The sequence below is a fragment of the Sporosarcina sp. P25 genome (assembly GCF_002743235.1).
Taxonomy (GTDB): Bacteria; Bacillota; Bacilli; order Bacillales_A; family Planococcaceae; genus Sporosarcina; species Sporosarcina ureae_B.
On the sequence record NZ_PDYV01000009.1, the window covers coordinates 57,672 to 115,342 of the forward strand.

General features: G+C 41.8%; 56 protein-coding genes (2 of these 56 cut by a window edge). 20 read left to right on the top strand and 36 right to left on the bottom strand.

The genetic code is table 11. The annotated features are described in order from the left end of the window. Together CSV70_RS09590 and CSV70_RS09595 are read left to right on the top strand one after the other, a co-directional pair. Positions 1–588: the 3' portion of an electron transfer flavoprotein subunit alpha/FixB family protein gene (locus CSV70_RS09590; RefSeq protein WP_099628888.1), read on the top strand. It extends 399 nt beyond the left edge of the window; the window shows 588 of its 987 coding nt (coding positions 400–987); its start codon lies beyond the left edge, outside the window; the stop codon is at positions 586–588. A 171-nt stretch (positions 589–759) separates the two neighbouring features. After that, complete coding sequence (locus tag CSV70_RS09595) at positions 760–2,751, top strand: helix-turn-helix domain-containing protein (RefSeq protein WP_099628887.1); 1,992 nt, start codon at positions 760–762, stop codon at positions 2,749–2,751. 1,104 nt (positions 2,752–3,855) lie between these two features. Here CSV70_RS09595 and CSV70_RS09600 read toward each other — a convergent pair. The 5 genes from CSV70_RS09600 to modA all read right to left on the bottom strand — a co-directional run bounded on the left by CSV70_RS09600 (position 3,856) and on the right by modA (position 7,616). Continuing rightward, complete coding sequence (locus CSV70_RS09600; RefSeq protein WP_085130709.1) at positions 3,856–4,230, bottom strand: rRNA methyltransferase; 375 nt, start codon at positions 4,228–4,230, stop codon at positions 3,856–3,858. A 43-nt stretch (positions 4,231–4,273) separates the two neighbouring features. After that, the gene (gene fni / locus CSV70_RS09605) at positions 4,274–5,305 is read right to left on the bottom strand and encodes a type 2 isopentenyl-diphosphate Delta-isomerase (RefSeq protein ID WP_099628886.1); all 1,032 of its coding nucleotides are present in this window, start codon (positions 5,303–5,305) and stop codon (positions 4,274–4,276) included. A 124-nt stretch (positions 5,306–5,429) separates the two neighbouring features. Next, complete coding sequence (locus CSV70_RS09610; protein ID WP_099628885.1) at positions 5,430–6,098, bottom strand: ATP-binding cassette domain-containing protein; 669 nt, start codon at positions 6,096–6,098, stop codon at positions 5,430–5,432. An 18-nt stretch (positions 6,099–6,116) separates the two neighbouring features. After that, on the bottom strand, positions 6,117–6,791 hold the full coding sequence (gene modB, locus CSV70_RS09615) for a molybdate ABC transporter permease subunit (RefSeq protein ID WP_369802587.1): 675 nt from the start codon (positions 6,789–6,791) through the stop codon (positions 6,117–6,119). 27 nt (positions 6,792–6,818) lie between these two features. Next, on the bottom strand, positions 6,819–7,616 hold the full coding sequence (modA, locus tag CSV70_RS09620; protein ID WP_099661011.1) for a molybdate ABC transporter substrate-binding protein: 798 nt from the start codon (positions 7,614–7,616) through the stop codon (positions 6,819–6,821). 157 nt (positions 7,617–7,773) lie between these two features. Here modA and CSV70_RS09625 point away from each other — a divergent pair, with 157 nt between their 5' ends. Further along, positions 7,774–8,727, top strand: a complete 954-nt coding sequence (locus tag CSV70_RS09625) for a substrate-binding domain-containing protein (protein WP_099661012.1) — start codon at positions 7,774–7,776, stop codon at positions 8,725–8,727. 293 nt (positions 8,728–9,020) lie between these two features. Here the strand turns inward: CSV70_RS09625 and CSV70_RS09630 are convergent, their stop codons facing one another. The 3 genes from CSV70_RS09630 to CSV70_RS09640 all read right to left on the bottom strand — a co-directional run bounded on the left by CSV70_RS09630 (position 9,021) and on the right by CSV70_RS09640 (position 12,499). After that, positions 9,021–10,262 carry an AI-2E family transporter gene (locus CSV70_RS09630; protein WP_369802586.1) on the bottom strand — a complete coding sequence of 414 codons (1,242 nt, stop codon included), beginning with the start codon at positions 10,260–10,262 and terminating at the stop codon, positions 9,021–9,023. Positions 10,263–10,289: 27 nt separating this feature from the next. Continuing rightward, positions 10,290–11,246 carry an LCP family protein gene (locus CSV70_RS09635; RefSeq protein WP_099661013.1) on the bottom strand — a complete coding sequence of 319 codons (957 nt, stop codon included), beginning with the start codon at positions 11,244–11,246 and terminating at the stop codon, positions 10,290–10,292. 74 nt (positions 11,247–11,320) lie between these two features. After that, the gene (locus CSV70_RS09640; RefSeq protein WP_099661014.1) at positions 11,321–12,499 is read right to left on the bottom strand and encodes an MFS transporter; all 1,179 of its coding nucleotides are present in this window, start codon (positions 12,497–12,499) and stop codon (positions 11,321–11,323) included. A 150-nt stretch (positions 12,500–12,649) separates the two neighbouring features. Here CSV70_RS09640 and CSV70_RS09645 point away from each other — a divergent pair, with 150 nt between their 5' ends. Then, entirely contained in the window at positions 12,650–14,248 is a 1,599-nt protein-coding gene (locus CSV70_RS09645; RefSeq protein ID WP_085130725.1) for an ABC-F family ATP-binding cassette domain-containing protein, read from the top strand. 163 nt (positions 14,249–14,411) lie between these two features. On the opposite strand, the gene CSV70_RS09650 is transcribed toward CSV70_RS09645, so the two are convergent. After that, complete coding sequence (locus CSV70_RS09650; RefSeq protein ID WP_099627592.1) at positions 14,412–14,777, bottom strand: helix-turn-helix domain-containing protein; 366 nt, start codon at positions 14,775–14,777, stop codon at positions 14,412–14,414. A 370-nt stretch (positions 14,778–15,147) separates the two neighbouring features. Here CSV70_RS09650 and CSV70_RS09655 point away from each other — a divergent pair, with 370 nt between their 5' ends. Next, positions 15,148–15,834 (top strand): hypothetical protein, encoded by a 687-nt coding sequence (locus tag CSV70_RS09655; protein ID WP_099628881.1) that lies wholly within the window; start codon positions 15,148–15,150, stop codon positions 15,832–15,834. Between the two features lie 47 nt (positions 15,835–15,881). Here the strand turns inward: CSV70_RS09655 and CSV70_RS09660 are convergent, their stop codons facing one another. Together CSV70_RS09660 and CSV70_RS09665 are read right to left on the bottom strand one after the other, a co-directional pair. Next, positions 15,882–16,082: a cold-shock protein gene (locus CSV70_RS09660; RefSeq protein WP_085130730.1), complete on the bottom strand. Its 201-nt coding sequence runs from the start codon at positions 16,080–16,082 to the stop codon at positions 15,882–15,884. Between the two features lie 209 nt (positions 16,083–16,291). Beyond that, positions 16,292–16,585 carry a DUF1033 family protein gene (locus CSV70_RS09665; RefSeq protein WP_099627590.1) on the bottom strand — a complete coding sequence of 98 codons (294 nt, stop codon included), beginning with the start codon at positions 16,583–16,585 and terminating at the stop codon, positions 16,292–16,294. Between the two features lie 234 nt (positions 16,586–16,819). Here CSV70_RS09665 and CSV70_RS09670 point away from each other — a divergent pair, with 234 nt between their 5' ends. Both CSV70_RS09670 and CSV70_RS09675 read left to right on the top strand, forming a co-directional pair. Beyond that, positions 16,820–17,479 (top strand): 5-bromo-4-chloroindolyl phosphate hydrolysis family protein, encoded by a 660-nt coding sequence (locus CSV70_RS09670; protein ID WP_085130734.1) that lies wholly within the window; start codon positions 16,820–16,822, stop codon positions 17,477–17,479. Continuing rightward, the gene (locus CSV70_RS09675; RefSeq protein ID WP_085130736.1) at positions 17,469–18,659 is read left to right on the top strand and encodes a toxic anion resistance protein; all 1,191 of its coding nucleotides are present in this window, start codon (positions 17,469–17,471) and stop codon (positions 18,657–18,659) included. The genes CSV70_RS09670 and CSV70_RS09675 overlap by 11 nt, the downstream gene beginning before the upstream one ends. A 328-nt stretch (positions 18,660–18,987) precedes the next feature. Here the strand turns inward: CSV70_RS09675 and CSV70_RS09680 are convergent, their stop codons facing one another. From CSV70_RS09680 to CSV70_RS09695, 4 genes are all read right to left on the bottom strand, one after another. After that, the gene (locus tag CSV70_RS09680) at positions 18,988–19,185 is read right to left on the bottom strand and encodes a DUF6501 family protein (protein ID WP_085130738.1); all 198 of its coding nucleotides are present in this window, start codon (positions 19,183–19,185) and stop codon (positions 18,988–18,990) included. Between the two features lie 63 nt (positions 19,186–19,248). Beyond that, the gene (gene odhB / locus CSV70_RS09685) at positions 19,249–20,478 is read right to left on the bottom strand and encodes a 2-oxoglutarate dehydrogenase complex dihydrolipoyllysine-residue succinyltransferase (protein WP_085130740.1); all 1,230 of its coding nucleotides are present in this window, start codon (positions 20,476–20,478) and stop codon (positions 19,249–19,251) included. Positions 20,479–20,575: 97 nt separating this feature from the next. Continuing rightward, entirely contained in the window at positions 20,576–23,386 is a 2,811-nt protein-coding gene (locus CSV70_RS09690; protein ID WP_099628880.1) for a 2-oxoglutarate dehydrogenase E1 component, read from the bottom strand. Between the two features lie 186 nt (positions 23,387–23,572). Continuing rightward, positions 23,573–24,646 (bottom strand): undecaprenyldiphospho-muramoylpentapeptide beta-N-acetylglucosaminyltransferase, encoded by a 1,074-nt coding sequence (locus CSV70_RS09695; RefSeq protein WP_085130745.1) that lies wholly within the window; start codon positions 24,644–24,646, stop codon positions 23,573–23,575. An 85-nt stretch (positions 24,647–24,731) separates the two neighbouring features. Between CSV70_RS09695 and CSV70_RS09700 the strand changes: the two genes are divergently transcribed. Next, the gene (locus tag CSV70_RS09700; protein ID WP_099628879.1) at positions 24,732–26,081 is read left to right on the top strand and encodes an MATE family efflux transporter; all 1,350 of its coding nucleotides are present in this window, start codon (positions 24,732–24,734) and stop codon (positions 26,079–26,081) included. A 346-nt stretch (positions 26,082–26,427) separates the two neighbouring features. Here the strand turns inward: CSV70_RS09700 and CSV70_RS09705 are convergent, their stop codons facing one another. From CSV70_RS09705 to CSV70_RS09750, 10 genes are all read right to left on the bottom strand, one after another. Beyond that, on the bottom strand, positions 26,428–27,069 hold the full coding sequence (locus tag CSV70_RS09705; protein WP_085130749.1) for a CAP domain-containing protein: 642 nt from the start codon (positions 27,067–27,069) through the stop codon (positions 26,428–26,430). Between the two features lie 178 nt (positions 27,070–27,247). Further along, positions 27,248–28,147: a CobW family GTP-binding protein gene (locus CSV70_RS09710; RefSeq protein WP_099628878.1), complete on the bottom strand. Its 900-nt coding sequence runs from the start codon at positions 28,145–28,147 to the stop codon at positions 27,248–27,250. A gap of 63 nt (positions 28,148–28,210) precedes the next feature. Then, positions 28,211–29,707, bottom strand: a complete 1,497-nt coding sequence (locus tag CSV70_RS09715; protein WP_099628877.1) for a lmo1851 family serine protease — start codon at positions 29,705–29,707, stop codon at positions 28,211–28,213. A gap of 74 nt (positions 29,708–29,781) precedes the next feature. Next, a complete protein-coding gene (deoD, locus tag CSV70_RS09720) occupies positions 29,782–30,486 on the bottom strand; it encodes a purine-nucleoside phosphorylase (protein WP_085130755.1) in 705 nt (234 codons plus the stop codon). Positions 30,487–30,563: 77 nt separating this feature from the next. Continuing rightward, positions 30,564–30,788 carry a YozE family protein gene (locus CSV70_RS09725; protein WP_085130757.1) on the bottom strand — a complete coding sequence of 75 codons (225 nt, stop codon included), beginning with the start codon at positions 30,786–30,788 and terminating at the stop codon, positions 30,564–30,566. A gap of 15 nt (positions 30,789–30,803) precedes the next feature. After that, complete coding sequence (msrB, locus tag CSV70_RS09730) at positions 30,804–31,229, bottom strand: peptide-methionine (R)-S-oxide reductase MsrB (RefSeq protein ID WP_099628876.1); 426 nt, start codon at positions 31,227–31,229, stop codon at positions 30,804–30,806. Further along, positions 31,229–31,756, bottom strand: a complete 528-nt coding sequence (gene msrA, locus CSV70_RS09735) for a peptide-methionine (S)-S-oxide reductase MsrA (RefSeq protein ID WP_085130760.1) — start codon at positions 31,754–31,756, stop codon at positions 31,229–31,231. Before msrA ends, msrB begins: the two co-directional genes overlap by 1 nt. Positions 31,757–31,770: 14 nt before the next feature. Then, positions 31,771–32,343 (bottom strand): YpmS family protein, encoded by a 573-nt coding sequence (locus CSV70_RS09740; RefSeq protein ID WP_085130762.1) that lies wholly within the window; start codon positions 32,341–32,343, stop codon positions 31,771–31,773. Between the two features lie 8 nt (positions 32,344–32,351). Continuing rightward, positions 32,352–33,155 carry a GDSL-type esterase/lipase family protein gene (locus CSV70_RS09745; protein WP_099628875.1) on the bottom strand — a complete coding sequence of 268 codons (804 nt, stop codon included), beginning with the start codon at positions 33,153–33,155 and terminating at the stop codon, positions 32,352–32,354. A 25-nt stretch (positions 33,156–33,180) separates the two neighbouring features. Beyond that, on the bottom strand, positions 33,181–34,017 hold the full coding sequence (locus tag CSV70_RS09750; RefSeq protein ID WP_099628874.1) for a DegV family protein: 837 nt from the start codon (positions 34,015–34,017) through the stop codon (positions 33,181–33,183). 82 nt (positions 34,018–34,099) lie between these two features. Here CSV70_RS09750 and trhA point away from each other — a divergent pair, with 82 nt between their 5' ends. Next, the gene (gene trhA / locus CSV70_RS09755) at positions 34,100–34,735 is read left to right on the top strand and encodes a PAQR family membrane homeostasis protein TrhA (RefSeq protein ID WP_085130768.1); all 636 of its coding nucleotides are present in this window, start codon (positions 34,100–34,102) and stop codon (positions 34,733–34,735) included. 9 nt (positions 34,736–34,744) lie between these two features. Here the strand turns inward: trhA and CSV70_RS09760 are convergent, their stop codons facing one another. Beyond that, positions 34,745–35,227: a dihydrofolate reductase gene (locus tag CSV70_RS09760; RefSeq protein ID WP_099628873.1), complete on the bottom strand. Its 483-nt coding sequence runs from the start codon at positions 35,225–35,227 to the stop codon at positions 34,745–34,747. Positions 35,228–35,239: 12 nt separating this feature from the next. Then, complete coding sequence (locus CSV70_RS09765) at positions 35,240–36,181, bottom strand: thymidylate synthase (RefSeq protein ID WP_099628872.1); 942 nt, start codon at positions 36,179–36,181, stop codon at positions 35,240–35,242. A 368-nt stretch (positions 36,182–36,549) separates the two neighbouring features. On the opposite strand from CSV70_RS09765, the gene CSV70_RS09770 reads away from it, so the two are divergent. The 3 genes from CSV70_RS09770 (at position 36,550) to CSV70_RS09780 (ending at position 38,027) form a co-directional block, all read left to right on the top strand. Next, the gene (locus CSV70_RS09770; protein ID WP_099628871.1) at positions 36,550–37,050 is read left to right on the top strand and encodes a YhcN/YlaJ family sporulation lipoprotein; all 501 of its coding nucleotides are present in this window, start codon (positions 36,550–36,552) and stop codon (positions 37,048–37,050) included. Positions 37,051–37,315: 265 nt separating this feature from the next. Then, positions 37,316–37,732 carry a ferritin-like domain-containing protein gene (locus tag CSV70_RS09775; RefSeq protein ID WP_233191797.1) on the top strand — a complete coding sequence of 139 codons (417 nt, stop codon included), beginning with the start codon at positions 37,316–37,318 and terminating at the stop codon, positions 37,730–37,732. A 34-nt stretch (positions 37,733–37,766) separates the two neighbouring features. Continuing rightward, positions 37,767–38,027 (top strand): hypothetical protein, encoded by a 261-nt coding sequence (locus CSV70_RS09780; protein WP_085130778.1) that lies wholly within the window; start codon positions 37,767–37,769, stop codon positions 38,025–38,027. 212 nt (positions 38,028–38,239) lie between these two features. On the opposite strand, the gene CSV70_RS09785 is transcribed toward CSV70_RS09780, so the two are convergent. From CSV70_RS09785 to CSV70_RS09795, 3 genes are all read right to left on the bottom strand, one after another. Beyond that, on the bottom strand, positions 38,240–38,827 hold the full coding sequence (locus CSV70_RS09785; protein ID WP_085130780.1) for a YpjP family protein: 588 nt from the start codon (positions 38,825–38,827) through the stop codon (positions 38,240–38,242). 599 nt (positions 38,828–39,426) lie between these two features. After that, the gene (locus CSV70_RS09790; protein WP_099628870.1) at positions 39,427–40,206 is read right to left on the bottom strand and encodes a class I SAM-dependent methyltransferase; all 780 of its coding nucleotides are present in this window, start codon (positions 40,204–40,206) and stop codon (positions 39,427–39,429) included. Continuing rightward, positions 40,203–40,634 (bottom strand): BrxA/BrxB family bacilliredoxin, encoded by a 432-nt coding sequence (locus CSV70_RS09795; protein WP_085130784.1) that lies wholly within the window; start codon positions 40,632–40,634, stop codon positions 40,203–40,205. The genes CSV70_RS09790 and CSV70_RS09795 overlap by 4 nt, the downstream gene beginning before the upstream one ends. Positions 40,635–40,848: 214 nt before the next feature. On the opposite strand from CSV70_RS09795, the gene fabG reads away from it, so the two are divergent. Continuing rightward, entirely contained in the window at positions 40,849–41,592 is a 744-nt protein-coding gene (gene fabG, locus CSV70_RS09800) for a 3-oxoacyl-ACP reductase FabG (RefSeq protein ID WP_099628869.1), read from the top strand. Between the two features lie 55 nt (positions 41,593–41,647). Here the strand turns inward: fabG and CSV70_RS09805 are convergent, their stop codons facing one another. Continuing rightward, on the bottom strand, positions 41,648–42,214 hold the full coding sequence (locus CSV70_RS09805) for a biotin transporter BioY (RefSeq protein ID WP_099627574.1): 567 nt from the start codon (positions 42,212–42,214) through the stop codon (positions 41,648–41,650). A 96-nt stretch (positions 42,215–42,310) separates the two neighbouring features. Here CSV70_RS09805 and bioD point away from each other — a divergent pair, with 96 nt between their 5' ends. Next, positions 42,311–43,048 carry a dethiobiotin synthase gene (gene bioD / locus CSV70_RS09810; RefSeq protein WP_158232404.1) on the top strand — a complete coding sequence of 246 codons (738 nt, stop codon included), beginning with the start codon at positions 42,311–42,313 and terminating at the stop codon, positions 43,046–43,048. A 7-nt stretch (positions 43,049–43,055) separates the two neighbouring features. Further along, a complete protein-coding gene (gene bioA / locus CSV70_RS09815) occupies positions 43,056–44,387 on the top strand; it encodes an adenosylmethionine--8-amino-7-oxononanoate transaminase (RefSeq protein ID WP_233191800.1) in 1,332 nt (443 codons plus the stop codon). Between the two features lie 143 nt (positions 44,388–44,530). Here bioA and CSV70_RS09820 read toward each other — a convergent pair whose 3' ends face one another. Further along, the gene (locus CSV70_RS09820; RefSeq protein WP_099627571.1) at positions 44,531–45,415 is read right to left on the bottom strand and encodes a D-alanyl-D-alanine carboxypeptidase family protein; all 885 of its coding nucleotides are present in this window, start codon (positions 45,413–45,415) and stop codon (positions 44,531–44,533) included. Between the two features lie 383 nt (positions 45,416–45,798). On the opposite strand from CSV70_RS09820, the gene ggt reads away from it, so the two are divergent. The 3 genes from ggt to CSV70_RS09835 all read left to right on the top strand — a co-directional run bounded on the left by ggt (position 45,799) and on the right by CSV70_RS09835 (position 50,846). Further along, positions 45,799–47,553, top strand: a complete 1,755-nt coding sequence (gene ggt / locus CSV70_RS09825) for a gamma-glutamyltransferase (RefSeq protein WP_199171611.1) — start codon at positions 45,799–45,801, stop codon at positions 47,551–47,553. Between the two features lie 207 nt (positions 47,554–47,760). After that, entirely contained in the window at positions 47,761–49,944 is a 2,184-nt protein-coding gene (locus CSV70_RS09830) for a YhgE/Pip domain-containing protein (RefSeq protein ID WP_099628867.1), read from the top strand. Between the two features lie 107 nt (positions 49,945–50,051). Then, on the top strand, positions 50,052–50,846 hold the full coding sequence (locus tag CSV70_RS09835; protein ID WP_099628866.1) for a metal-dependent hydrolase: 795 nt from the start codon (positions 50,052–50,054) through the stop codon (positions 50,844–50,846). 73 nt (positions 50,847–50,919) lie between these two features. On the opposite strand, the gene CSV70_RS09840 is transcribed toward CSV70_RS09835, so the two are convergent. Together CSV70_RS09840 and CSV70_RS09845 are read right to left on the bottom strand one after the other, a co-directional pair. Beyond that, complete coding sequence (locus tag CSV70_RS09840; RefSeq protein WP_099628865.1) at positions 50,920–51,897, bottom strand: DUF5050 domain-containing protein; 978 nt, start codon at positions 51,895–51,897, stop codon at positions 50,920–50,922. A gap of 451 nt (positions 51,898–52,348) precedes the next feature. Continuing rightward, the gene (locus tag CSV70_RS09845) at positions 52,349–52,561 is read right to left on the bottom strand and encodes an alpha/beta-type small acid-soluble spore protein (protein ID WP_085130804.1); all 213 of its coding nucleotides are present in this window, start codon (positions 52,559–52,561) and stop codon (positions 52,349–52,351) included. A 159-nt stretch (positions 52,562–52,720) separates the two neighbouring features. Here CSV70_RS09845 and CSV70_RS09850 point away from each other — a divergent pair, with 159 nt between their 5' ends. Both CSV70_RS09850 and CSV70_RS09855 read left to right on the top strand, forming a co-directional pair. Further along, entirely contained in the window at positions 52,721–55,141 is a 2,421-nt protein-coding gene (locus tag CSV70_RS09850) for a Lon protease family protein (RefSeq protein WP_085130806.1), read from the top strand. A 238-nt stretch (positions 55,142–55,379) separates the two neighbouring features. Then, positions 55,380–56,432 (top strand): acyltransferase family protein, encoded by a 1,053-nt coding sequence (locus CSV70_RS09855; protein ID WP_099661015.1) that lies wholly within the window; start codon positions 55,380–55,382, stop codon positions 56,430–56,432. A gap of 88 nt (positions 56,433–56,520) precedes the next feature. Here the strand turns inward: CSV70_RS09855 and CSV70_RS09860 are convergent, their stop codons facing one another. Both CSV70_RS09860 and hslO read right to left on the bottom strand, forming a co-directional pair. Then, complete coding sequence (locus CSV70_RS09860) at positions 56,521–56,967, bottom strand: hypothetical protein (protein ID WP_099628863.1); 447 nt, start codon at positions 56,965–56,967, stop codon at positions 56,521–56,523. A 309-nt stretch (positions 56,968–57,276) separates the two neighbouring features. Continuing rightward, positions 57,277–57,671: the end of an Hsp33 family molecular chaperone HslO gene (gene hslO / locus CSV70_RS09865; RefSeq protein ID WP_099628862.1), read on the bottom strand. It continues 469 nt past the right edge of the window; the window shows 395 of its 864 coding nt (coding positions 470–864); the start codon falls outside the window, past its right edge; its stop codon occupies positions 57,277–57,279.

Genomic DNA, 57,671 nt, shown 5'->3' on the forward strand with positions numbered 1-57,671 from the left:
AGACCTATCTACTCCGGTAAAGCGTTTGAAAAGAAAGTGATGAAAGACGATGGATTGCTATTTGCGACGATCCGCCCGAATAATATTTCTGCTTTGGAGCACGACGCGAGCCGTACAGGCGAAATCATAGCAAAAGTAGTGGATGTCAAAGACTTGCGTACGATCGTTCAAGAAGTGATCCGCAAGAAAACAGAAGGCGTAGATTTATCGGAAGCGAAAATCGTTATTGCCGGCGGACGCGGCGTCAAGAGCGCCGAAGGGTTTAATGCATTGTATGAGCTAGCGAACTTGCTAGGCGGCGCTGTAGGGGCTTCTCGAGGCGCCTGTGACGCGAATTACTGCGATTACTCGCTACAAATCGGTCAAACCGGAAAAGTGGTTACGCCCGATCTCTATATCGCAGTAGGTATTTCCGGAGCGATTCAGCATATGGCAGGCATGTCGAACTCCAAAGTGATTGTCGCGATCAACAGTGACGAAGAAGCAAATATTTTCAAGATGGCAGATTACGGCATCGTCGGTGACCTGTTCGAAGTTCTCCCGTTATTCATTGAAGAACTCAAATTGCAAGGCGCGTTAGTATCCTAACTCTTGAGCATTCATAAAACAGCTTGGAAAGTTCGATTACCGGACTTTCCAAGCTGTTTTTGCGTTCTAGTCTTTACTACATGTCCCTTCGACTAAAGTAAAAGTACATAGTGAAACTTGGAAATCCATGTTATACTATTCTGAACTTACGGTTTATCGGAGGGACTATATTTGATTAATTACGATTTACTGTTAAATAACACGAACTGTGAACTGACACATCATCAAACCATCGCAAATAAAATCGACCCATTTCAAGTGATTATTATACATGATCGTCAGCCCAACTTTTTTGACTATAATTACTTACTTAATTTCCCGTCTGAAAACGTGCGGAAAAAAGTGGATACCAACCGTATTTTTCCGAGGGTGAAAAACGAAACATTTATTGTCCGTCAGCAAGACTACGAAGACAATATTGATTTGTTTTTCAAGATTCGTGTTGACGCGAGACGCGAAGTACACGCGAAAGCAACAGAGTTCATGATCGCTAAATTTTTCAGTACCTATGAAAGCCATCTTGCACCGTTGCTTGTGAATAAGCCAACACTCAAATGGGAAATTATAAATAAATTATATGATAAGTATGATAAATTAGTACGCGATCACACCCATTTAAATGACGAGGATTCTTGGAATATATTCAGCACATGGTACAGGACGTATTTAATGAATCATACTGTCAATGAAATGCTCAAAAAGCATGGCTATCATACTCTAAACGCTCTTGATCGAGAAGTGTTGAATGAATCATTTCTAGAAGAAATGAGGATAAGTTTCGTTTCCAACGATAGCTTTCTGAATACATTCACTGCTGACGTCAACGTTTACATCGAAAAAATGGTTTCCGAAATACTTGCGGTATTTGAATCTGAAAAAAATTCAATGGAGCAGATTAATGAATTGCTGGGAGTCAGCGAGCAGATTTCCGTACATCAGCCAATCGAATCAACAGCAAAAACGAATAATCTGATTGTCATGAGCAATGCCATCTATCAATTCATCACTGAAGCTATTTCCAATCAAAAATTCACTTTCCAGTCAGATCAATGGCCAAAAGCGACGATTGATACTGCCACATTGGCAGGTACTTTGCAGTTACTTCCGCATAAAGAGGAACGCACAGCAAGTCGTATGATTCAACTGCAAAAGGATGCCCAATCATTGTCAGAAATCGATGTGGACGTATTAGATTCTCTATGTCATATGTATGTGGCGCAAGTAGGTGACCGCGTAGAAATTCGCTTCGATGATCTACTGACTATTCGTGGATTAAAAACAAAACTCGGAGGAACAGGTAGACGCGGCGGCTATGAAAAAGAACAACGCATCCATGTGGTGAAAGCGCTTTCGACAATACAGTCACTATGGATGGAATTCGAAACAGTCTTAGTATATGAACAAGGTAAACCCGTCAATAAGAAGCTACAAGGGCGTGCGTTCACTTTTACGAATGAAGACGGCAGTTTATGCGAATTAAATGAAGAGTCATTACCCGAACGTCTATATGTAACGATGGGGGAAGTGTTTGATCCTTTCTTGCAAGGCACTGTCAGACAAGTAAAGTTATTACCGAATCAAGCGATTGAATTCAATCCGTATCAACGGAAATGGGAGAAAAAACTTATCCGTTATATAAGCTGGCGCTGGCGTACTCAAGCACGAAAAGCAAGCTATTTGCAGCCGCATAAAATCAGTACATTGCTTGAAAAAATCGGTATGCAAATAGACTCACAAGCACCTTCACGTATTCGGGACCGACTGGAGAAAGCCCTCGACCTATTAGAGGAAGAAGGCGTGATAACATTTTGGCAATACAATCAATGGAATGAAGATTGCATGTCAAAGAAAGGTTGGTTACGTCTCTGGTTGGATGCGACGATCATCATCGCGCCGCCTGACGAGATTGTTAGCTATTATCAACCGATTGAGAGAAAAAAATCAATCAAAGCACCAACCACTTTTTCCTTAGTACAAACAAAAGAAGAAGTCTGTAAGAATATTGGTAGCGATTTTAAAGAATGTCGCATCAACCGTGGTTTGACACTAAAACAAGTAGCCGAAGAATTGAATATTTCGACGTCCTATATAAGCAATATCGAACGAGGTGGAGCGTTACCTTCACAAACGGTCTATAAAAAGATGAAAGATTGGTTAAATTAAATCAATAAAATGTACGGTGTACCGTCTGGACACAATGATCGAATTTAAAATAATTTTTAAAAATCGAACATACAGACGCTATAATAGTGGTATACTAAGCAAAGCTCATTTTTTGTCGAGCTTTGCTTTCTTTTATCGACAAAAGCAATAAGTAGAGAATAGTAAATTCTTAAAAAACCTGGTTCCAAATAATCCTTCTTCTTACACTACTATTCGTATCATGTAAACTAACACACCAAACATATCGCACGTGCAGCAATCAAGGAAGGGAGATCGGGGAGTGCAATGGTAATATCATGCATGGAGCCTAGTTGATAGGTAAGAGAATGTACTTAAATGTCGGCATCTAAAGCAAGCAATGCGCAAGGTGAAAGGGCGAGAAATGCAAAAAAACGTTATGTAAAGATAAGACTTCAGTAATTATATCAACAAAAAAGAAACGCGAACATACAAGCGTAAAAAATGGTATACTAGGCAAGGCTTATGAATATCGGTAAGTTTATATGGATATATGATCTTGTTGAACATGGTTCCAAATAATCCTTATCTATACAATATTCCTCGCACTATATCATCTAACAAACATTGACTACAACACGTAAAGTATTCAAGTACACCATCTTCGAATACATAAACAAAAAGATTAAGCAGATTATTCGGAAGAGAAGAGGGCTATCAGATGTTTGATGATAGGATAACCAAAATGGAAAGTATTTGTCGGTGATTTTTCATATCAAAAGCTTATAAAAGTGAAAGGTTGACGGATTAAGCAGTACGTTAAAATTGTCTGGGCGGGTTAAGCTAGTAATGATGGATCATCACGACAGTAAAACAGCATCTAAAATGTAGAATGAAAAAACAATAAATAGTGTTTGCCGAAGAAAATAAACGACAAACACATAAACAGTGCATAAATGTCGTAAAGCTTGAAGTTAACTTGTTGAGCAATTATAATTAGTCGAGCGCATAACTCAGCGAAAAAAGCGCTAATATCTCACTATCACAAGTATACTTATTAGTGATACGTAACTTCCTATAATTTATATTATGTTCGGGGCGTTCTACGATCTATACATATTCTATTCTCCAAGTATCCTTCTCGCCCTAGCTTTCTACGCGATGCTTATAATCTTTTGTCTTAATGTCATCAAAATCGATATGTCCTACACTGTACTCAATGACATCATTAATAAATAGCTTGTGATCTTTTGCGAACTTTTTAACCGATTCTAATAACTCTTGATCATATGTGGTTTTATATTGGATTCGATCTATTGGTCGTAAATTCTTATCGTACTCAATAACTCCTGCAGCTAATACGTTCCGTAAACCATTTTCTAATAAATAATTGCTATATGTATCAAGTTCTTCAGATAATCCTTTTAATTGCTCTAAAATTTCCTGACTGATATTCGTACGGAATTTAATCCGTGTTTCATCTGTAGTTTGAATCATTCTTCCACCCACTAATTTCCACATTATCTATTCCTCCTAATTTAATAAAAACTCGCAAATAGTATATTCACGAGTTTATCTTTTGTAATCGATCTGTTTGTCGCAACGCCAGGATATTTGCAGAACCTGTTGCAAACATGGCCATACGTAATTCTAGTTCGCGGACTTCCATTGTCTGGAAAACACTCTCAGCTGATTGAGTAGCTTCTTCTAAAATTGCGCGACCAAAACCGACAAAATCTGCACCTAGCGCAATACATTTTGCAGCATCGACACCTGTATGAAGCCCACCGCTTGCGATCAGTAATTTATCATTCATATAAGGTTCGACCAGTCGTAGTGAATCTGTCGTTCGAATTCCCCATTCGCTAAACGCTGCGGCCGCTTGCTGTTTGATTGCGGTTGTACGGTATTTCTCTACTTGACTCCAAGATGTCCCACCTGCCCCGGCTACGTCAATGAATGACACACCGATATCTAGAAGTTTTTTAGCCGTTTGACCATCTATTCCCCATCCGACTTCTTTAATGCCGACGGGAACCGATAATTCACTGCATAATTTCTCAATTTTACATAATAAATTACTGAAATTCGTATTACCTTCAGGCTGAATAACTTCCTGTAAAACATTTATGTGCAGAACTAACGCATCTGCATCGGTATACTCGATAATTTGCCGACATTCGTCAGCGGAAAATCCATAATTTAACTGCACTGCACCTAAATTCGCGATAATGGGGGCTGTTGGAGCGTATTTTCGTAAAGCAAATGAAGGACGGAATGCCTTACTCTCTATTAAAGCACGCGTCGAACCTAACGCCAGTGCCCAGCCTCTTTGTTCTGCAGCAAGTGCGAGATTTCGGTTAATCGTTTCTGCAAAGTCCGCACCACCAGTCATCGAACTTACTAAAAAAGGTGTTTTACATGATTTATTTAGAAAGTGTTGCTCTGTATTGATTTCGTCAAATGATAATTCAGGTAAGGCATTATGTAGAAATTCATACTGCTCCAAACCTGTCGTGATCGCATTTCCAGTGACATGTTCATCCAACACGATTTGAATATGCTGTGCTTTCCGGTCATTCAATTGCTTGCCCATGATTTTAGCTCCTATCTACTTATACATCCATTTCTGTCTTTGCCGGCTACTATGAATTATAGCGGTTCTATTTCGATTACACAAAAAATAAAAGCTCTGATAGGAAATCGGAGCTTTGTGTTCTTTAATATGTTGACACTACATATCTTTTCCATTTCTCATCCATTATTTGTCCTCGTTCAAGGTAAATAATGCGATCGCCGAGATGTTCTGCTTCATCGAGATCATGCGTCACAATAATGAACGGGATTTTCCACATGTCATGTAAACGTAAAAGCTCAGTTTGACACTGTTTCCGCGTTTCTTTATCGAGAGCTGACAACGGTTCATCCAGTAATAACACAGAAGGTTGTGTGGCAAGTGCACGAGCCAACGCTACACGTTGTTTTTCCCCGCCTGAAATCTGATGGGGATACTTCTGCAATAAATGCTTAATCCCCAGTACTTGTAGCAACTGGAGAATCATTTCATTCCGATTTTTTCGCTCATTCTTTTTCACGCCGAACCAAATATTTTTCTCCACCGTCATATGTGGAAACAACGCATAGTCTTGGAATAAATAACCGATTTGCCGATCGCGAGCGGGCAACGGCTTTTCACCAGTTTTGAAAAAAATGTGTTCATTCGAAACAATCAATCCGTGATCCGGGTGTGTGAGCCCGGCAATATAGTTCAAAATGGTTGTTTTACCTGAGCCGGATGGACCGACTAACACCATGATTTCGTTGCACATTTCAAAATGAATGTTCATCTCAAAATGTGCGAGTTGTTGATTAATGTCTACATGTAGCATGTCCAATCCCCTTTCGATTCAAGATTTCGTAAACCGTCTAATATTGCGCTTGCTCCACCAATTCACCCATAAAATCAAACTGAAGCCGAATGTACTGATCATGATGACCCAAAACGTAGCTTTTTCCATTTGTCCTGATTCTACCGCGAAATAAATCGCCATCGGAATCGTGTCAGTTCTACCCGGTATGTATCCCGCAAGCATTAACGTAGCACCGAATTCACCAAGGCCTCTTGCGAAAGACAACACCAATCCGGCGAGTAACCCTGGCCAAGCGAGTGGGAATACAACGGACCAGAATACACGCCATTCCGAAGCGCCCATCGTACGCGCTGCATTCGATAATCGTTCATCGAGACTTTCAAAAGCGGCTGCTGCACTTTGATACATCAGTGGAAATGATACGACAATAGACGCGATCACAGCACCAATCCACGTAAAGACAATTTGAAAATCGAACCATTCAAGCAACCAACTGCCGATCCAGCCCTGTTTGCCAAATAAAATGAGTAAACCGAAGCCAACGACTGTCGGTGGTAACACGAGAGGCAATAAAAATAATGCTTCCAATAGGCTTTTTCCGAAAAAATCACGTTTCGCAAGCAAATACGCAATGAACACACCTACTGCAAACACAAAGATAGTGGAGATAGCAGCTACTTTCAAAGATAATACTAAAGGGGAATAATCCATATCCAGCACGCCTTCTCCCTCTTTCCTTTACTTAAATCCGAACTTCTGCAACGTTTTTTTTCCTTCATCACCAGTCAAATAATCAAGAAATTGCTGTGCGGCTTCTTGATGTTTGGATTCAGCCACGACAGCGCCCGGGTATACAATCGGCTCGTGCCAGTCGGCTTCAGCTTCTGCCAATGTTTTTACATCATCCGAAATGAATGCATCACTGGAATATACGATGCCATACTCTACGTTACCCATTTCCACGTGTGTCAGTACTTGCCGTACGTCTGATCCTAGAACTAACTTGTCTTGCAAAGGTTTCCAGAGATCTAAGCTTTCAAATGTTTCTTTCGTATAACGACCAACCGGAACTGATTCAGGCTCACCTACTGCCAAATGATCGATAATTGCTGGATCCAAGTCTTCGAATGAAGAAATCGCACTATCGGAATCTTTATGTGCAATCAAAACAAGTGCGTTTTCCGCGAAATTTTTTCTTGATTCATTGACAAGTAACTCTTTATCTTGCATGTCGTTCATATCTTTTGAACTGGCAGACAAGAATACGTCAGACGGGGCGCCATTTTCAATAGACGTTGCCAATTTTCCTGAGCTTCCGAAGTTGTATATTACAGAGATCCCTTCATGGGCTTCTTCAAAAGATCGTTTTAACTCTTCCAATGCATCCGTCAAACTTGCAGCCGCAGAAATGATCAGTTCCACTTTCGGTGTTTCCTGATCTAGTGCTTCTGTGTTTCCAGTTTCATTCTTATCTGAACATCCGACTAGAAAAACAGCTAACAGAACGAAAAAAGCAGAAAGTGACAATCGTTTCATTATGTATCCCCTACTTCTCAATTACTTATAACTAGATATAACTAAATATATCTAGTTATATATGGAATCATCATATTATGCTTTATGACACTTGTCAATTTTGCAATTAGTGATGATTTGTCGGAAGATAGATGTACTATTCTTGGAGGGTTGAGACATGACAAATCTAGAACATGACATTTCCTATACGACCGATGAAATCGCTCAATTATTGAAAGTATCGAAATTAACGGTGTACGACATCATTAAAAAGGGAGAAATCCGTGCCTATCGCGTGGGACGTCAAATGCGTGTCGATGCTGTGGATTTAACAGCGTATAAAGAACGACTGAAAAGCGGTGGTGAATCTGCTCCAGTGCCTTCGAATTCGCCGATCCAACAAGTCACTGCGTCAGCATCTACAACGGACAAACAAATCATCATCAGCGGACAGGATTTAAGCCTGGACATTATTGCCAGTCACATAGAAGAATCCGGACTTTATCAGCCATTGCGATCATTCTCTGGTAGTTTAAACAGCTTGATCAAGATGTATCAAGGCCAAGCCGACATCGTCAGTACGCATTTATTTGATGGAGAAACTGGTGAATACAATCTACCGTATATTAAACGGCTGCTTACTGGACACTCTTATATGGTCATCCATTTGCTTGGCAGAAAAGCAGGCTTATATGTGCAAAAGGATAATCCGAAGCAACTACAGAACTGGTCGGATCTCGCGCAACCGGGAATCTGCCTTGTGAACCGTGAGAAAGGCTCAGGAGCTCGTGTTTTGCTGGATGAGCAACTACTTCTCGCAGGAATTACGGGCCCTTCTATTAACGGCTATGACGACGAGGAGCTGAATCACATGGCTGTAGCGACACGAATCGCTTCGGGTCATGCAGATGTGGGCGTCGGAATCGAAAAAACTGCTCGATTACTAGATGTAGACTTTATTCCATTGATACAGGAGCAGTATGATTTAGTACTGATTAAAACGGCTGAAAACGAAAAACTGCGCGAGCTCATAGTCAAGACACTGAACTCAACCTCATTCAAAGAAAAACTAGCTGTGATGGGTGGCTACGACTTAACGAGAACAGGAACTATTTTGTATGAAACCGTATAGAGACAGTGGGACAGTGCGCGTTTCGCTCATTAATTCGTATAAGCGCTCATAGTTCATGCGTATCCGCTCTATGGTCATCGCCAAACGCTCTATCACGGTCCGTAACCGCTCATACTTTCCAGCAAGCGCTCTATTAAGCCCTATATCCGCTCATGAGCCTCCAAGTTTCTACAGTGTGAACTTAAACTCTCACGTATCACTACATCCGGTATTCATTTCAATGAAATCCCATACTATTCACCTGTCCACTCTTCTAAACAATTCCATAAAAAAAGTAACCCACCTTAGGCGGGTTACTCTCTGTCGTCTTCATAATACTCTTCAATCGAATCTGTCTCATAATACATTTCTTCTTGCGTCTCAAAGCGATTGTATCGCAACGTGAACAAATAAAACACATGCGTGGCGACTACTTTCAGCAACGCATATGCTGGAATCCCGAGAATCACTCCAGCGACGCCGAACAGCGAGCCGGCCGTCAGTAAAACGAAGATAATGGTGATCGGGTGAATATGTAGCGACTTCCCCATGATCTGAGGTGAAATAAATTTCCCTTCGACTACTTGCACAATCGTCCAAACAATCGCAAGCTTCACAAGCATGAATGGCGACGTGACCATCGCAATAATAGCGGCAGGCGTGATCGCAATCACTGGCCCGAGATACGGCACGATACTCGTGAACATCGCAAGTACCCCAAGCAATAATGCATATTTCATTTTAATAATTAAGAAGCCGATCGATACCATGATCCCGATCGCAATCGCCACCAAAATCTGCCCTTGAATATACGCGCTAATTTGTCTATCCGCATCGCGGAAAATGATCGATGCATCATCACGCAAACGTGGTGGCAACATGCGCAAAATCATCTGAGGTAACTTCTCGCCATCCTTCAATAGATAAAATAGAATGAGCGGCACGGTGACGATGCTCAAGATAATTCCAGTAAGCGCGGAAACGAATGACGTCACGCCTGATGCGATACCACCTATCGTCTCCGTGAAGAACTTACCGATACTCGCAAAGCCGGAATCGAGGAACGTATTGACGTTAAAGTTGAACCCTTGATAGACAGAACCGAAAATAGAATTCCGTAAAAAATTATCCATATCTAAGATCAACTGTTTGAAATACGTTGGAAATTCATCGAATAAATTGATCGTCTGCAAACGCAGGAACGGTAACACTAAGAAAATCACTAATGTCAGTAAACCAGCAGCGGCTAGTAAGATGATTAAAATGCCATAGACGCGTGGTATGCGCAAACGTTCTTCCAAAAAGCGAAGAATGGGACGCATTAAGTAGTATAAAATCGTCGCGAGCACTACCGGCAAGACGACAGTTGAGAAAAATACTTGAATCGGATAGAAAATAAATGAAACTTGAGTGAAGACCAAGATGATCAATCCAATGAACAATAAACAAAGCAATACAAACAATGTAGATTGACCACCGAGAAATCCGACAATTGGTGATGTCGAACGAATAGACCAGAAATCTCGTAAAGAAGATTTTTTTGGTGGTTGCCTCACCGATTCACTCCCCTTTTATTCGATCCGTTAAGGTGTAGTCAAAAACGAACGGATCGCTTCTCTGTTTTTATCTAAATCAATTTCAATTACAGATCCTGCATGGCTATATGAAGTGAAGGAATAACTGTCCTCCACTGGAATACGTAATGTCTGCAGATCTAGTTTCCGTTTTGCGATGACGGTTAGCACTTTTGTTAGCTCGTCTTTCGTCGTTAGATCCGTTTCAATGAAGTTATCGAGTGCGCCGGCTAATTTAGGTGCTTGCAAAACAGTCGACACGCTAAACAGCTCGTCTTTCATCGCTTGAATGACTTCCTGTTGGCGATTGACTCGTCCAAAGTCGCCTTCATCATCTGCGCGGAATCGGGCATAACCGAGTAACTCCTTACCGTTCAACCGCTGTACGCCTGGTTTTAGCGTGACACCGATTTTCTCGGACATTTCATTCTGTACATTCATTTCGAGGCCTTTTGGAAACGTAATATCCATAATCGATTCGAAATTATCGAAATCGACGACTGCGTAATGATGAATCGGAATATTGAACATCCCTGAAATTGTTTCTTTCGCCGTTTGCACTCCCCCTAAATAGTACGCGGTATTGAGCTTGTACGACTGATACCCTGGAATTTGTGCGTAAATATCACGCATGAATGAAATTAAGTGCGCAGTTCCAGCGGTTTGGTCCCATGATAGCACCATCATCGTATCGGTACGATATTTTCCGGAACCGTCATTGTCGACGCCGAGCAATAAATAATTTTCCGTCGTCGGATCTTGTGGACTCAGTAAGTCGCCCTGAAATTCTCCAGGGTCAATCTTACTCCCAGCCGTCATGGCCTTGCCTTGTTTATATTGAAAGTAACTATACGCTGATATGGTGATCGTGAAAAGCAATAGTAGAGTCATAAAAACTCTGCCCACGCGTAATTTACGCTTCTTTTTTCTACGTTGTGGCTGTTGTTCGTCGAAGTGTTCGTCCATGTGGCATTCATTCCTCCATTATCCGTGTGTATCCTGTTATGAGGACGTTTCTGTTCACAAGGGGTTGCGTCCAGTCACGAGCTTTGCTTGGCGGATCGACCTATTTGCAACGCTAGCATTAGCATTGCCACAAATAAAACAAGAAATACGAACAATGTAACGTAATGATTTTCGGTGTAGTCATATAACGAAGCGATTAGTAATGGTAAGATCCCACCGATGATGAAGCCACCTGTCTGCATCATGGCGGTCCATGAATTCGTTTCTTCGGCAGAATTCGTCGCGTCCATCGGCATCAGTAAACAGATTGGGAATAACCCACCGAGCGGAATTCCCATGAGGAGAACGCCAATGGCAAACCACAGCGGATCTGCTGTCCACATGAATCCGATGGAGATCATACCGAGCGCGAGAATGCTGACAAGTGCTGGCGTTCTGCTAGTAAACTTCTGCAAAATGATAGGAAAACCGATATTCATAAAAATTTGCACAATCGTCATAGCACTTAGTAATGTCCCCGCTTGGAGAAGCGTCATGCCGTTCGATACTGCAATGGGAACAAGATAAGTCAAAACAGAAAAGAATAACGCGGTCTGTAAACCAAAGAAAACCAGGAAGCTCCATGCCTGTTTACTGCGCCAAGGATTTTCCCCTTTATGCATGGGGGGCTTCGACACTTGCTTCACTTGGATCGGGTGTGCGGCGGTGATAGCCCACGCCATGATACCGACAATCGCAACGGCCGCCCAAACAGCAAGTGCGAATGAGTAGGAATGAGCTTTTTCATAAAAGACCCCTGTCAATCCTGTACTCAGCGTCGCCCCCATTCCCATACCAAATGAATAAATGCCGACGACGACAGCAACGTGCCTTGGGAAGTATTGTTTGATCAATGCCGATAATAACGGTCCAATAACAGCAATCGCGACACCCGCAATGAAAGCAGTTAGTAATAAAACACTGAACGATGTGACAGAAAAACGCATGCCGGTTGCTACAGCAAGTAACAACAACATCAAGTACATCGTCTTATTCAAGCCGATTGTCTTATTTAGTATGGGTGCCAGCATGGCGAAGACGCCCATACAAATAACCGGAATAACAGTCAGGAGACTTACTTGAGTGTTCGACAACAGCAAATCATCACGAATGATGTCTAGCATCGGTCCGATTGAAGTAATCGCCGGACGTAAGTTGAGCGCGACTATGAAAATCGCAAATAGTAATAGACCTTGGGTAGTTTTAGAGCGCAATACAAAGACTCCTTTTGTATGTAATACTTATCTAATATCTATCGTCATTATATTGTAAAACGAAATTATATACAGTACTAGTTCAAACATTCCATTTCACGTAATTTTAATGTATACTAGGAACATTGTGAAATTAGGAGGATATTATTTATGTTAGCAGTTAGTAATTTAAGTCTTCGCTTTGGCGACCGTAAGCTATTCGAAGACGTCAATATACAATTCAATCCAGGCAATTGCTATGGATTAATTGGAGCGAATGGCGCTGGTAAATCAACGTTTGTCAAAATTGTGTCAGGTGAACTTGAACCCCAAACAGGGAATGTTATTCTTGGAAAAGATGAGCGTTTGGCTGTCCTGAAGCAGAACCACTTCGAGTACGAAGACTTCGTCGTGATGGATTTAGTCATCATGGGTCATAAAGAGTTATATGAAGTCATGAAAGAAAAAGACGCGATTTATATGAAAGAAGACTTCTCCGACGAAGACGGTATGCGTGCAGCTGAACTTGAAGGTGAATTCGCTGAGATGAACGGATGGGAAGCGGAATCTGAAGCTTCTGTACTCCTTCAAGGTCTTGGCGTTCCTGAAAGTATGCATCACGTGACAATGGCGGAGCTTGACGGATCAAGCAAAGTTAAAGTATTGCTTGCACAAGCTTTGTTTGGTAAACCTGACGTATTACTACTAGATGAGCCGACAAACAACTTGGATCTAAAAGCAATTCAATGGCTTGAAGAATTCTTGATCAACTTTGAAAACACTGTCGTAGTCGTTTCCCACGACCGTCATTTCTTGAATAAAGTATGTACACATATCGCGGATCTTGACTTTGGTAAAATTCAGATCTACGCGGGTAACTATGATTTCTGGTACGAATCAAGTCAATTGGCTTTGAAACTATCCCAAGAATCAAACAAGAAAAAAGAAGAAAAAGTAAAAGAATTACAAGCGTTTATCGCACGTTTCAGTGCCAACGCATCGAAATCCAAACAAGCTACATCTCGTAAAAAGACATTGGATAAAATCGAGTTGGATGATATTAAGCCTTCTTCACGCCGTTATCCTTTCGTTAACTTTACAATTGGCCGCGAAATCGGTAACGACGTCTTGACGATTAAAGATGTCACCAAAACGGTGGATGGTAAAACGTTTATCAAAGATGCGACCTTTACACTCAATAAAGAGGATAAAGTAGTATTGATTGGTAATCCACTTGCAAAATCCGCTTTGCTCGATATGCTAGCTGAAGAAACAGAGCCGGATACAGGAGTGATCAAATGGGGCGTAACGACAACTCGTGCCTACTTCCCTATGGATAACTCGAAGTATTTTGAAGGATCCGAACCGACATTAGTTGATTGGCTTCGTCAATACTCTCCTGAAGATGAAACGGAAACATTCTTGCGTGGATTCCTTGGACGTATGTTGTTCTCAGGTGAAGAAGTGAAGAAAAAGCCGAACGTTTTATCAGGTGGAGAAAAAGTTCGCTGTATGTTATCAAAAATGATGCTAACAAGCTCAAACGTTCTTCTTCTTGATGAGCCAACAAACCACTTGGACTTGGAATCTATCCAAGCACTTAACAATGGTTTGATCGCGTTCAAGGGTGCGATGATCTTCACATCTCATGACCATCAGTTCATCCAAACAATTGCTAATCGTGTAATCGAAATCAATGATGATGGAACAATCTTTGATAAAATGATGACTTATGATGAGTATTTGGAATGGAAAGGTAAGAAAGCTTAATTAGTAGTTAATATAGAGACTCCCCTTGAAGGAAAAACTTCTAGGGGAGTCTTTTGCGCTTGGTGTTATCAAGTGTTAAATTTAAATGATGTAGTGTGACCGTTAATTGCCTGTGAGACAATCTAGAACCGCTAAAAACAAGAGACATCGGCTACTTCACTTTTTATTGTCTCTTTTGCGAGTAATTGTCTTGCAGTGCTCTAGTAAGTAATGAGATGGATCGATCAATCTCGAACTTTATAGTATCTTTATAAGCTTTTACTTTCTCCTTATCGCCAATACGGTAGATGTAAAGTGTCTGCATTTCTGTCCCCTGCTTATGAACCGGGTGTCTGACGATCAGACCATCATTGAGTAAATCATGTAGAGACTTGTATACTTCAGACTTAGTTGGTCGATACCCAAGGTCCCTGAAATGATCTATAAGGTCATCTAATATTTGTAAGCCATACAAGTTCCCTTCTTCTGCCTTATTGAGCATATAGAGCTTTAAAAAGGCTCTTTGACGAATTACGAATGTACTCTTCATTGCTCTTCCCTCCTTGGTTGCTGTACGTGCATTATGTATAGTATACCAAATAATGAGATGCGAGTATTATTATAGTAATAAGGATTATTTGGAACCAGGTTTTGATAGAACTATTCAATATGTTTATAGACGGATGTATTTGGATGATTATCAGTAATTCGTATACTTGGAGATTTTAATAAATATTTATAAGAAAAAGAGCATTCCCTACTAAAAATGATTTTCAGTTTAGAAATTGAATTAAATGTACAAGATATTTGAGTGCCCAACTACACGCAATCCAGTAATCTACACACTGTCTTATTTTTATTTTCTATGAATAGCTTCCACTATTAAGGGAATAACACAAAGTAAAAGGAGGTTTTTCATTATGAAACGCAATCTTTGGTTTCTACTGGTTGCACTGCTTCTCATGCTCGCAGGATGCTCAAACAAGCCTGATACGTCCATGGATGGTAAGACTGACTCTTCGACCAATCAAGAAGGAACGAACGATGACAAGTCACAACAACATGACAACAAAGATGCGAATCTGACCGATGTGGCTTTACTTGATTACTTTCTTCCGGACGGTTCCAGCGCGCATTATAAAGGTGTCGGTAATGAATTTGCTGAGCTAGACATTACCGTGGCAAGACCTGCGCAAGACTATGTCGTGATTCACGAAAACAACGGTGGTGCATTCGTTCAAAAAGTGTATAAAGTGGATGGAGATAAAATCCAAGTATTGCAGGAAGAACATATCGAGTTGGACGCTGGCGTTCCACCGACTGAAGAGCTAGAGTCCATGAAACCGATCCGAACCTATTTGAAAGGTCCTATTGAAGTAGGTACAACTTTTGACGGCTGGAAGATTGTGGAGATGAATGCGTCAGTGGAAACTCCTTATCAGCAATTTGAAGATGCGGTCGTAATGGAGCAAGTGGGTAAAGACTTTGTGAACAGGATCTATCTCGTGAAGGATTTTGGGGAAGTAAAACGTGAATCGGTGATGAAGATGGAAGGCGAAGAAGAATTTGTCGTTACTTCTAGTCTAGAAACGGTGACACAACCGTAATTTTCTGCAAACAAAAAGGCGCCGCAATGGGCGCCTTTTCAAGTGGTTTAGATTTTAACAACGTTAGCTGCTTGTAGACCACGGTTACCTTCGACAACTTCAAATTCAACTTGCTGACCTTCGTCAAGAGATTTGAATCCGTCGCCTTGGATTGCTGAGAAGTGTACAAAGATGTCTTCTTCTCCGTCAACTTCGATAAAACCGAAGCCCTTTTCTGAGTTAAACCATTTCACTGTACCTTGTTTCATTCGATTACCTCCAAAAAAATATAAATACTTTAATACACGAACCTTAGCATACAAAAAAATTCACGTATTACAAAAGTTGCCGACGTCGCCGATCCCTTTTGTAATAGGTGAATCACTTAGCATACGATCGTTCGATTAATTTACTTACATTTAGTATAACATATTGGGCTTCTTTGTCAATTAATAATAAACGCTTTTACTGAATGTTCTTACGATATGTTTGGTTCCCCGTCTATCAATACGATAAGACCGTGATACAACTGCAAATCTCCTTCGCAGCCATTGCAATAGTATTTTTCCGATGTGGACCAAAATGCATGGAAGCAGCCTTTACGAACTTCGTAATGCTCAAAATGCGGCTTCATCTTCCCGACCAGTTCTTTAATATATGATTCTGTGTCCATTTTATTCGTAAATGTTTTGGATGAGACACTATAGTCTCTCCACTCTTCAAACATCCACCACGGCTCAAAGTCCGCCTTCATGTATACCACTTCATACATTCAGTAAGCACTCCTTTACCTTGCGCTATGCAGGAATGATATTCATTCTAGCAAATTCGACTCGCTAATCAAAGTAAATTGATTCATGTTGCGTAATATATGAGTTTTCGTCCATTTTCGGCTATAATTGAGATAGGCTCCAGTAACCTTACTGTCTGCACGATAAATGAAACCTTTTCGTTGTTAATCCGTAAGTATTATATAGAGTCAGAATGGAAGGCGGCCTGAATCAACATGAATACTATAAAAAACTTCTTCACACGACATGTCATATTGGCTCCGACTAGTTTCCTGACGTGGGTGATCCTCATTGGCGGTACGAGCATGAACTTTTTCCTAGGCTCCGCTATCGGAATCGCACTGTATGCAGGAGGCAACGTAGCGATTAAAGAACTACAGTTACGCTCCACATTAAAAAAATTCGGGATGGCACGCTCTGAATATAAACATATTGAACAACAACTGAATGAATCAAAACGAAAGCTAAAACAGCTCGGAAATATGTACGGACAAGTTCGTTCCATCCAAGCATTCAGACAAGTATACGATATGTCTTCAATGGCTCGACGCATCATTAAGATCGTCCAGTCCAACCCGAGAAAGTTCTACCAAGTCGAAAGTTTTTTCTACGCCCATCTTGATTCCGTTGTAGAATTAACATCGAAGTACAGCCTGCTCGTTAATCAGCCATTAAAAGACCAAGATATCAAAGTCGCACTACAACATACTCGCGAAACGTTATCTGATTTGAGTCTCGAAATGGAACGAGATCTACGTAACGCTGTATCAACTGATTTGGAACAGCTCCGAATGGAAATTGATTACGTCGATATTACACTTAAGAGAGACAAACCGTTGCTCGAATCGAAAGGGGAACATTCTAATGACAGATAAAAACGTACTACAAGAAAAATCGGTGGACGACTTGCTCGGCAATCCATTCGATATGGATGCTAGCCTGCTTCCAAAAGAAATGGAGAATTCGCTGTCCGACACAGCCGCACCTGCTAAATTGATCGACCGATTAACACCTGAAGAACAAGATAAGGCAAGACAATTGGCTTCACAGATCCCTGTCGGTAATTACGAAGCCGTCATTTCCTACGGTGCCAATGCACAGAATGAACTATCTAACTTCTCTCATAAAATGCTCGATCACGTCCAAGGCAAAGACATTGGACCTGTCGGCGATGTACTGAATGAATTAATGGCCAAACTATCCGAAATCGATACAGATGATCTATCAGATAAAAAGAAATCGGGTCTTAGCCGTTTATTCAACAAGGCTACTCGCCCTATCAAAGAAATTATGACGAAATACGAAAAGCTTGGCACACAAGTCGATAAAATAAGCGTTCAACTAGAGCATTCCAAACGTGGTTTAATGGAAGACGTCCGCATGTTGGACAGTTTATATGAACAAAACAAAACGTACTTCCAAGCATTGAACGTCTATATCGCAGCTGCGGAATTAAAGATTGATGAAATCAATAGCACCATCATTCCGGAACTGCATAAAAAAGCACAGCAATCGGATGATCAAATGATGGTTCAAGAAGTTAACGATATGGCACAATTTGTTGACCGTTTAGAAAAACGCCTGTACGATTTGCAACTATCCCGTCAAATCACCATTCAGAGTGCTCCACAGATCCGTATGATCCAACAAACGAACCAAACGTTAGCTGAGAAGATCCAAGCGTCTATTATGACAGCGATCCCTCTGTGGAAGAATCAAATTGCGATTGCGCTAACACTAAACCGTCAGCAAAAGGCTGTGGAATCACAAAAGCTCGTCACAAAGACAACGAACGATTTGTTGCTTCGTAACTCCGAAATGTTAAAAGTGAATAGTATTGAGACAGCCAAAGAAAATGAAAAAGGTATTATTGAGATCGATACGTTGAAAACGACACAAGAGAACTTAATCCAGACGATCGAAGAAACCTTGCTGATCCAAGCAGATGGCCGTGCTAAACGCAAAGCCGCTGAGACTGAGATCGCTAGAATGGAACAAGACCTTAAGACTCGTTTACTCGCTGTATATGAAGAGTCACAAAACCGTCCCTCATAAGAGAGACGGTTTTTTTGGGGGAAAAATACTGGAAACTTGATTTCGTTTTATATGTACAAGACTGGATCGTTACACCGTGGGCAATGAGCGGATACGAGCTACGATAGAGCGCTTAACGTAAAGTATGAGCGCTTCTGGACCTTGATAGAGCGGTCGACAGCGACGATTGAGCGGATACGCATAAACTTTGAGCGCTTAGACGAATTAATGAGCGAAACGCGCCTATTTCCCCGGTTATCCGCAATAAAACCCTATCACCCTCACACATAAAAAAGACGATTCAATGAAGAATCGTCTCTAAGTACCCTACTATTTATTCACTAATCAATTACTCAAAATACGTCTTATAATACCCGCCGACCTTACCGGAATTGTCTACCACGAAGATAAACTCTTCCGTCTCATTCTTCACTTCATAGGACTTCCCCACCGTCAGCATATTGCTAACCAAATACTTTGCTGCATCGGTATGTGTGCACGTCACTGTCTTTAACGTAGGTTCATCCAACCATTGTAAATATGACATGAAATCTCTCCTTCCTTAAATAAAAACGACCCGCTGATTAGCGGGTCGCTTGGCTTGTGCTGATTAAGAACCTAGTAGAAGGTCTTCAGGGTTTTCAAGCAACTCTTTAACCATCTTCAAGAATCCTACTGAATCTTTACCATCAATTACGCGGTGATCGTAAGAAAGTGCAACATACATCATCGGACGAATTTCGATATTGTCCCCAACAGCTACTGGACGCTTCTGAATAGTATGCATACCTAAGATTCCTACTTGTGTACCGTTAAGGATTGGAGTAGACAATAGTGAACCAAATACTCCACCGTTTGTAATCGTGAATGAACCGCCTGTCATATCAGCCATTGTCAACTTGTTGTCGCGTGCTTTTTTCGCAAGTTCTCCGATAGATGCTTCGATTTCAGCAAAGCTCTTACGGTCTGCATCCACAACGTTTGGTACAACTAGTCCGCCGTCAGTAGATACTGCGATACCTATATCGAAGTAGTTCTTCAAAAGAATTTCATCGCCATCGATTTCAGCGTTAACGTATGGATATTTCTTCAATGCTGCAACTACTGCTTTCGTGAAGAATGACATGAAGCCTAGACGTACATCGTTTTGCTCGAAGAACTGATCTTTTTTGCGTGAACGAAGTTCCATCATTTTCGACATATCAATTTCGTTGAAAGTCGTCAACATCGCTGTTGATTGTTTTACTTCAAGCAAACGCTTCGCGATCGTTTGACGACGACGAGTCATTTTCTGACGCGTAATACGACCGTCATCTTTTGCTTCTGCTTTAGCAGCTGGTGCCGCTGGAGCTTTAGGTGCTGGAGCGTTGTTGTGAGCAGATACGTCTTGCGCGCGTACGCGTCCCATTGGATCAACAGGTGATACATCTGCAAGATTAATACCTTTTTCACGAGCCAGCTTGCGTGCTGCTGGGCTTGCAATCGTGCGGTCTGCTGAAGATGTTTCTTCCGTTACAGCCGCTGCTGGAGCTGGTGTTTCTTCTTTTTGCGCTGGAGCAGATGCTGCTTCAGTTGCTTGTGGAGCTGGTTGTGCCGGTGCACCTGAACCTTCGCCTACAATCGCGATTACTTGGCCAACTTCAACAGTGTCGCCTTCTGCAGCCAATAATTCAGACAAAACGCCTGCTTCTTCTGAAATGACTTCAACGTTCACTTTATCTGTTTCCAATTCAACGATGAATTCACCTTTTTCCACGTTTTCACCGGGTTGTTTTAACCATTTTGCAATTGTACCTTCTGTAATTGATTCTGCTAGTTCAGGTACTCTGATCTCTGCCACAATAAATTCCTCCTCGTAGGTATACCGTTTTCTAACGGATAAGCTACTTTATATAAGTAGTTTTAAATTTAATTGTAAAGCTCACGTACTTGTTATATCACTTTTTCAAAGCTTCTTCAATGATGCGGGTTTGTTCTTTTTTATGAGATGCACCATCACCTTCAGAAGGACTTGAACGCTTAATACGTCCTACATAAGAAATGTCCTTACCGTCAGCTAGTTTTTCTAGGAATGGATACGCGAATGACCATGTACCCATGTTCTTCGGCTCTTCTTGAACCCATACTAAATCTTTTACTTTCGGGTAACGTGCAACGATTTCTTTAATTTTGTCGGATGGGAATGGGTATAGCTGCTCTACACGTATAACGTGCAAGTAGTCGAATCCTTCGCCGTCTTTAATCTTCTCAGCTAAATCAATTGCCATCTTCCCGCTTGCGAACAAGATTTTTTTCACTTTTTCAGGTTTTGTTCCTGTACCAGGTTGTTCAAGAACTGTCTTGAAGTGACCTTCCGTTAAGTCTTCAACGTCCGCTCCAACTAGTGGATGACGAAGCAATGACTTCGGTGTAGCAATAACTAACGGACGTTCTGCTTCGCTGCCAAGAATCTTCGACTGACGACGCAATACGTGGAAGTAGTTTGCTGCACTGGAGATATTCGCGACTGTCCAGTTATTTTCACCACAAAGTTGCAGGTAACGTTCGATACGTGAACTGGAGTGTTCTGGACCTTGTCCTTCAAATGCGTGTGGCAACAATAGTACGAGGCCGGATTGCTGACCCCACTTCGAATAACTTGAAGAAACGAACTGATCGAACATGACTTGTGCCATGTTGGAGAAGTCACCGTATTGCGCTTCCCAAATAGACATCGTTTTGTCTTCTTCTAAGTTATAACCGAATTCATAGCCTACGATACCTGCTTCAGACAATGGGCTGTTATATGCCACGAATGATGCGTTAGATCCGCTAATATGATGCAATGGAACAAGTTCTTCACCTGTTTTTTCATCATGTAATACTAAGTGACGCTGTGCAAATGTTCCGCGCTGGATATCTTGTCCAGACATACGGATTGGCTTACCGTCTTGAATAATTGAACCGAATGCCAATTGCTCAGCATGTGCCCAGTCGATTTTACCTTTACCATTAAATGGCTCCAGGCGACGCTTCAAGATTTTATCCAATTTGTTGAACACTGTAAATTCAGCTGGATATGTCAACAACTCTTCATTCATTTGGCGAAGACGATCTTCCGCTACTCCAGTTTCGAGATCACGTGGAAGTCCAGCTTGTACGACGTCTGGCGTTGCGTTGGAAATTTCCGGTGCGTCTACTGATTTTTCTTTTACGTGATCATACGCTTGTTGCATAGTTGCGATGACCGACTTGTCCATTTCTTTCACTTCGTCGTCTGTCAGAAGCTTTTGCTCAACTAGACGCTGTCCGTAAATTTCACGAACTGTTGGGTGTTTATGGATTTCGTGGTACATCACTGGATTCGTCACGAGTGGCTCATCCATTTCGTTATGTCCGTAACGACGGTATCCGATCAAGTCGATCAATACGTCTTTACCGAATGCCTGGCGATATTCAAATGCCAGTTTTGCCACAGCAAGTACTTCTTCTGGGTGATCTGCATTCACGTGGAATACAGGCACTTCAAAGCCTTTTGCTGGATCGGATGCATAGTGTGTAGAACGGGAATCATAATATTCCGTCGTGAAGCCAATAGTATTATTGGCGATGACGTGAACCGATCCACCTGTTCTGAAACCGCGAACGCGAGAATAGTTGAATGATTCCGGAACGATCCCTTGTCCTGGGAACGCGGCATCACCATGCACTAAGATTGCGTATGCTTTATTTGTATCTTGTTGTGGAATCCCTGGGTTGTCTGTGTTTTCTTGTGCAGCACGAGTCTGCCCAGTAATTACTGGGTTTACCACTTCTAAGTGAGACGGGTTGTACGCAAGGAAGCGATTCATCCCGGACTTACCTTTATGAAGAGCACCCATATGGTATTTCACGTCGCCGAACCAACCGCGAGTTACTTCAAGAGATCCGTCTTTTGGCAAGAACGGTGAAGCGGGTACGCCTGCGAATTCTGCAAACATCATTTCGTATGGTTTATTTAAGTTGTGCGTCAAGACATTCAAACGTCCACGGTGAGCCATGCCTATTAGCACTTTCTCCATTTTCGCATCTTCAGAAAGACGCATTAATTCATCGATTAAGACGACTAATGTGTCCACGCCTTCGATAGAGAAACGTTTCGCTCCAACGAATGTACGGTGAATGAATTTTTCAAAGCCTTCAATTTTCGTCAAACGTTCAAGAAGTTGTTTTTTCTCTTCTCCTTGCATTTTTGACTGTACGTCGCCGTTTTCAATTTTTGTTTGAATCCAGTTACGCTCGGTTTCATCAATTAAGTGAGAGAATTCGTATGCAATGGGGCCTGTATAAAGAGACTTCAAATAATTCATTGCATCTAATCCATTTTCAACTGTCGCTGGAACATTTTTCAAGAACAAAGTTGCTGGCAATCCGACCAGATCGCTTTCTGTCAATCCATGATATGACAGTTCAAGACGGGATGTATCTTTAGGTCGATCGTTTAATGGATAAATGTCTGCTGCAAGATGTCCATAAGAACGAATAGCTTCAAGTAAAGAATAAACGGCAAGAACTTTACGCAGATCCGTTTGGGAACCTTGCGCTACGACTGCCTCTTGACCTGACTCATCCATCTGAGGCGCACCAAAATTCCTGAATAGCTCTGCTAAATCAGGATCTACTGCATCTTGATCTGTTTTAAACAGATCGTACATTTCCATTACATACCCAAGGTTTGGACCCGAAAAATTAGAATACGGGGAACGATGGGAATCCACATTGTTCGACATGTAATATAACCTCCACATTTGCCTATTGGCTTGTTGTGTTTATTTTCACTACTTCTATACAATAATAGCACGCAAACATTAGAACTGAAAGGGATTAATCCTAAGATGCACAGTTTTCTGCAAAGTACTTGGAATTATATTAAAAATTACTGAAAACTACGTCAGTTCGCCACTCTGCGTACATTCCTATTTTTGGAACGATAAAATTAACTCGGCCATTTTTTCAGGTGTTTTCGGTTCAGTCGTTTTCTCAATATTTGACAGCAATCGAGCTTTTTCCTTCACGAGTGTATTAAATTGTTCTGTAACAGACTGCACCTCGAATTGCTCTTCTCCTATTTGCAATGCCAGCCCTTTGGAAGCAAAGTATTCAGCATTCAATATTTGATCACCGCGGCTTTTTGACGCGGCAAGCGGAACAAGCAACATAGGTTTATGAATCGCAAGCAATTCGAAAATCGCATTGGAGCCAGCACGCGAAACCGCGTAATCAGCAGCTGCTAGCAGATCAGGCAATTCATCGGTGACATATTCATATTGTACGTACCCCGCCACCGCAAGTCCTTCTACCACATTCCCTTTACCGCATAAATGAATGATCTGATACTTCTCAAGTAACGCGGGTAATTCATTGCGCACCGCTTCATTTAACACGGCAGAACCTTGGCTGCCCCCCATAATAATAAATACCGGTTTGTCGGAACTCAGACCCGTCCTGCGCAAGCCCTCTTCCCGATCGCCCATAAATAGCTCGGGACGAATGATTGGCCCTGTACACATGGATTTTGCTGCAGGCACGTACTGCAAAGTCTGTTCAAAGACCGTAAATATTTGTGACGAGAACGGCAATGCCAATTTATTCGCAAGACCTGGTGTGACGTCCGATTCATGTACGACGACAGGCACGTTCGCAAGCTTAGCCGCCATCACGACGGGTACTGAAACGAATCCACCTTTTGAGAAAATAATTTCCGGTTTCACTTTGCGAAGAATAGAGAGCGCCTGTAGTGTCCCGGCTCCAACACGGAATGGGTCCGTAAAATTCTTCAGCGAGAAATAGCGCCGTAACTTTCCACTTTGAATCGCATGATATACCACTTCGGGGTGGCCGTCCGCGATCAATTCTTTTTCGATTCCTTCATGGGAACCAATATAATGCACACTATACCCTTTACTTAAAAAAACGGGTATTAACGCTTGATTGACAGATACGTGTCCTGCTGTACCGCCACCTGTTAATACGACTACCGGTTGCTTCATTCATTCCATCCTTCCATATACGTTGTCTACTATATTTCATGCTACAATAGTCAAAATGAAAAAATTAGTAGAGGAAATCAAAACTATGACTACTGTAACAAAACCTTTGCAACAAAAAACATCCATTTTCATTAAGATTATGATTCCCATTGTGATTACGCAAGTTGCGCTTTATCTGATGTCGTTCTTCGATATCCTCATGACTGGACGCTATGATACGTTTCACTTAGCGGGCGTGACCATCGGCAGTTCCTTCTGGATACCGGTCTATACCGGCCTTTCTGGAATTCTGATGGGCCTTACCCCTATTATCGCACAGCAAATTGGCGCAAAGAATAAAAACGATGTGCGTCCTACTGTCCAGCAAGCATTATACGTATCTCTCGCCCTTTCGGCAATCATTTTCGTATTGATCCATTGGGTCGTGTTACCCGCCATTACAAGAATGCCACTAGATGCGCCCGTTATAGAAGTAGCATCCGCTTACTTGACTGGCATGAGTATCGGATTGGTTCCACTCATGGCCTATACCGTATTGCGTTCATTTTTTGACGCACTCGGCGCAACTCGTGTCTCCATGTTCATCATTCTGCTATCCGCACCGATCAATATCGCATTGAACTATTTATTGATTTTCGGTAACTTCGGTTTCCCGGAACTTGGTGGTGCAGGCGCAGGGTATGCATCTGGCTTTACGTACTGGCTCGTGTTCTTCATTGCGGTGCTCATCGCCTGGTCATCCCGCCACTTTAAGGAGTATACGCTGTTTAGGAGTTGGCAAAGAATCTCTTTGCGCAAATGGAAAGAAATTTTACTCATTGGCGTGCCGATCGGTCTATCCATTTTCGTGGAGACGAGTATCTTTTCCGTCGTGACGTTATTGATGAGCAGCTATACCGCACAAGTCATCTCGGCTCACCAGATTGCGCTCAATTTTACGTCTCTTCTCTATATGGTGCCGTTAAGCGTCTCAATGGGTACAACGATTCTAGTCGGTCAATCCATTGGTGCGAATAAAACAAAGGACGCGCGCGAGTATACGTATCTCGGCATCGCGTTCGCAGTTGTTTTCAGTTTCCTATCCATATTCATCTTACTGATGTTCCGTGAGTCGATTGCTTCTATGTATACGACGGACACGGCGATTATTACACTAGCCGTACATTTCTTCGTCTACGCGGCACTATTCCAGCTGTCGGATGCGGTGCAAGCGCCGATCCAAGGTGCGTTGCGCGGCTATAAGGACGTGACGATGACGTTCTTAGTCGGCGTCGTGTCATTCTGGCTCATTGGACTGCCTACCGGATTCGCGCTAGCACGTTATACAGAACTAGGTGCATACGGCTACTGGGTTGGCCTGATCGTCGGCTTGACGGTGGGCGCGGTGATTCTTTCGTTTCGGTTGCGTTTTATACAGAATAAGTATCGTGAATAAAAATAAAAGGCCGATGGAGTGTTTATTCCATTGGTCTTTTTCGTTGTAGTTTACATATTACTTATGCCGAATTAGTGCGTGCAATGCGAGTTTCGCTCATTAATTCGTCTAAGCGCTCATAGTTCATGCGTATCCGCTCTATACTCACCGCCAACCGCTCTATCCTAGTCCGTCACCGCTCATACTATACGTTAAGCGCTCTATAATGGCTTGTAACCGCTCATTACCTCTAGCGTCTCTATTAATCTGGACCTATCTCGCAAACTTACACAACGAAAAAACAAAGTCTTGTACTCTCTTCATTAAAAAAAGGTCAATGGATATAACTCCATTGACCTTCCCATACTTACTTCTGTATAAACTGTTGTGTCCAGTAATGACCATTCGCATCATAGCCAATACCGATATGTGTAAACTCAGGCGTCAAGATATTCTGACGGTGTCCAGCTGAATTCATCCAAGCTGTCACGACATCTTGTGCACTGCGCTGACCCATCGCAATATTCTCGGCTGCCGAACGGTATGTAACGCCATTTTGCTTCATCTGATCAAACGGTGAACCGTATGTCGGGCTTGTATGAGAGAAATAGTTGTTTGCTGCCATATCGGCTGATTTCTGCTTTGCGGATTTCTGCAAGGCTGCATCGATCTGTAATGGCTTGAGACCTGCCTTCGTACGTTGCGCATTCGTTAAATCGAGTACGGCTTGTTCTGTAGCTGATACATTCGCTGTTTGTTGCTGTGCCGGCTTGTCTGTTTGTGGCTTTTCTGCTGGTTCGTTTGGTTGTTGTACAGGCGGTGTTGGTTTCGCTACCGGTTTGCTCTGTGGCTTCTGGTAGTTACTCCAGTAATACGAGTACACCTGTTGATTGGCGAAGGCACAATTATACGTCTGTGTCTGCACTTGATTTGTCGTGCTTGCCTCTGCTGCATGAGTAGGCAATAAAATAGCTGAACTTAATAAGATGAGTGATAACGGTTTTTTCATCTTGGTCCCTCCTTTTCTACGTGACCTAGCATAACGTAAAAGAAAAGGAGAGATCTTGGTTATTCCTACCAACTTGTCCAATGAACTCTACAAAGCTATGGAATGAGAGTCTGAGGGTAATTGTATTGGCAACCTTATCCAATGGAGAACATCATTAACAATAAAAAGCTATTGACAACTAGTTTTCGGGCAAGTATTCGATGTCCGAAAGTTGCTCCCCAATGATCACCAACTTGGACGGGATTTGCATATATTCCGGTATCCAGTTGACCATGCCGTATGCATATTGGAATAAATGGGAGTACCGCGAACCTTCTAGTTGGATATAGCCCTTCATACGGTAGACGCTGTCCGGTACTGTTCGCACCCAATCCTCAAAGTGCTCTTGGTTGACCGGGGCATCGAATGACAACACTTTTGAAGCAAGAGGCAATCCGCTACCTGTGGAGATGGGCTGTTTCGGCGCCGCCACATTGACCATTTTCTCGATATAGCCGAAATCGACTTTCGCATTCACTGTCTGGACGAGCGGTGCGTAAGAATTGAATTGTGTCACTTGCATCGTCACAAAGGCCAATTGATGATCTGTCAGCAAATCCGTTTTATTGAGAACCATGAAGTGTGCATGGCGTACTTGTTCGAGGAATAAAGCTTGAATTCGTGGCGACAGCTTGTCACGGTCCACCCAGCGCTTGGCATCGACCACAGTGACAATTCCCTTGACGTCTAGCTTCTCTGCAAATAACGGCGAGTACACGGCGTCTAACGCTTCTACAGGGTGAGCTGCACCCGTCGTTTCAATGAACAGCACATCAATCTCCGGATAATCTGCTAGCAAGCCTTGTAATTGCGCTTCCGTAGATTCCGCACCTGTACAGCATATACAGCCGTTTAGTAATTCTTTTAACGGAACCTCGCCTGCATCCTCGACGATTTGACTGTCAATATTCAACTCTCCAAATTCATTCATCAATACAGCTGGTTGTCTACCGGATTCCTTCACTTGCTCGACTAAGCTTACGAGTAAAGACGTCTTGCCGCTTCCGAGAAAGCCGCTGAGTAAGTATACATCAATCATTCTATATCATCCTTTTCCATAGAGAACACGCGCCCAACGATTGCTGGACGCGTGTTTCTTTGATTATGAAGTAATTTCTTTTAACACAACTTCTTTCGCTTTCAGCAATTGTGGGTCATCTTTTTTCATCTTGTCCCGTAATTTCTGCATTAAGCCGACCGTTGTATCTCCAGTCAAGATGCCTGTCTGCTCTAGTGACAGATCTTTCTGCAACGTTTTAACAGCTTCTGCTGTATCCGCGTCATAAAGACCATCTGCTTCTCCTGGGTCATACCCTACAGCTTCTAGCATTTCTTCTGCCGCTTGTACGGAAGGAGAAACGGTACCTTCGTCCATCTCTTCAGATGAATCAAGGAAAGGTAGTGACGCATACGAAGGATAAGGTACTTTAACGTCAGGCTCGATCCCTTTTTTGTGGATCCAGTTGCCGTCTGGAGTTAACCATTTCGCTGTCGTCAATTTCAAGTTGGAACCATCCGGTAATTGGGTAGGTGTTTGAACCGTCCCTTTACCAAACGTCTTGACGCCGACAATCGGAATACCTGCAGCTTCTTTTAACGCACCCGCTAAGATCTCAGACGCGGACGCACTGCCCTCATCTACAATCAATGCGACTGGGACCGTTACTTTCTGTCCGTTAGAAGAAGGATACGCTTCCGGCGTCTTACCTTTTTCTTCCGTTTGGAATAAGATTTTGCCGTCCGGAACGAACAAATCGGAAATATCGATAGCACCGCTTAAGATGCCGCCTGGATTTTGACGCACGTCAATCAGTACGCCTTCCATTCCTTTATCGGTCATTTCATTCAGCGCTTCGAGCAATTCTTCATACGTATGTTCTGAAAACGATGTGATATTAATATGAGCGATGTTGTCGTCGAGCATTTCAGCGTATACCGTATTGATCGGAATCACGTCACGAACAATCTTGACGTCAAAGGGATCCGATTTTTCGCCGCGTCGTACAGATAATGTCACCGTCGACCCTTTTTCTCCACGGATGAGCAATACCGCTTCCGATGAAGACAAACCTTGTATGCTTTCGCCATCGACCGACAGTACGGTATCATTCGGTAATAAACCTGCCTTTTCAGCAGGAGAGTTTTTTATCGGTGAAACGATACTAATATAGCCGTTGGACTCTTGAATTTCTGCACCGATTCCTTCAAAACTCGAAGAAATGCTTTCATTCAATTGCTTGGCTTCTTTTTCATTTAGATAATCAGAGTACGGATCACCCAAGGAATCGACCATTCCGTTGATCGCGCCGTCAATGACGACTTGATCATCTACATCGTCAAAATAACTTTCTTTCAGTTGATCATATGCCTCATACAGTTTCTTGAACTCTTTTCGTTCCATACCTACTTGATTCGGTTTGACGACTTCTACTACTTTTTCGTCTCCGACTGTCAGTGCCACGAAGGTAACGGCGGCTGTCGCCAGCACAAGGAAAAAAATGAGCATGATCAGAGAAAACGGTTTGATCCGAATATAGCGAGCAGGTTTCGGCGCTTCCGGTTGTGGTTTCCCGTTCTCATGCGAATCGTTTTCGTTCATGGTCTCCCTACTTTCCATATCCCTGCAAAAGACCGCTGCCAAGAGCGGTCTTTTGCAAGTTTCTATCTATTCTATTATTCAGCAATGGCTGCGTCTAGCGCGACTTCGATCATTTCGTTGAATGTCGTTTGACGCTCTTCAGGCGTGGTAATTTCTCCTGTTAAGATGTGGTCACTTACTGTCAGAACAGCGAGTGCTTGACGGCCATAACGAGCTGCTAGCGTATATAGGGCTGCGGCTTCCATTTCGACCGCCAATACTCCATGACGCGCTAATTTTTCATGCTGAGCGTCTTCATTATAGAAGAAGTCTTCTGTGTAGACGTTTCCTACTTGTAAATGCAAGCCTTTTTCTTTCCCTGCATTATACGCTTTCATCAATAAATCAAAGTTTGCGATCGGCGCAAAGCGAATCGGACCGAATGTTACGTCGTTTAGTGATGAGTTTGTTGTCGCGCCTTGTGCAAGGATGACGTCACGTACTTTTACGTCTTTCTGAATCGCGCCACATGTGCCAACGCGGATCAATTTCTGGACGCCAAACTCTTGCATTAACTCTGTTACGTAGATAGAAATAGACGGAACGCCCATGCCAGTACCTTGTACGGAAATACGTTTGCCTTTATATGTTCCCGTAAAGCCAAACATGTTCCGTACCTCGTTGTACTGTACAACGTCTTCTAAAAATGTTTCTGCGATATACTTCGCGCGTAATGGATCTCCTGGAAGAAGAACCGTTTCTGCGATATCGCCTGGTTTTGCATCAATATGTATACTCATCTTTTTTCAGCCTCATTTCACTAATTTGTTATTATCATACAGTGAATAATGGCGAGATGCAATGAAACCCTCGCCATTTATCTGCTGCAAAGCTCTTGATAGATGGCGTATATTTCATCAAACGTAGTAGAACGTAAATGATCATCCGCCATGTCCTCTACGTAACGCGACAATGAATCGAAATCCTCTTCATCTTTTGGGAAACCGGCATCGAGAAACATCCTCTCTGCAAACAATGCCTTGACATCGTCTTTTTCACCGCCACGATAACGTAGTGCGAAATGGTAAAAGGATCGATCCATCGTCGTCACCTTCCTTCATTCAAATAACCCTTTGTATTCTTCATAGCCTTCTTTTTCTAGATCACTCACCGGAACGAAACGTAATGCGGCGGAGTTGATGCAATAGCGCAAGCCGCCTTGTTCTGGTGGTCCGTCTGGGAAGACATGTCCTAAGTGAGAATCCGCTGACTTACTCCGTACTTCTGTGCGGCGCATGCCGTGAGCTGTATCGAAATGCTCTGTAACTTCCACGGCTTCGATCGGCTTCGTGAAGCTTGGCCATCCACAGCCCGCGTCGTATTTATCGTTTGAACTGAATAACGGCTTACCTGACACGATGTCTACATAGATTCCCTCTTCAAAGTGCGCGTCATATTCATTACGAAATGGTGGTTCCGTGCCATTTTCTTGCGTCACATGATACTGCATCTCTGTTAATTCAGAACGTAAGTCTTTTTTCATCAACGATTCCCCCAATTCTTTTCGATAAATCCTGCGCGTCCTGATCCGACAGTGTAACGTGCATAGTGGTCTGGGTTCTTTTCGTAATACTGCTGGTGATAGTCTTCGGCGGGATAGAATATTTCCGCAGGGAAAATATCCGTCACGATAGGCGCACTAAACTTGCCGCTATCTTGTAAAGCTTGCTTGGAACGTTGTGCTGCTTGCTGTTGCTCGTTAGAGTGTGTATAGATCGCTGATTTATACGATTCGCCACGGTCATGGAACTGGCCGCCTGCATCAGTAGGATCAATCACTTGCCAGAAAACATTCAATAATTCTTCGTAACTAATGACACTATCGTCGAATTCGATCTCTACCGCTTCTCTGTGACCGGTTGTATTGGAACAAACTTCTTTGTATGTTGGATTGACAGTATGCCCGCCCGTATAACCACTCGTAACCGAATGCACTCCATTGTATTGGTCAAATGGTTTAACCATACACCAGAAGCACCCACCTGCGAAAGTTGCATGTTGTGTTGCCATAGTCGTTGCCCTCCTTAGTTTTTCGGTATCAATACTTCTAATATAATCTCATCTTGCGCTAAATTCACTTCTTTTGCCTTCACTTGGAAGTCACCCGAAAGCGGCAAGTCCTTCAAATTGATGAATATTTCTTCTTCTTTCGGTCGCACGACCATCCATGACGGAAGCTCTACCGAATTCTTCAGTAATTTCAGTACCGTGGAAGGTGGGATATTCAACTGTCCTAATTCCATAGACGATTGTTTAAGGATTAAGTTTCCGTCTTCTCGTACGACTGGGTCAAAATGCATCGCGAGCGGTAATGTATGCGAGAATACCGTGAGTTCGGACGTCAACAATACATCGTCACGCATTTCTAGTTCTACTGGCAACGTGCCTTTAACGGCTTTTCTAATATACGTGTTCGCAATGCCTTCAAAATTGTCTTTCGTTGTATTTAGTGCCATCGTATAGCCTTTCTCTTCTACTGCTTGGTCTTTCGGAAGAGCTGGAGAAGCGGTGGTGCCACTGATGAGGATGATAAGCCCCACGAACCCTGCCGCAACTATTCCTGCCAGACCGAAAAATGCTATTTTCCAACTATTCATCTTGTACTTCACTCCACTTCCAGGTCAACCGCTGAACAGCCTTTAATTTCTCTTACAAATCGCTCTTCCATCAAATCATACCCTTTACTGTTCGGATGGAAGAAGTCTGTGTGATAAACCAGGTTTTCATTCGAATCAAATAAATCTTTTACCGGAACAAAGCAGGCCATCCCGTCTTGTTCCACTTGTTCTTCTATCGAGCGGTTCCAGTCTGCGATAATGTCTTCAAACTCCTGTACTTCGTCTGTCACGACGGAGAAAGGATTGTAGAGACCCGCCACGATGATCGGTGCATCCGGGTTATAGAGGCGCAAAATCTCAAACAGTTCTTCAATTCTTGTTTCAAATTTACCCAGCGCCTTATAAAAATCAGACATTTTCATCTGCATGAAATTACCTTTGACGACTTTCATGATGTCATTGCCACCAATCGTAAAGACAATATAATCTGCCTGAATGACCGCTTCTTGCACTTCTTCATCTTGCAATTGCTTTAAAAACTGGTCGCTTCGCCGTCCGCGTTTTGCTAAATTTATGGCGTCCACTTCCATAATGCCTTTCCATTGTTCCATGTCCGACGTCAAACGGCCAAAATATCCGCCTTCTTTCCGTTCATCCCCGACTCCTTGGGTTAATGAATCACCTAGCCCTAACACATTTATACGTTTAGGGATGAATGATTCCGGCACAATAAACGGATCGAACGCAACGTTTTCACGTTCCGCAAGCGTCGTCTCTTTTTTGCTGAATGGGACCTGGCACCCTGCTAAGAACAATGAGAAGACGAGACTCAGCACTAGCATTCTTCTCATAATCTCATATCCTTTATAGTTAGTATCACTCGGTGTAATACATGAATCCGATCGCGCCTTCTCCAGTATGGGTACTGACGATCGGAGTCGTAAATGTCAGCATCACTTGAATGCCCATCTCTTCGATCTTACTTTTTAGCGGTTCCGCCATTGCCAGACCGTTTGCATGGGCGATTCCGACACTACGAATTACTTTCCCTGCTGTTTCTTTCTTAAACTCGTCAAACAAATAAGAGACTACTTGTTTATGGCTGCGCACCTTCGCGACCGGCGTATACACCCCGTCCTTCAGTGACGCGATAGGCTTGATGTTCATAAGGGAGCCAAACATCGCTTTCCCTTTGCCAATTCGTCCGCCTTTCACCATATTATCGAGAACATCCACCACGACGTATAAAGAGGAACGTTTTCGTACACTATCAAGTTCCTCCACGATTTCTGCTACCGACTTGCCTTCTTCGGCCAGTCGGCATGCTTCAAGCACTTGGAAAGACAGGGCATGTGAAATATACATTGAGTCGATGACCGTAACGTCTGCGTTTGACGCATGAGCTGCCGTTTCCGCAGATTTCACCGTCCCGCTCATGCCACCCGTCATATGGATCGAAATAATTTGTGATCCATCCGCTCCCAGTTCATCATACAGGTTCTGGAATACGCCGACTGCCGGCTGTGAACTTTTCGGTAATTCTTTTGCATCGCGCATTAAGTCGAGAAATTCTTCCGGTTGGATTTCTACGCCGTCAATATAAGACTTGTCATTGATGATCAGTGTTAGAGGTACAACATGGATATTGTATTGAGCAATCAGTTCATCCGATAGTTCTGCAGTGGAATCCGTGACGATATGAATTTTTTTCATGATTTCTATCTCCTTCGCGTGTGGCTTTCTGCGATTTTTTTCGCTGTATTTGATATAGTGTATTGCAGGAGGTGCTACAAGAATGGAAGAAGCATTCGATTACAAAAATCTGCATGAAGAACGCTGGAATGCAATTACGCATGCCATCGGGTTCTTACTCAGCATACCTGCATTAGTCTTGCTGATCTTAAAAGGCGTGAAACAAGGCACGGGAATCGCTATAACAAGCTTTACCATCTTCGGCGTATCCATGTTGTTATTATTCCTCGCCAGTACGCTACTACATAGTATGCCTGTGAAATTGAAATCGTTTTTTGCGATTCTTGACCATTCCGCTATCTATGTACTGATCGCCGGAACCTATACGCCGTTTTTGCTCGTCACCTTAAAAGGTGCACTCGGTTGGACGTTATTCGGCATCATCTGGGGAATGACCTTGTTCGGCATATTGTTCAAGATCTTTTATATTCACCGCTTCGCCAAACTATCACTCGCCCTCTATCTCATTATGGGCTGGCTCATCGTGTTAGCGATTAAACCGTTATATAACGCACTGCCGCCACAAGGGCTATGGTTGCTCGTGATTGGTGGGTTGTTCTATACAGCAGGAGCGTACTTCTTTATGTCACGCCGTGTACCGTACAATCATGCAATCTGGCACCTGTTCGTTATGGCGGGCAGCACATCGATATTCTTTAGCGTTCTTCTCTATGTATAGGGGAGAACGTTATTTTTTATCCCAAATTTGGTAGGTATAGGCGGTGCCGTCTTCTGCATAATGTGGCTCCGACTTGCTTATCAATGCGTAGTCTTCTTCGTATGCTGGAAAGAATGTGTCACCCGGGTAATGTTTCTCGATGACGGTAACATACAATCTGTCTGCATCATCTTCCATCGACATCTTGAAAATCTCCGCACCGCCGATGACCATCACTTCGTCCGCATAGTCTTTTGCAAGTTTCACGGCACTATCTAGATCATGAAAGACCGTGACGCCGTCTGCTTGATAGTCTGTATTGCGCGTGATGACAATATTTAATCGACCTTTTAACGGACGACCAATCGATTCGAACGTTTTGCGTCCCATAACGATCGCCTTGCCCATCGTTTTCTCTTTAAAGTATTGAAGTTCTTCCGGAATATACCATGGCATCTCATTGTCCTTGCCGATGACTCGGCCCAGATCATGTGCCACCAATAATGAAATCATTGTATGCCCTCCTTATACTGCGATCGGTGCTTTAATTCTCGGATGTGGATCATAGCCTTCAATCGAAATATCCTCTACCGTCAAATCAAAGATCGATCGACCGTCGTAATTCACATGTAATGTCGGTAATTCTTTCGGCTCTCTCGCTAATTGCTCGTGCACTTGATCAATATGGTTCTGATACAAGTGTGCGTCACCTAATGTATGGACGAATTCGCCTACTTCTAAACCACATTCATGCGCAATTAAATGAATGAGTAATGCATAAGATGCGATATTGAACGGAACACCTAGGAAGACGTCCGCACTGCGTTGATAGAGTTGGCATGATAACTTGCCGTCCGCCACGTAGAACTGAAACAGTAAGTGGCATGGCGGCAGTGCCATCGCGTCGACTTCAGCAGGGTTCCACGCCGTGACAATGTGACGACGCGAGTCAGGATTGTTTTTGATGCTGTCGATCACTTGTGCCAGCTGATCGATGACTCCACTATCGCTGTCCCACGCTCGCCATTGTTTGCCGTAGACGGGCCCTAGATCACCGTGCTGCTTCGCAAATTCTTCATCTGCTAAAATTTTCTCTTTAAATAAAGCGAGTTCCGCTTTGTAAACCTTCGCGAACTCTTCATCTTGTAGTACACGGCGACCAAAATCGGTCATATCCTCTCCTGTATACGCCGCACTTTCTACATACCGTTCAAATGCCCATTCATCCCAAATTCCATTACGTTCCTGTATCAACGTACGGATATTGGTATCTCCTTTAATAAACCATAGTAATTCTGAGACAATCAAACGAAACGCCGTCTTTTTTGTCGTGACTAAAGGAAATCCTTGCGCTAAGTCAAAACGCATCTGATAACCGAAGACACTGTATGTCCCCGTACCCGTACGATCTCCCTTTTTCGTTCCTGTATCCAGAATATGTTGACATAGATCTAAATATTGCTTCATGCTTCAAGCTCCCTCTTCTGAAATTACACTCATTATAACATTAAGACGACAAAACACACCACGAAAGGGCTGATTAAAAAAGCCCGTTCGATGGTGTGTTTTTCGACCGGTATTCACTGCTCGTCGTATAGGGTTATTTTTTCAAATGTCGCCTTTGCTTATAGCGTGTAGTATACACGAAAATTCTTCTGCGCTCAGTAGGATACAGTGGCTTTCTATAGATCAGCAATAAATGATTAAACAATCTTTTCAACCTTCCATGCCAGGAATTAAAGGGTCATCGTTTTTCATTTGAGTATGTATTGGTTGCATGAAAATTCCCCTTTATGAACACACTAGATGTGAAGTAATCATAAGGAGGAAAATACATGAAAAAAACAACATGGTTCATGATGGTTCTTTTAGCTGCACTGGTCGTGATGGGTTGCGGAACAAAAAATGATAACACGGCGCCCGTTGACGAAAACACTACTACAAATGAAACATCCAATGGGACTGTTGACGAAAACGTTTCAACTCCTAGTACCCATGAGACCAAGGTGGAGTCGGCTGATGAAGCGGCAGACAAAATCACTGAACTGACAGAAGTGGATAGTGCCACTGTACTGGTTACGGATCATAACGCGTATGTTGCGGTTGTCTCAAAAGATACGGCAATGAAAGAAGCGACAAAAGAGCTGGAAGATAAAATCGCGGAAAAAGTTCGTTCTTCTAATTCGGCTATTGAAAATGTCTACGTTTCCCTTAATCCAGACTTCGTAGATAGAATGACCGGTTATAGGGAGAAAATTAACGCGGGCGAGCCAGTAGAAGGATTCTTCGATGAGTTTTCGGAAGCAATGAAACGCGTATTTCCAGATGCACGATAATATTTCGACGATGCGAAAAAGACGTAATTCTGTTAGCTAGTGTATGTCGGCTAAAAAAATAAACATCTCTCTATGATTGGAAAAAAGCGACCGACCCAAAATTTACCACGTTTATTAATCACACTACTCGCCTACACTGTCAGTACACTACATGGTGAGTGTATGAGGTCACTGAACTAGTTCAGTGACCTTTTTATATTCACCCATTTGGAACCAGAGCATAAAATAAATAGGAACGCTGTATATGATGAAAGGAGTGAGTTCATTGTTAAACACTAGTCAGACATACAGTAATGCCCATACACAAACTATAAATAATTTATTAAAAGCTATTAATGGAGAGTATCATGCGATATATTGTTATGGAATTTTAGCTAATCAAGCGCCAACTCAAGAGATTAAAGATAAAATACTAGAAATAAGAAATGACGAAATGAGGCACTACCAAAGCTTTTGGTCTCTCTATTTCCAATTGACCGGTAAGGAACCCGTACTTAACTTCACAGAAAACTGTGAGAAAGAGTATAAGAGTGGCGTGAAATCAGCTTTTATGGATGAGCAAACGACTGTCGACTTTTATCATACTGCTGCACGTGAAACGCAAATCCCAATGGTTAGGTCTTCTTTTACTCAAGCATCAGCCGATGAACAAAACCACGCTGTTTGGTTCTTATATTTTTAAAATCATAGCTAGTGGTGAAAGAGGAGGCGTGGTTATGTACAACTCAAACAAACAACAGTTTGGGAAAAATACAGACTCTCCTGAAGTGTTTGCTGCCAAGCTTGCATTGTTGGGGGCTGCAATTTCTACATTGGGGGACGGAATTCAGACCATCGCAGCAGGTATTGCACTTCAAGAACTAGAAAACTCAAACCGACAAGATCCCCAAGATCAGCTATCTGAAGAAATGAAAAAAATGCAAAAGCAAATTGATCAACTAAGTAAACAAATTGCGAAAATGGATAAAAGTTCATGAATGGGTAGATGTTTTAGGGGGGGCAAAAAAGATCCCTTTTTTCACTTTGTCCACTCTATCTAAGTTGTTTAAATTTCGGAAAGTCTATCAATCTAATCTGCCCGCTATTTTCGAATCCCAATGTACTTCAATCCATCTACCCCACTCTTGTATAACTATAAAAATGTAGACGATAAAAAACACCCGTCATGAAGAAGAGTGTTCGATATTTTTTAGGTTAGCCATTTCGGTGGTGTGTTTTTGGACCAGTAAATATCACCGACTGAGTGGTGTGCGACAAATCCATCATCCGCTGTATGGTAATGGAAATTATAGAAGTAGCCGTCACTTGGTCGTTTTTCTGTACGAACGTGGAACTTAATAAGGTCCTGTTCCGCTGTTTTGTCATAAACGTGGAAAATCTTTTCCGCATAATCTCCTGAAGGTTGCTCGGTAATGGCGAGACGGCGATCTGCTGCGTTATGTACGGTTGTTTGGATCACCGCTTCGATTCGTGGAAAAATCTCGTGATCGAATTCATTCTGGATGACGGGCCCGATACGCTGTCCAAACTTTTCATAGGTCAATAGACGTGCGTGCGCGACCAATTGCTGTTCTTCGGTGTAACTGTCAAGTGTCAGTAAGTCATTTCGATTTTCTTGCAGTTCAAGGGAATACTCCATGCCTTCTGCGTGGGTTCCGGATTCATTCGGTTCATGCTTGTCTTGAAAGTTTGTCCAAATTTCATGATTGGGTGTAATGATGCCCAGTGTTAAGACGGCGACAGATGCGATCATCAGCCGCTGTAACCATTGCTTCATTTCCATCACTCCTTCAACATTCCGTCATACATCTACATAACTCATACGAAAAGCGTCACAAAAGGTTTCATCTTTTACTATTTCATTGTACAATAAAGTCAAACTTCAATCATCAATTTTCACAAAATGTTCTCTGATTGCAAGTTAAGCGGATTTCAATCAACGCGCTACATATAAAGGAGGTCGCAACAATGGATGTTAACTTACTACTAGGTATTGGTATGCTTGTATTGACTTTGTACTTGAGCTCCCTTAATTTCACTCACTAATCCAAAAGCGAAGAACGCCATCTAGCCTCGACAGGCGCTGGAAGACGGATTGTAAAGGTGCGTACTTCCACCTTTAGGATCTGTCAGAAGTGACCCGAGAGGCTGGCGTTCGTAGCTAGATGAAACCAAAAGCGAAGAACGCCGTTTAGCCTCGACAGGCGCTGGAAGACGGATTGTAAAGGTACGCAATTTCACCTTTACGATCTGTCTGAAGTGACCTGAGAGGCTGGCGTTATGTAAAAAAAGACTGTATGGCTTAATAAAAAGCTATACAGTCTTTTTGCTATATTAGTTATTAAGTAAAGAAATGAGACCACGCTAAAACCTATTTCATTTCCCCAGAACACCATAATGCACTTTCGTATACGGGCGAATTTGCTGAATAAAACCAAAGCGTTCAAACATTGGTGATTGGTAGTGGTCTTTTAGTACAACACGCCGTCTACATACCCGCAAAGCTTCTGCTACCCATCCTTCCGTAACAATATCAGTCACGCCAATTTCCCGTAGCACTTCAAAATTGGAAGATTCTTCGATTGGTGTCGTGAACATCGGATCAAGGAAAACGATGTCGCGTGAGTTCGTTTCGCAAGTTTTCAAGAAATCTACGGCTTCCGCATGAATGACTTGCACTCGCCTCATCGCTTCTTGCAGTAGTGGAAAGTCGATAGAAAAGTTGTGTAATCCAACCTTTGTGAGAAACGCGATAATTGAGTCCGCTTCAATCCCTTCAACTGTTCCTTTTTCACCCACTGCGCTCGCCGCAATGATGGCATCCGATCCGAGACCGAGTGTGCAGTCGAGGAAAGAGTCTCCTAGCCTGAGGTCAGCTGCCGCCACGAGCGGATCTGCTTCGCCTTTTAGTATGCGTTTCAAGCGATAGGTCGCAGAGTTCGGATGAAAGAAGAACGGTTCGTCACTACCTTTTTGGTAAAACGAATAGCGGTCCTTCCCCGCTACCAGAACACCCGCTTGATAGATGTTCTGCAGTTTAGGAATGGACCGCTTATTTCGTTCGACGACAGGTGCCTGTAACGCGTCCGCTGCTTGCTGCAGAAGTGCCGCGGAGTGTTCATCAGGTCGTCCTGCTGTCGTAATAATCACGTTCACTGAGCGACGACTTTAGTTAAGACGTCGACGAGATGATCTTTAATTTGATCTTTTTGGAAGTTCTCGATTTGTTCACGTGGAATAAAGTATACCACTTTACCTTCATTCCAAATCGCAATGGATGGTGAACTTGGTGGGATTTCCGGGAAGTACGAACGGAATGTTTCTGTCGCTTCTTTATCTTGTCCGGCAAACACGGTAAATAAGTGATCCGGCTTTACTTCTTCTATCGCCTCGCGTACTGCCGGACGTGCCAAACCTGCTGCACAGCCACAGACAGAGTTGATCACAATAATAGCTGAACCTTCCAAGTCTTTTAGCGTATCATTCACTTCTTCAGACGTTGTGAGTTCCGTAAATCCTGCAGTCGTTAGTTCTTCGCGCATCGGTGTAACGATTCCGCGCATGTACTCATCATAAGCGTTCATTTGAATATCTCCGCCTTTCGTTTTGTTACAGATTTTATGTCGTACTTATTTCAATAGTAAAGGATAGAGAGAATTATTTCACCTGTTTGAATTGGCGAATGACGGAATAGTGTAGTTGCTCCTATTTTTTGGCCAGCACTTCCCTATATGAATCATCATTCATTCATGATAAAGTTATCTTACTATTCTATGAAAACGATGAGGAGTGTGAGTAATGGGGAAATTAGTAGGTAAAATTGCAGTCGTAACAGGTGCAGCGCAAGGAATTGGAGAGAAGATAGCGGAGCGTTTACTTCTGGATGGTGCTTCGGTAATTATTTTGGACGTAAACATGGAAAAGTTGGAAACAACAGCTTCTGCGTTAGATGCTTCAGGTGAAAAGGTTTGCGCAATGAAGTGCAACGTAGCCGATCTGGAAGATGTGACGAAAACGTTCTCCACTATTTACGGGAAGTTCGACAAGATTGATATTTTGATTAATAATGCAGGTATTACGAGAGATGCATTTTTCCATAAAATGACGACCGAACAATGGCATTCTGTACTGAACGTCAATCTCCATAGTATGTTCTACACGTGCCAAGCAGTCATTCCACAGATGCGAATGCAACAGTACGGCAAGATCGTCAATGTCTCTTCTTCTTCCAGTTGGGGCAATATGGGACAGGCAAATTACAGCGCGTCGAAAGCCGGTGTGCTTGGATTGACGAGAACGCTTGCTAAAGAAAACGGCAGTAAGCACATTACAGTCAATGCGGTAGCACCTGGTCAGATCAATACCGATATGACCAAGGATTTGCCACAAGACGTGAAGAAAATGGCAACGATGTTAACGCCTGCCGGTCGTATGGGTGACCCTTCGGAAGTTGCTTCGGTTGTTGCGTTCTTGTCTTCTGATGACTCGAGTTTTGTGAATGGAGAATGCATAAGTGTGAGTGGCGGATTTTTGATGGTTTAATTTGCAGATATACCTGCGTGAGAGCTTCCTGATCGTTCTCGCACAGGTATATTTTTTACGCTAAACGCTTGCCTATAGGCTTGTATTTGACAGCTTTCTGGAGTCTTGGAATCAATATGATAGACAGAATCGTGACGCCGATATCTAGAGGTAAATACGCAACCATCCAGGACCACGCAAGTGCGTAACTGAATCCTGCAGGCGCTTCTACCCAGTATACATAAGCAAAATACATATAATTTGTACCGATTATGTAGTTAACGGCTATGGCAAGAAAACCTGCCCCTGCGTAACTGATCCACGATTGTTTACGCTCAAAGAACTTTCCTACGATATACGCTACGAAGATAAAAGAAATAATGTACCCGAACGTCGGGCTGATGAAACTGCCGAGTCCTCCTTTAAATTGCGCAAATATCGGTGCACCTGCCAATCCGATAAATAAATAAGCGAACATAGACAAGGCACCCAATCGGCTGCCTAGTAATCCCCCTGCCAATATAGCAAACAGTAATTGAAGTGTGACGGGCACACCTCCGATCGTCAACAGTGGCGCAATATTCGCTCCTACCCCCATCAATGCTGCAAATAATGCGCAAAACACAATTTCCTTTGGTTTCATTTTCTGATCCTCCTACTTTCTATTGTTGTCTTTACAAATATATGTTAACATAATTTTGTAATTAGTTAACATATATTTTTAAAAGGAGAGTTTAACGTGTCGATATTATTCATTACCGGAACAGATACCGATGTAGGAAAAACCGTAGCCACCGTGTTACTCAGTGACTTTTTGTCTGAAAACGGTCAGCAATTTGTACCGTTCAAACCTATCCAAACGGGAGCGGTGTTACATAATGAACGCTTAACCGCGCCAGATATTATGACGTATGAACTGGCTTCCGGTAGAGAACAACCTATCTCCGACTATTTATTTCCTACACCTTGCTCTCCTCATTTGGCTGCTAGATGGGAAGATGTCCAAATCGATACAAACAGATTGACTCAAACTGTGAAGAAACTCAGCGAAAATTTTGACGGAATGGTAATAGAAGGAGCTGGCGGACTCTATGTTCCGCTCACCTCAGAAGGCTATTGCATGATCGACTGGATGGAAGAATTAAAGGCTCCTGTCATATTAGTAGCACGAGCCGGTGTGGGGACGATTAACCATACACTTCTTTCTATTGAAGCAATGAAAGCAAGAGGCATTCGAATCGCTGGCATTTTATTCAATGATTTGGCGCAAGATTCCCCCACTATCATCAAAGATAATGTGGAAATGATCTATAAGATGAGCGGTGTCCCTGTGATTGGGATTATTCCTTATCAGAAAGACATTCGAGAAACGTTGACCAGTTCGGGCAAGAAAAAGACATGCTATGAAGAATGGGATTATTCAATTTTAGAGGAGGCGTTACTAAGTGGATGCAAATCAGTTGCTCAAGAAAAGTAAGCAACATATGTGGTTACCATTTACACAGATGTCGGATTATGAAAAAGATCCGCTTATCATTGCAAGCGGAGAAGGCGTGACCGTGACGGATATACATGGCAAGACGTATTTGGACGGCTATTCTTCTTTGTGGCTAAATGTACACGGTCACCGAAAAAAGGAGCTGGACGAGGCGATTCAAACACAACTGCAATCCATTGCGCATTCGACGTTACTCGGTGCTGCAAATATACCCTCGATTCTGCTGGCTGAGAAATTAGTGGAATTAGTTCCCGAAAAATTGACGCGTGTATTTTACTCCGACAGTGGCGCAACGTCTGTTGAAATAGCGGTGAAGATGGCGTATCAGTATTGGCAGAATAAAGGTATTGAGAAAAAAACACGTTTTGTGACCGTCAGCAATGGCTATCATGGAGATACGGTCGGTACGATGAGTGTCGGTTCAATTGAACTGTATCACAAAGTCTATACTTCCCTATTGTTTGATGCGCTTGTCATTCCCTTCCCGTCAGTTTACCGTCACCCTTCAGGTGATGACAATACTGTACGGGATGAGAGCCTACATGAACTGCGCTTGCTATTTGAAGAACGTCATGAAGAAATCGCAGGAATGGTGCTTGAGCCGATGATTCAAGGAGCTGGCGGAATGAATACGATGCCTGCAGGTTATTTAAAGGGTGTTGAGAAGCTATGCAAAGAATTTAACGTACTACTGATTGTCGACGAAGTAGCCACCGGTTTCGGACGTACTGGGAAAATGTTCGCTGTCGAGCATGAAGGAGTAGAACCCGATCTGATGACTGTAGCAAAAGGACTTACAGGGGGCTATTTGCCAGTCGCCGCTACGTTCGCGACCGAAGAAATTTATAATGCGTTTTACGGAGAATATGAGGAAATGAAGACTTTCTTCCACGGACACTCCTACACGGGAAATCAGCTTGGGTGTGCAGTAGCATTAGCGAACTTGGAGATTTTTGAGAAAGAGCAACTGGTAAAGCAAGCAGAGGAAAAAGCTGCGTTTCTTAAAGAATTACTAGTGGATGTACAGCAACTTCCGCATGTGGGAGATGTTAGACAATGTGGCTTGATGTGCGGAATTGAAATCGTCAAAGACAAGCGCACTAAAGAGTCGTTCCCGGTAGAAAGACGTGTCGCTTACCGCGCTACGCTTAAAATGAGAGAGCTTGGTTTGCTGACTAGGCCGCTCGGTGATGTCATTGTCCTGATGCCACCACTGGCTACTTCACATGAACAGTTAGCGGAAATGGTGAATCTTATGAAGTCCGGAATACTAGCAGCGACGGAAGAATTAGTAGATGTGGGTAGTGTCCAGCAATAACTACACATTTTATAGAAAAGACTGCGCTAGAAACCATGGTTTCTAGCGCAGTCTTTTTCCAATTACTATTTTATGTTTATCATTTTTTATGAAATCGGAAGTCTTAGTCATTTTTGCATCCATACACTGATAGTAGTTACCTATCACTTGGCATGGCGCTCCATCATTTCCCGTGTTACATTAAAACGCGGTTCTATTGTATCGCCGTCTACTTCCTCTACCCCAATCAGTACGGAAATCACACGTTCTCCATTGAAGACTGCACTCCCCGTAAAACAAGAACCGGCAGCGTCAGTATATCCTGTCTTTAACCCATCCACGCCATCCATTTGCATACGCATACCCGGTAACAATAAATTCGTATTCCACATCTTCATTCCTTGTTTAGACATGAAGTGTGTCATGCTGGTAAACTCCAATACTTGGGGATGTGTTTTAATAAGTTGATCCGCAATGATAGCCATATCTTTGGCGGATGCCAAGTTGTCTTTCCCCTCACCTCGTCCTAAATAATTGCCATCCAAGCCATGTGGATTATAGAAAACGGTTTTCTTTAACTTAAACGCACGTGCTTGTTCATTCATGATCTCAACGAACTCCTCTTCCGTCCCTCCTACTATTTCAGCCAATGCAAGGGCCGCATCATTTGCTGAAATAACCGTCATCGCGGTGAATAATTCGCGTACTGTATAGCTTTCATTCGCTTTCATGCCGAGTTTTGAAGCACTCGCAAATTGTGCCATATCGAGGACAGTGGAACTTGGCTGATAGGTAGTTTCCCAGGAAATCGTGCCATTTTTAATCGTGTTCAACACGATATATTGCGTCATTAATTTTGTCATGCTAGCAATCGGTAATGGTTTTTTGCTGTTTTTCTCATACAGCACTTCACCTGTATGTGCATTCAAGAGAATCATGGCCTTTGACGAGACACTCCAATTCTCTTCTATCACTTGCACATCATTCCATTGGGTAACGACTGCATAGATTCCCAAACAGATGAGTAACACCAGTAGTAATTTCTTCATGTATACACCCGCCTATACTATTCATTATGAAGTAGAAGTATGAAGAATGGTAGTGGACGCTTCTTAAGATTGTATGAAAAATATAAAAGGACTTTTTAATGTGAAAAACGTGCACTACTCTTAGTGAAAAGGTTTCATTTAGTTTGACTAGTAAAAAATCGGAAGACTGCTAGTGGGTTATTTATTACTAGAAACTTCTTCGCTCGCTAACTACTTTAGAACTGAATTTCGAAATCCGAAATATAATCTACTTATATATGTAAGCGTTTGCTATAATCAAATTATTCAGGCTATCGCACTATTAAATTGCGATAATCTAACTTAATTGGAAAGGAGTGCTACTGCTGGAGTAAAGGAAAAACATTTCTGAAAGGGTGAAGTGATTGAAGAAACGATTGAATTGGATTTTAGTACTTCCATTGAGTTTTTTGCTTTTATTCAGTACATTACCAGGAACCATACTTGCTAGCGACTGGGATACGGATTATTCAAATTATCGTCAAGTAGCCACTGGACTTGATGGGATGGTAACAACAGCACATCCATTAGCATCAAAAGTCGGTGCTGACGTATTGGCGAATGGCGGGAATGCGATTGATGCAGCGGTAGCTATTCAATTTGCACTAAATGTTACAGAGCCCATGATGTCTGGCATTGGCGGCGGAGGATTCCTCATGTATTATGATGCCAATACTGACAAAACACAGATCATTAACAGTCGTGAACGTGCACCAGCAGGAGCTACTCCCGATATGTTTTTGGATGAAAAAGGTGAACCTCTCCCCTTCTCGAAGCGAGTAGAAGGTGGGAATTCAGTGGGTGTACCGGGAACGTTAAAAGGATTAGAGGAAGCCCTTTCACGCTTTGGGACGCTGCCAATGTCCGAATTAATTGAACCGGCAATTGACTTAGCACGAAACGGTTTTCCAATTGATTCCGTGCTTGCGGAAGCCATTGAAGAGAATAAGCTGAAACTCGCTTTTAAAGAGTCAGGAAAGATTTTTGTACCTGATGGCAAGCCTATGCGTGAAGGCGATATATTAATACAGCAAGATCTAGCGAAGACGTTTGAATTAATTAAAAACGAAGGAACGGACGTATTCTATGAAGGAGAAATCGCACAAGCTATCGCAGGCGCAGTACAACAATATGGCGGCACTATGACATCTGAAGATTTACGTACATACGCAATTACGATGGATGATCCAATTTGGGGCGATTACAAAGGCTATCAGATTGCTAGTATGCCACCTCCTAGCTCCGGTGGTGTATTCCTTCTTCAAATGCTTGGTATTCTTGATCACTACAATCTATCTCAATACAACGTAAAGTCTTGGCAGAAATATCACTTGCTTGCGGAAACGATGCACCTCGCATACGCTGACCGTGCTATGTACGCTGGAGATCCTGACTTTGTGGACGTTCCGCTAAAAGGACTTTTGAACCCACAGTATATCCAAGAACGGACGAACTTGATCAGTTTGGAACGCATGAACAAAAATCCGAAAGCCGGAGATCCTTGGAAGTACGAAAATAAACCGAATGCAACTGTAGCTACTGTTCAACCTGAACCCGATAAACTCGGCGAGACGACGCACTATTCCGTAACCGATCAATGGGGCAATGTCGTGTCGAACACGACGACAATTGAACAACTATTCGGTAGCGGAATCATGGTACCTGGTTACGGAATTGTCTTGAATAATGAACTAACAGACTTCGACGCAGTACCAGGCGGAGCGAATCAAGTGGAACCAAATAAACGTCCTCTCAGTAGCATGACGCCAACTATCGTATTTGAAGATGGCCAGCCTGTTCTATCCGTTGGGTCACCTGGTGGACCGACCATCATCACATCCGTCCTGCAAACGATTATTCACTCCATTGATTATGGCATGGAATTAAAAGCCGCTGTAGAAGAACCAAGAATCTATACGAACAGCACATCATCCTACCGTTATGAAAGCGATATTCCACTAGAATCAATGAATTACTTGCGTGTACTCGGTCATCAATTTGGCGACAAGCCGACAACGATCGGGAACGTACAAAGTATTCTTATCGATCAAAAGGAAGGCGTATATAAAGGTGTTGCTGATTCCAGCCGTAATGGCGCCGCAATTGGTGTGAGTCAATGAATTACCCACTATTATAGAAAAAGCATCTTATCCCCTGCTAAATCAGCTAGGGATAAGGTGCTTTTTTTAATGGAACATCCGTCATGTGAAAAAAACTCTGCAGTTCTGTACTATTTTTTGGTTTTCAAACAATCACAAAAGAAATCAGTTGAATTCCGGTGTTATGGGCATAATAGCTAATAAAAGTGTTATTGGAAAAGAGGTAAGATGGTGAAAACAAGTTGGAATATATTTAAATTGGATTTGAAGCATATTAGTAAAAACTGGGTAGTTGCCCTATTGATTGGCGGTCTGACCTTTTTACCCTCTTTGTATGCATGGCTGAATATTTACGCGACATGGGATCCTTATGCCCATACCGACCAATTACCCGTTGCGATTGTCAATGAAGATGAAGGTGCGATGGTACGTGACAAACAGATTGATGTTGGGAAAGAACTAATAAAAACGTTACAAGATAATAAAGAGATGGATTGGACTTTTACCACAAGCCAGGAAGCGATGGATGGAGTAGAATATGGTGATTATTTTGCAGCAATTTTTATTCCAAAAGATTTCTCCAGCAAACTTGCAACGGTCACTTCAGGAGAACCTGAAAAAGCAGAAATCAATTATTTCGTCAATGAAAAGCTGAATTCAATTGCACCAAAAATCACGGAAAAAGGTGCTTCTGTCATTGTCGATAAAGTAAGCAATCGTTTTATTTCTACTGTCAATGGCGTAGTACTCGATATGTTTAATGAACTTGGAATAGAAATTGAGAATGACTTGCCTGATATTAAGAAATTCGAACAATATATATTCGACGTTCAGAAGCAATTACCGACGATTCAGCGGACTTTGGAAGGAATCGTAACCGATGCGAACTCCGCCAAACAGATTATCAACAAAGCGCAACAGCTATTGCCTGAAGCGAAACGGACTACTAACGCAGGCTTACAAACAATCAATGATACGATTGATCAGCTAACAACTGCGCAAAATCGATTAGAAGCCGCTGCACCACGTATAAAAGCGGATTTGGAAAAAATAGCGGCTATTACGAATGAAACGAATGAGTTCCTTAAAAAGATTCAGCAAATATCACCTGACTTCACTGAATGGGATCGTGTAAAACAAGAGGTTGACGACCGAGTAACCAGCAGTATGGAAAAACTGGGCGGACTTGAGCAAGACCTTCTGAATATTAAAAAGATAACCGAGGGGTTGAACGGTGAACAAACAGATGCCACTCTGTCCCAGCCGATCGATGCCGCGTTAATAAAAGTCACCAATCTTCACCAACTACTGTCTGAAATTCAACAAAATGCTCATACGATGAACGCACTTGTGCAAGGTGAAGAAGAACGATTGCACAATAGTATTAATGATTTGCAAAAGATTGCTGAGAACACTTCTATCCAAGCCAATTCATTCTTAAAAGAATATACAGACACGATAGAACCTTTTGTCCGCAAAGAAATAACGCAAGCATTGAAGACTCTTAGTAGTGCCAAAGCGTTGTTAATAGAAGTACAACATACTTTCCCTGAAGTGCAACAAACATTACTTAGTGCAGACAAACACTTATCACAAGGTAAACAGCAAGTCGAGAACGCTTTAAACCAATACCCATACGTTTACGATAAAGTGAACCAGCTGGCGAATCGTATCAAGGATATTCAAGGCTCAACAGATATTAATGAAATCATTGATTTGCTACAAAATAACCCGCAAGCAGAGCGCAGCTTCTTTGAGGAACCGATACTATTGAATGAAACGAAGCTTTTCCCGATCAAAAACTATGGTACCGGGATGACCCCTTTTTATACCGTACTTTCGATTTGGGTCGGTTGTTTATTACTCATTTCCTTACTAGCGACAGACATTAGCCGAGAAGGTGTATTCACATCTAGACAAATTTATGTAGGTCGGCTATTTACATTCGGTTTGATTGGATGTATTCAAACGCTGATCGTGACGACCGGCGATATCGTGCTGCTTGGTGTCACTGTCAAAGAGCCGATAGCATTTTTCTTATTTGGGATATTGATCAGCGTAGTGTTCATGTCGATTGTCTATACGCTTGTTTCAGTGTTCGGCGACGTTGGTAAAGCGATGGCTATTGTCTTACTTGTGCTGCAAATTGCAGGATCCGGTGGTACGTATCCGATCATGTTACTACCTTCATTTTTCCAGTGGATCAATCCTTTCTTACCTTTCACGTATGCAATTGACTTGATGAGAGAGGCAGTAGGCGGAATTGTCTGGGCGCGAGCCATTAAGGGTGTGCTGTTTTTAGCAATCGTTGGAATAGTCTTCATTACTTTCGGTTTCGTATTCAAGGAAAGAATGAATAAAGCAACTAATCATCTTTTAGCGAAATCACGTGAGACCGATCTATTTCATTAAACTGTTGTATAGAATTTGTATGCTGAATGTAAAGCGTTTCTTTTATCCGATATTGACTTCAATCATAAAACTCATTATAATATCAGTATATTCGGAATACTTCGGAGGTGAAGGAAATCAAAGTTACTAGACTTGGTCATGCGATGTACTTACTATCCAGCCGGATGAATAAGAACTATCTGATTGATCCTTTCTTTGATTTAAATCCTGGTTGCCCAAAAGAATTCATTACCGAAGAGTTTTTTCACACTATTGATGCGGTTTTCTTAACTCACGGACATTTTGATCATACAAGTGGACTTCAGAAAATGATGGATGTAAATCCACAACTTTTAGTCGTTGCTCCCTATGAATTGGCAATGATTCTGTTGCAAAAAGGATTTCAAAATATTTTCCCGCTTAATTTAGGTGGCTCAATTCCACTAGAAGATGTGAATGTCACGATGGTACCCGCAAAACATAGTTCTTCATTCGGCGAAACCGAAGGCGCTCCTATTTATGCAGGCGAAGCTTCCGGTTATGTATTTGAGTTCACAGATGGACCCACACTGTATCATTCAGGAGACACCGCACTAAGCTACGATTTGAAACTAATTGATGAGCTATACAAGCCCCACGTCGCTATACTATCCTCTTCCGGTCAATTTACAATGGGACCAAGAGAAGCAGCTTATGCGATTCGTAATTTTCTAAATGTAGATGTGGTCATTCCAAGTCATACCTTCCCTACTGCGGATACTGCGGTATCAAAAGAGAGTTACGAACAATTACTACAAGCTTTCCCCGTGGTCCAAAATATGGTAGATAGAGATCAAGAATTCGAAAAATTACTAAGAGATTATGACCGCACTGAAGTAGTCGTATTAGGTTATGGTGAAAAATATGATTTTCAACTGAAATAACATGCAACACCACAAAACCTCCCTACTTTGGTAAGGAGGTTTTAGTCGTTTTACTCATATGAAAATAGGCACTTCAGCGCGTCTGTAGTATTCTACGAAGAAAAAAAGTATTTTGTTGAACATTTTGGATTTCAAAATAAAATGCTCCATTATGATACTCTGCGCTAAGCTTGGAACCTGTTAAATCCCCCACTTTCACAGCATTCTTTCCGTCTTTATCCATTCGATAAAAATACTGTTTATAAGTTCCAGTATTATCTACAAAATAGATATATTTTGTGCCAATAAATACTGCAGTTGAATCGACATTGGAGATGCGTTTTAACCCATTACCACTATAATCCGTGCGATACAAATACCTAGCATTCATAGTAGATTGTGGATCGATAACTGAATAAATATAGCCGTCTCTTACAATAATTGAATCAATCGAATTCACTTTACTAATGATCGGCACGACTTGTTGTGGATTGGATAGTTTGAATCGTGCAAAACTCATTGAATAGTCATATGGAGGAGGAACAGCGGGTATTAAGTATGCGTAATAGAGCCAGCCATTGTGAACGGTGAACTCTTGAATCGTGCCTTCTGACGTATATAGGTACTTATTTCCTTGTCCATTAATATTGATTTCATATACGTTTTTACCCGTGTGATAATACATTCTATCCCGATCAATCAAGAAATTACTGCTGGTCACTTGCGGATACTCCCTGATGAGTGTGCCATCAAACGAAAACCGTTGTAGTGTATTTAGATCATCATTGAATACGACGATCGTATCTTTATATAGTTGAATATTTGTGTAGTTCCCTTGCTTGATCAATCGGAACTTTTTCATATCATTACTTACCTTATATATCCCAACCGCTAATTCCTCGAGATGTCCTCTGTTTACATAGTAATTACTTCCGTCTTTAGCAGCAAAACTATTTACAAAATGGTGATCGCCTTTAACATCATCTAGCGCACTTGCTTTTGATACTAGTACATTGGGGAATAGCAGACCAATAAACAGGACAACGACAACAAATCGTATCCAGTGTTTCATTTGTACATCCCTCCAATTGTTTTATATTTAGTATACCATTTACTGAATAATTAATCTACTTTGATAATACTTTTCATTATTATTTTTATTCAACTGTATATAGTTTCACCTATGTAAATGTTCGCAGACTAAGATACTTCATCACTATTCAATAGATGAATGCTCTTCTTTTACAGTTAAAGCTTTTCATTTTCTAGCTTGAACATCCGAGCAATAAAGTATTTCCTAAATGCAGTAGACAGGCTCTTCAATTGAGTTTTAGCAATCTATACTTCGATGTAAATCTACATGATCTAAAACAAGCTTAATTTTATTTATCAAAGTACTTCTTTCAATACAAAAAGACGACAATCATTCACATTCGAATGAATTGTCGTCTTTTCTTTTTTGAGAAATCAAAGCGTATAGTGACATTGATTTTTCACATGCTAATCTGGATGGATAGAACCGATTACTTCGTATAACCGTTCATTTGTGATTGAGCCTGACGCACTAATCGCTTTGTAATTTCTCCGCCGACGGATCCGTTGGCACGCGATGTGGAGTCTGGTCCAAGGTTTACACCGAATTCGTTCGCGATCTCTTCCTTCATCTGGTTGATCGCCTGTTGTACACCTGGAACTAAAAGCTGGTTTGAATTGCTGTTGTTATTGCTGTTTGGCATGTTGTCCACCTCCTTCTGACAATAGAATGAGCAGTTTTCGAAATATCATACATCGAGAGTCAAAAAAAATTAATGAGTTTTTCATGTGATTATTGCGTGTAATTACCTCATTAAGGGTATGTACAACATAACGGCAAAATAATGAGTGAGGTGAGTTAATTGGAAAATTTCAATGAAGACTCCATAAAACGGCAAGCAGAGTTACATCCGGAAGAATTAAAAAAAGCGGTGGACTACTCCAGGTTTTCATTCGAATCAACAGAACAAGTAGCCAAGCTTACAAATATTGTGGGACAACAACGTGCACGGTCCGTGATGAACTTCGGCCTACATGTGGATAAACCCGGATACAATCTATACGTCGCTGGAATAGAAGGCGTCGGTAAAACTTCTTTTGTCACGACCGTCGTTAATGACTTTTCGGAAAAAGAAGCTACCCTGTTTGACTGGTGTTATGTAAATAACTTTGAAGATGAGTACAAACCTAAAGTGCTAAAACTTCCAGTTGGATTGGGTAAGCAACTTCAAAAGTCGATGGAAGACCTGTTGCAAGATTTAAAAGCAGATATCCCTACTGCCTTTAATGAAGAAAACCGGCTAAAGAACCGTTCCTCGATCATTCGAAAATATAAAGACCAAGTGGACGAAGTGTATAAACGGACCAATGAAATAGCTACCGAAAACGGCTTTGTACTTAAGCAGTCCGATTCTACGATTGCTACCATTCCTATTGGTGAAGATGGGAATCCTTTAAGTGAAGAAGCTTATCATGTATTGAACGAAGAACAACGAGCGGCTATCGAAAGTAACTCTGCCAAATTACAAGAAATTATATTGGAAGCGACGAAAACCATACTCCGTTTCGAACAGGACTTGAAGAAATCATTGGCCGGCTTTGACCATCAAACAGCCATTACGACAATTGATTTTCATATTGAGGAATTAAGAAAGAACTACAAAGACTGTCCTGAAGTAATGCACTATATTAAAACGGTGCGAAAAGATCTCGTGAATAATTTTCAGGCATTTTTATCCACTGCTTCTAAAAAGGACGAAAAGCAGCTTGGTAGTCTGTTCAAAGACGAAAATCAAGCACTAAAAAAATATACGATAAATGTGCTAGTTGATAATAGCGAAACGAAAGGCATGCCCGTCATATCTGCAGATAATCCTACTTTTTATAACTTGATGGGCAAAGTAGAATACGAAAATCGAATGGGCGTCATGAGTACTGATTTCACGAAAATAAAACCTGGCTACCTACATGATGCAAACGGCGGGTATCTTCTCATTCAAGCAAAAGATATTTTTTCGAAAAGCCAAGCATGGGAAGGGTTAAAAAGAGCCTTATTAATCCATAAATTACAAATTGAGAATATAGGCGAACATGCCAGTATTATCGCTACCGCATCAGTCAATCCAGATCCGATTCATCTCAATGTAAAAGTGATAATTATTGGGAATATGGACATATATCAAGCCCTCTATCACCATGATGAAGATTTTCGTAAATTATTCAAAATTCGCGTAGACTTTGATGTAGAAATGAAATACAACCAAGATAATATTGCAGGGTTAGTTAGTTTCATTCATACACATTGCAAAAAACATGGGCTTCGGCATTTTGATCCGACAGCTGTTGCCAAAGTCATTGAATACAGCTCACGTATCGCCGGTGATCAAAATAAATTATCCACTCGTTTTAATTTACAAGTAGAATTACTATACGAAGCGGATGCATGGGCAAGTATTATGGGAGACGACCTCGTTTCAGCGAAGCATATCGAAAAAGCTATTCAGGAAAAGAAATATCGCTCAAATTTATATGAAGAAAAAATCCAAGCGAGTATTGAAGAAGGAAGTATTCTGATTGATACAACAGGAGAGAAAATTGGACAAGTAAATGGCTTGGCGGTCTATGATTTAGGTCAATATCATTTCGGCAAACCATCCCGCATTACCGCTACAACGTTTATGGGGAAGAAAGGTTTTGTCAATATTGAAAGAGAAAGTCAAATGAGCGGGAACACGCATAATAAAGGTGTGTATATATTAGGAGGATATTTAGGGCAAAAGTTCGCGCAGAAGTATCCAATGGTACTGACCGCACATATCGCTTTTGAACAATCCTATGGCGGTGTTGACGGTGATAGCGCTTCAAGCACAGAATTGTATGCCATTCTTTCTAGCCTGTCAGAAATTCCTATCAATCAAGGATTAGCCGTCACTGGCTCTGTCAATCAAAACGGAGAAATTCAGCCGATTGGCGGCGTGAATGAGAAAATTGAAGGGTTTTATAATGTATGTAAAAGTAGAGGATTAACAGGAAAACAAGGTGTACTCATCCCCCATCAAAATGTGAAAAACTTGATGCTAAATGATGAAGTCATTGAATCTGTTCGCAATGGACAGTTCCATATTTATAAAGTGCGAACGATTGAAGAAGGAATAGAAATTTTAACTGGTACACCAGCAGGACATCCCGATGATCAAGGAAATTATGACAAAGAAACCGTCTACGGAAAAGCAGCAACGAAATTACGGATGTTTATGGAGTTTGCTAGAGAACAAGAGAATTGAAAAAGAACCTGCGTTTGAAATGCTTGCGAGGATACATTTCACGTAGTTTCTAGCGCAGGTATTTTCTTTAATCGCATGTCTATATTTCCATATTTTCAATTATCTATACGAAATTATTATACTATTTCAATGTATTTCCAATTAGCTTACATTCTCAAGTCAATTTTGTTACATTCGCTTCAAAGTTGTCGAAAAACTGTACAATGGATATACGTTGGTTTTCTTGAGGAGCTTGATTATGAATAAGAAACGTTTATCTTGGGTAGATGTCACCAAAGGTTTTTTAATGATTCTTGTGGTCATTGGACATTATCCTGGGCAGTTGGATTTTCCACTTGTTAAGTATATCTACTGGTTTCATATGCCGGCCTTCTTCATTTTAAGCGGATTATTTTTTAAGCCCGTAGTGGAAAAAGGCTTACTAAAACTATCGATTCAAAAACGATTTATGCAGTTGATTGTCCCCTATTTGTTTTTCTTAGTAAGCATTACACTGATTCGTTATGGGATAGAGATTGGTTCGGGGAATTCCGACTTATCATGGTATTTACATGATATGTGGACACTTGTTGTCGGCGGACGTTTTGCACGTGGGGCTTATGGTGTATTTTGGTTTGTTACTACTCTATTCTTTACTTATTTGTTTTTCTTATGGTTGACTAAAAACTTTACTCGTACGAAACAACTGATTATTTTAGCTATTTTTTATAGTATCGCCCACTTTGAAAGCCTGTTCGCGATGCGTGTCATTGGCGGTGCTCCATCTTCTGCGGCGCAAACGATCCCGATGATTTGGAACATCGATGTCGCACTTATGGCAGTCGTCTATTTCTCAATCGGATATTATTTGAAGAGTTTTTGGATGAACATTCCGAAAAAATGGTTACTCGCAGGATTGCTCGTTAGTATAACGGCTATAACTCTTGATCATTATCATGTCATTGACTATCACTTGAGTATGAAATTTTTACGCTATGACCATTTCTTCTTAGACTTGATCATCCCACTTTCTTTCACATTGGTGTTAGTTGGTGTGTTCCAACTCATAGCAGCTAAATTATCGTTGAATTGGCTACAAAAAATCGAAAAGCATTCCTTAACCATTATGTATTTACATATCTTCACGGATATTTTATTAAATGATTACTTTACGTATGGTATTGTGGGGTTCACCGCATTCGGTATATTCATTCCCATCTTCATTTCGATCATCATACACAAATTTCTGCCGCACGGAAAGCTATTCCTTGGTGGATTTTCACAGAAAAAGACCACGCAAATCGCGCAATAAAAAAGTACCTGTACACGAAACTTTCATGAATCGTTTCACATTCATGTCGGTTTTGTAGTACAGGTATTTTTTTGCATTCCACTTCAAGTTATTCCGACTTTTGTATTTTCAAACCTTCAATGTTATGCATGATTTTTTTGTAGAGGTCGGAACGGATTGAAAAACTGCTAAATTCTTCATGTGTCGTGCAGGAAAACCAAGCAAAGTTATTCTTCATAAAGGTTAGATCTTCAGGTAAATCAGGTGCCACCCAGTCGTACAACGTATGCGCGTGGTATTTTAATAACTTGCATGTTTTGTCGTTTGATTCTACAACAAAAACAGTTGCAGCTGGACCTTTTGTTATGGTATTGGCCCACTCTTTTGTTTTATAAGTTTCCAACGTGTACGGTTTGAATTGCTCCAATATATCCTGATTATAGGTCAGTTCTTTCCGTGTGATGAAATAAAATGTATCCGAATGATCGCAGAGCGCGTTGATCAGTTTTCTATAGATTTCTTCTGAAGGGTTTTCCGTTATATCCCAGTACTCCATCTCCCTACCTCTTTTCCTGTAGAATACTCCATACGTCTATTACCTTAATAAGATGTTCATGTTTATGAACTTACTTTACATACGAATGAATGTTTTAAAGGTTTCATACCATCACTTACTAGTTCGATTGGTGATTTTTTGTGTTGAGATAAAAGTTCAATTATTATCCTAGCTCTAAATAGTAAGTACATCTATATCAATCACGCAGTATCTTCCTTAACTCAATCGAAAAAGCACCTGTATAAGAATGTTCATGAATGACTAAGCAAACATGACCCTTTCTCAAACAGGTACTCATTATTCATCACTTTATAAAGCTGCTTTTTTCAGTGCTTCTAAATGTGCAGTATCAAAGTGATAGGTTTCATTGCAAAAGTGGCAATTCGCTTCGGCGTGTCCGTCGGTTTGAATCATGTCTTGAATTTCTTCACTACCTAAGCTGATAATCGCATTGGAGATCCGGTCCATAGAGCATTGACACTGAAATTGAACGGGCATACTTTCTAAAACTGTGACATGATCCGAACCTAATATGTGCTCAAGTATTTGTTCTGGAGTAGTTCCTTTCGCGATCATCGAAGAAAGTGGTGCAATTACTTTCACTCGTTCTTCAATGATCTTCATCACGTCTTCATCTGCGCCCGGCATAAGTTGAATATTAAAACCACCCGCAGCTTTTACGGTATAATCAGAATTTACTAATA

Bases quoted from the DNA above. Each gene is read 5' to 3' on its own strand.
- CSV70_RS09695 (WP_085130745.1), bottom strand. From the start codon at position 24,646: ATGAAGCAACCGGTAGTCGTATTAACAGGTGGCGGTACAGCAGGACAC.
- CSV70_RS09805 (WP_099627574.1), bottom strand. From the start codon at position 42,214: ATGAAACCAAAGGAAATTGTGTTTTGCGCATTATTTGCAGCATTGATG.
- CSV70_RS09745 (WP_099628875.1), bottom strand. From the start codon at position 33,155: ATGAGAAGAATGCTAGTGCTGAGTCTCGTCTTCTCATTGTTCTTAGCA.
- CSV70_RS09670 (WP_085130734.1), top strand. From the start codon at position 16,820: ATGAATACTATAAAAAACTTCTTCACACGACATGTCATATTGGCTCCG.
- CSV70_RS09715 (WP_099628877.1), bottom strand. From the start codon at position 29,707: ATGAACGAAAACGATTCGCATGAGAACGGGAAACCACAACCGGAAGCG.
- CSV70_RS09830 (WP_099628867.1), top strand. From the start codon at position 47,761: ATGGTGAAAACAAGTTGGAATATATTTAAATTGGATTTGAAGCATATT.
- CSV70_RS09650 (WP_099627592.1), bottom strand. From the start codon at position 14,777: ATGAAGAGTACATTCGTAATTCGTCAAAGAGCCTTTTTAAAGCTCTAT.
- CSV70_RS09675 (WP_085130736.1), top strand. From the start codon at position 17,469: ATGACAGATAAAAACGTACTACAAGAAAAATCGGTGGACGACTTGCTC.
- CSV70_RS09705 (WP_085130749.1), bottom strand. From the start codon at position 27,069: ATGAAAAAACCGTTATCACTCATCTTATTAAGTTCAGCTATTTTATTG.
- CSV70_RS09760 (WP_099628873.1), bottom strand. From the start codon at position 35,227: ATGATTTCATTATTGGTGGCACATGATCTGGGCCGAGTCATCGGCAAG.
- bioA (WP_233191800.1), top strand. From the start codon at position 43,056: ATGTGGTTACCATTTACACAGATGTCGGATTATGAAAAAGATCCGCTT.
- CSV70_RS09820 (WP_099627571.1), bottom strand. From the start codon at position 45,415: ATGAAGAAATTACTACTGGTGTTACTCATCTGTTTGGGAATCTATGCA.
- CSV70_RS09710 (WP_099628878.1), bottom strand. From the start codon at position 28,147: ATGATTGATGTATACTTACTCAGCGGCTTTCTCGGAAGCGGCAAGACG.
- CSV70_RS09855 (WP_099661015.1), top strand. From the start codon at position 55,380: ATGAATAAGAAACGTTTATCTTGGGTAGATGTCACCAAAGGTTTTTTA.
- CSV70_RS09765 (WP_099628872.1), bottom strand. From the start codon at position 36,181: ATGAAGCAATATTTAGATCTATGTCAACATATTCTGGATACAGGAACG.
- CSV70_RS09750 (WP_099628874.1), bottom strand. From the start codon at position 34,017: ATGAAAAAAATTCATATCGTCACGGATTCCACTGCAGAACTATCGGAT.
- fni (WP_099628886.1), bottom strand. From the start codon at position 5,305: ATGGGCAAGCAATTGAATGACCGGAAAGCACAGCATATTCAAATCGTG.
- CSV70_RS09725 (WP_085130757.1), bottom strand. From the start codon at position 30,788: ATGGATCGATCCTTTTACCATTTCGCACTACGTTATCGTGGCGGTGAA.
- CSV70_RS09660 (WP_085130730.1), bottom strand. From the start codon at position 16,082: ATGAAACAAGGTACAGTGAAATGGTTTAACTCAGAAAAGGGCTTCGGT.
- CSV70_RS09700 (WP_099628879.1), top strand. From the start codon at position 24,732: ATGACTACTGTAACAAAACCTTTGCAACAAAAAACATCCATTTTCATT.
- CSV70_RS09680 (WP_085130738.1), bottom strand. From the start codon at position 19,185: ATGTCATATTTACAATGGTTGGATGAACCTACGTTAAAGACAGTGACG.
- CSV70_RS09690 (WP_099628880.1), bottom strand. From the start codon at position 23,386: ATGTCGAACAATGTGGATTCCCATCGTTCCCCGTATTCTAATTTTTCG.
- trhA (WP_085130768.1), top strand. From the start codon at position 34,100: ATGGAAGAAGCATTCGATTACAAAAATCTGCATGAAGAACGCTGGAAT.
- fabG (WP_099628869.1), top strand. From the start codon at position 40,849: ATGGGGAAATTAGTAGGTAAAATTGCAGTCGTAACAGGTGCAGCGCAA.
- deoD (WP_085130755.1), bottom strand. From the start codon at position 30,486: ATGAGTATACATATTGATGCAAAACCAGGCGATATCGCAGAAACGGTT.
- CSV70_RS09645 (WP_085130725.1), top strand. From the start codon at position 12,650: ATGTTAGCAGTTAGTAATTTAAGTCTTCGCTTTGGCGACCGTAAGCTA.
- CSV70_RS09780 (WP_085130778.1), top strand. From the start codon at position 37,767: ATGTACAACTCAAACAAACAACAGTTTGGGAAAAATACAGACTCTCCT.
- CSV70_RS09600 (WP_085130709.1), bottom strand. From the start codon at position 4,230: ATGTGGAAATTAGTGGGTGGAAGAATGATTCAAACTACAGATGAAACA.
- CSV70_RS09845 (WP_085130804.1), bottom strand. From the start codon at position 52,561: ATGCCAAACAGCAATAACAACAGCAATTCAAACCAGCTTTTAGTTCCA.
- CSV70_RS09770 (WP_099628871.1), top strand. From the start codon at position 36,550: ATGAAAAAAACAACATGGTTCATGATGGTTCTTTTAGCTGCACTGGTC.
- modA (WP_099661011.1), bottom strand. From the start codon at position 7,616: ATGAAACGATTGTCACTTTCTGCTTTTTTCGTTCTGTTAGCTGTTTTT.
- CSV70_RS09610 (WP_099628885.1), bottom strand. From the start codon at position 6,098: ATGCTACATGTAGACATTAATCAACAACTCGCACATTTTGAGATGAAC.
- CSV70_RS09625 (WP_099661012.1), top strand. From the start codon at position 7,774: ATGACAAATCTAGAACATGACATTTCCTATACGACCGATGAAATCGCT.
- msrB (WP_099628876.1), bottom strand. From the start codon at position 31,229: ATGAAAAAAGACTTACGTTCTGAATTAACAGAGATGCAGTATCATGTG.
- CSV70_RS09785 (WP_085130780.1), bottom strand. From the start codon at position 38,827: ATGAAGCAATGGTTACAGCGGCTGATGATCGCATCTGTCGCCGTCTTA.
- CSV70_RS09655 (WP_099628881.1), top strand. From the start codon at position 15,148: ATGAAACGCAATCTTTGGTTTCTACTGGTTGCACTGCTTCTCATGCTC.
- msrA (WP_085130760.1), bottom strand. From the start codon at position 31,756: ATGGCAACACAACATGCAACTTTCGCAGGTGGGTGCTTCTGGTGTATG.
- modB (WP_369802587.1), bottom strand. From the start codon at position 6,791: ATGGATTATTCCCCTTTAGTATTATCTTTGAAAGTAGCTGCTATCTCC.
- CSV70_RS09840 (WP_099628865.1), bottom strand. From the start codon at position 51,897: ATGAAACACTGGATACGATTTGTTGTCGTTGTCCTGTTTATTGGTCTG.
- CSV70_RS09665 (WP_099627590.1), bottom strand. From the start codon at position 16,585: ATGTATGAAGTGGTATACATGAAGGCGGACTTTGAGCCGTGGTGGATG.
- CSV70_RS09860 (WP_099628863.1), bottom strand. From the start codon at position 56,967: ATGGAGTACTGGGATATAACGGAAAACCCTTCAGAAGAAATCTATAGA.
- CSV70_RS09740 (WP_085130762.1), bottom strand. From the start codon at position 32,343: ATGAATAGTTGGAAAATAGCATTTTTCGGTCTGGCAGGAATAGTTGCG.
- CSV70_RS09635 (WP_099661013.1), bottom strand. From the start codon at position 11,246: ATGGACGAACACTTCGACGAACAACAGCCACAACGTAGAAAAAAGAAG.
- CSV70_RS09795 (WP_085130784.1), bottom strand. From the start codon at position 40,634: ATGAACGCTTATGATGAGTACATGCGCGGAATCGTTACACCGATGCGC.